At 69.1% G+C, this 56,597-nt stretch carries 56 protein-coding genes and 1 tRNA gene (1 of these 57 running past the window's edge); 20 read left to right on the top strand and 37 right to left on the bottom strand.

What is annotated here, in order from left to right; all coding sequences use genetic code 11:
* Together E1281_RS03345 and E1281_RS03340 are read right to left on the bottom strand one after the other, a co-directional pair.
* Positions 1-1,220: the 5' portion of an alkaline phosphatase D family protein gene (locus E1281_RS03345; RefSeq protein WP_131875622.1), read on the bottom strand. It extends 409 nt beyond the left edge of the window; 1,220 of the gene's 1,629 nt are visible here — the first part of the coding sequence; the start codon lies at positions 1,218-1,220; its stop codon lies beyond the left edge, outside the window.
* 100 nt (positions 1,221-1,320) lie between these two features.
* Entirely contained in the window at positions 1,321-2,307 is a 987-nt protein-coding gene (locus tag E1281_RS03340; RefSeq protein WP_131875621.1) for an NAD-dependent epimerase/dehydratase family protein, read from the bottom strand.
* Positions 2,308-2,413: 106 nt separating this feature from the next.
* Here E1281_RS03340 and E1281_RS03335 point away from each other — a divergent pair, with 106 nt between their 5' ends.
* Positions 2,414-3,121, top strand: coding sequence for an SMI1/KNR4 family protein (locus tag E1281_RS03335; RefSeq protein WP_131875620.1), 708 nt, complete (start codon positions 2,414-2,416; stop codon positions 3,119-3,121).
* Between the two features lie 273 nt (positions 3,122-3,394).
* Here E1281_RS03335 and E1281_RS03330 read toward each other — a convergent pair whose 3' ends face one another.
* The 7 genes from E1281_RS03330 to dnaK all read right to left on the bottom strand — a co-directional run bounded on the left by E1281_RS03330 (position 3,395) and on the right by dnaK (position 11,662).
* Entirely contained in the window at positions 3,395-3,925 is a 531-nt protein-coding gene (locus E1281_RS03330) for a hypothetical protein (RefSeq protein WP_131875619.1), read from the bottom strand.
* 150 nt (positions 3,926-4,075) lie between these two features.
* Entirely contained in the window at positions 4,076-4,678 is a 603-nt protein-coding gene (locus E1281_RS03325) for a dihydrofolate reductase family protein (protein WP_207943075.1), read from the bottom strand.
* Between the two features lie 74 nt (positions 4,679-4,752).
* The gene (gene clpB / locus E1281_RS03320) at positions 4,753-7,350 is read right to left on the bottom strand and encodes an ATP-dependent chaperone ClpB (RefSeq protein WP_131875618.1); all 2,598 of its coding nucleotides are present in this window, start codon (positions 7,348-7,350) and stop codon (positions 4,753-4,755) included.
* Between the two features lie 68 nt (positions 7,351-7,418).
* Entirely contained in the window at positions 7,419-7,865 is a 447-nt protein-coding gene (locus tag E1281_RS03315; protein ID WP_131875617.1) for a helix-turn-helix transcriptional regulator, read from the bottom strand.
* A 3-nt stretch (positions 7,866-7,868) separates the two neighbouring features.
* Positions 7,869-9,047, bottom strand: a complete 1,179-nt coding sequence (gene dnaJ / locus E1281_RS03310) for a molecular chaperone DnaJ (protein WP_131875616.1) — start codon at positions 9,045-9,047, stop codon at positions 7,869-7,871.
* Positions 9,048-9,143: 96 nt separating this feature from the next.
* Positions 9,144-9,800, bottom strand: coding sequence for a nucleotide exchange factor GrpE (gene grpE / locus E1281_RS03305; RefSeq protein ID WP_131875615.1), 657 nt, complete (start codon positions 9,798-9,800; stop codon positions 9,144-9,146).
* A complete protein-coding gene (gene dnaK / locus E1281_RS03300) occupies positions 9,794-11,662 on the bottom strand; it encodes a molecular chaperone DnaK (protein ID WP_131875614.1) in 1,869 nt (622 codons plus the stop codon). The genes grpE and dnaK overlap by 7 nt, the downstream gene beginning before the upstream one ends.
* Positions 11,663-12,094: 432 nt before the next feature.
* Between dnaK and E1281_RS03295 the strand changes: the two genes are divergently transcribed.
* Positions 12,095-12,295 carry a hypothetical protein gene (locus E1281_RS03295; RefSeq protein ID WP_131875613.1) on the top strand — a complete coding sequence of 67 codons (201 nt, stop codon included), beginning with the start codon at positions 12,095-12,097 and terminating at the stop codon, positions 12,293-12,295.
* 97 nt (positions 12,296-12,392) lie between these two features.
* Here E1281_RS03295 and E1281_RS03290 read toward each other — a convergent pair whose 3' ends face one another.
* Positions 12,393-13,949, bottom strand: a complete 1,557-nt coding sequence (locus E1281_RS03290; RefSeq protein ID WP_131875612.1) for a 3-hydroxyacyl-CoA dehydrogenase — start codon at positions 13,947-13,949, stop codon at positions 12,393-12,395.
* 192 nt (positions 13,950-14,141) lie between these two features.
* Complete coding sequence (locus tag E1281_RS03285) at positions 14,142-14,408, bottom strand: DNA primase (RefSeq protein WP_131875611.1); 267 nt, start codon at positions 14,406-14,408, stop codon at positions 14,142-14,144.
* A gap of 135 nt (positions 14,409-14,543) precedes the next feature.
* Here E1281_RS03285 and E1281_RS03280 point away from each other — a divergent pair, with 135 nt between their 5' ends.
* The gene (locus E1281_RS03280) at positions 14,544-15,752 is read left to right on the top strand and encodes an acetyl-CoA C-acetyltransferase (RefSeq protein WP_131875610.1); all 1,209 of its coding nucleotides are present in this window, start codon (positions 14,544-14,546) and stop codon (positions 15,750-15,752) included.
* On the opposite strand, the gene E1281_RS03275 is transcribed toward E1281_RS03280, so the two are convergent.
* The 3 genes from E1281_RS03275 to E1281_RS03265 form a co-directional block, all read right to left on the bottom strand.
* Positions 15,749-16,585 carry a DUF2182 domain-containing protein gene (locus E1281_RS03275; protein WP_165958770.1) on the bottom strand — a complete coding sequence of 279 codons (837 nt, stop codon included), beginning with the start codon at positions 16,583-16,585 and terminating at the stop codon, positions 15,749-15,751. The genes E1281_RS03280 and E1281_RS03275 overlap by 4 nt on opposite strands.
* Positions 16,582-17,232: a DUF1326 domain-containing protein gene (locus E1281_RS03270; protein ID WP_131875608.1), complete on the bottom strand. Its 651-nt coding sequence runs from the start codon at positions 17,230-17,232 to the stop codon at positions 16,582-16,584. The genes E1281_RS03275 and E1281_RS03270 overlap by 4 nt, the downstream gene beginning before the upstream one ends.
* A 119-nt stretch (positions 17,233-17,351) precedes the next feature.
* A complete protein-coding gene (locus E1281_RS03265) occupies positions 17,352-17,951 on the bottom strand; it encodes a TIGR03086 family metal-binding protein (protein ID WP_131875607.1) in 600 nt (199 codons plus the stop codon).
* Positions 17,952-18,222: 271 nt separating this feature from the next.
* On the opposite strand from E1281_RS03265, the gene E1281_RS03260 reads away from it, so the two are divergent.
* Together E1281_RS03260 and E1281_RS03255 are read left to right on the top strand one after the other, a co-directional pair.
* On the top strand, positions 18,223-20,379 hold the full coding sequence (locus E1281_RS03260; RefSeq protein WP_131875606.1) for a (Fe-S)-binding protein: 2,157 nt from the start codon (positions 18,223-18,225) through the stop codon (positions 20,377-20,379).
* 157 nt (positions 20,380-20,536) lie between these two features.
* Positions 20,537-21,280 carry a ZIP family metal transporter gene (locus E1281_RS03255; RefSeq protein WP_131875605.1) on the top strand — a complete coding sequence of 248 codons (744 nt, stop codon included), beginning with the start codon at positions 20,537-20,539 and terminating at the stop codon, positions 21,278-21,280.
* Between the two features lie 126 nt (positions 21,281-21,406).
* Here the strand turns inward: E1281_RS03255 and E1281_RS03250 are convergent, their stop codons facing one another.
* From E1281_RS03250 to dcd, 4 genes are all read right to left on the bottom strand, one after another.
* Positions 21,407-22,294 (bottom strand): glycine betaine ABC transporter substrate-binding protein, encoded by an 888-nt coding sequence (locus tag E1281_RS03250; protein WP_131875604.1) that lies wholly within the window; start codon positions 22,292-22,294, stop codon positions 21,407-21,409.
* A gap of 52 nt (positions 22,295-22,346) precedes the next feature.
* Positions 22,347-23,324 (bottom strand): ABC transporter permease subunit, encoded by a 978-nt coding sequence (locus tag E1281_RS03245; RefSeq protein ID WP_131875626.1) that lies wholly within the window; start codon positions 23,322-23,324, stop codon positions 22,347-22,349.
* A complete protein-coding gene (locus E1281_RS03240; RefSeq protein WP_131875603.1) occupies positions 23,314-24,564 on the bottom strand; it encodes a glycine betaine/L-proline ABC transporter ATP-binding protein in 1,251 nt (416 codons plus the stop codon). Before E1281_RS03240 ends, E1281_RS03245 begins: the two co-directional genes overlap by 11 nt.
* A gap of 202 nt (positions 24,565-24,766) precedes the next feature.
* A complete protein-coding gene (gene dcd, locus E1281_RS03235) occupies positions 24,767-25,342 on the bottom strand; it encodes a dCTP deaminase (RefSeq protein ID WP_165958769.1) in 576 nt (191 codons plus the stop codon).
* Positions 25,343-25,420: 78 nt separating this feature from the next.
* On the opposite strand from dcd, the gene E1281_RS03230 reads away from it, so the two are divergent.
* Positions 25,421-25,491: transfer RNA gene (locus E1281_RS03230), tRNA-Gly, on the top strand.
* A 90-nt stretch (positions 25,492-25,581) separates the two neighbouring features.
* Here the strand turns inward: E1281_RS03230 and E1281_RS03225 are convergent.
* From E1281_RS03225 to E1281_RS42785, 3 genes are read right to left on the bottom strand one after another with little or no spacing between them, the layout of a single operon-like run.
* Positions 25,582-26,925: a site-specific integrase gene (locus tag E1281_RS03225; RefSeq protein WP_131875602.1), complete on the bottom strand. Its 1,344-nt coding sequence runs from the start codon at positions 26,923-26,925 to the stop codon at positions 25,582-25,584.
* On the bottom strand, positions 26,925-27,155 hold the full coding sequence (locus E1281_RS03220; protein WP_243716531.1) for a helix-turn-helix domain-containing protein: 231 nt from the start codon (positions 27,153-27,155) through the stop codon (positions 26,925-26,927). The genes E1281_RS03225 and E1281_RS03220 overlap by 1 nt, the downstream gene beginning before the upstream one ends.
* A complete protein-coding gene (locus E1281_RS42785) occupies positions 27,152-27,661 on the bottom strand; it encodes a replication initiator (protein ID WP_347813264.1) in 510 nt (169 codons plus the stop codon). Before E1281_RS42785 ends, E1281_RS03220 begins: the two co-directional genes overlap by 4 nt.
* On the opposite strand from E1281_RS42785, the gene E1281_RS03215 reads away from it, so the two are divergent.
* Complete coding sequence (locus E1281_RS03215; protein WP_131875601.1) at positions 27,625-29,154, top strand: recombinase family protein; 1,530 nt, start codon at positions 27,625-27,627, stop codon at positions 29,152-29,154. The two genes, E1281_RS42785 and E1281_RS03215, sit on opposite strands and share 37 nt — an antisense overlap.
* Before the next feature lie 675 nt (positions 29,155-29,829).
* On the opposite strand, the gene E1281_RS03210 is transcribed toward E1281_RS03215, so the two are convergent.
* Complete coding sequence (locus tag E1281_RS03210) at positions 29,830-30,024, bottom strand: DUF397 domain-containing protein (RefSeq protein WP_131875600.1); 195 nt, start codon at positions 30,022-30,024, stop codon at positions 29,830-29,832.
* Positions 30,012-30,800: a helix-turn-helix transcriptional regulator gene (locus E1281_RS03205; RefSeq protein WP_165958768.1), complete on the bottom strand. Its 789-nt coding sequence runs from the start codon at positions 30,798-30,800 to the stop codon at positions 30,012-30,014. The genes E1281_RS03210 and E1281_RS03205 overlap by 13 nt, the downstream gene beginning before the upstream one ends.
* A gap of 175 nt (positions 30,801-30,975) precedes the next feature.
* Here E1281_RS03205 and E1281_RS03200 point away from each other — a divergent pair, with 175 nt between their 5' ends.
* On the top strand, positions 30,976-31,317 hold the full coding sequence (locus E1281_RS03200; protein WP_207943074.1) for an ATP-binding protein: 342 nt from the start codon (positions 30,976-30,978) through the stop codon (positions 31,315-31,317).
* 263 nt (positions 31,318-31,580) lie between these two features.
* On the opposite strand, the gene E1281_RS03195 is transcribed toward E1281_RS03200, so the two are convergent.
* The 7 genes from E1281_RS03195 to E1281_RS03170 all read right to left on the bottom strand — a co-directional run bounded on the left by E1281_RS03195 (position 31,581) and on the right by E1281_RS03170 (position 36,444).
* Entirely contained in the window at positions 31,581-32,540 is a 960-nt protein-coding gene (locus E1281_RS03195) for a replication initiator (RefSeq protein ID WP_207943073.1), read from the bottom strand.
* Between the two features lie 100 nt (positions 32,541-32,640).
* Positions 32,641-32,931 (bottom strand): hypothetical protein, encoded by a 291-nt coding sequence (locus E1281_RS03190; RefSeq protein ID WP_131875597.1) that lies wholly within the window; start codon positions 32,929-32,931, stop codon positions 32,641-32,643.
* Positions 32,931-33,377 carry a hypothetical protein gene (locus E1281_RS39950; RefSeq protein ID WP_165958767.1) on the bottom strand — a complete coding sequence of 149 codons (447 nt, stop codon included), beginning with the start codon at positions 33,375-33,377 and terminating at the stop codon, positions 32,931-32,933. The genes E1281_RS03190 and E1281_RS39950 overlap by 1 nt, the downstream gene beginning before the upstream one ends.
* A 15-nt stretch (positions 33,378-33,392) precedes the next feature.
* The gene (locus E1281_RS03185) at positions 33,393-34,256 is read right to left on the bottom strand and encodes a DUF2637 domain-containing protein (RefSeq protein WP_131875596.1); all 864 of its coding nucleotides are present in this window, start codon (positions 34,254-34,256) and stop codon (positions 33,393-33,395) included.
* The gene (locus E1281_RS03180; protein WP_131875595.1) at positions 34,253-34,582 is read right to left on the bottom strand and encodes a hypothetical protein; all 330 of its coding nucleotides are present in this window, start codon (positions 34,580-34,582) and stop codon (positions 34,253-34,255) included. The genes E1281_RS03185 and E1281_RS03180 overlap by 4 nt, the downstream gene beginning before the upstream one ends.
* 105 nt (positions 34,583-34,687) lie before the next feature.
* On the bottom strand, positions 34,688-36,040 hold the full coding sequence (locus E1281_RS03175) for an FtsK/SpoIIIE domain-containing protein (RefSeq protein WP_131875594.1): 1,353 nt from the start codon (positions 36,038-36,040) through the stop codon (positions 34,688-34,690).
* Between the two features lie 14 nt (positions 36,041-36,054).
* Entirely contained in the window at positions 36,055-36,444 is a 390-nt protein-coding gene (locus tag E1281_RS03170) for a hypothetical protein (RefSeq protein ID WP_131875593.1), read from the bottom strand.
* A 128-nt stretch (positions 36,445-36,572) separates the two neighbouring features.
* Here E1281_RS03170 and E1281_RS03165 point away from each other — a divergent pair, with 128 nt between their 5' ends.
* Complete coding sequence (locus tag E1281_RS03165) at positions 36,573-36,953, top strand: GntR family transcriptional regulator (RefSeq protein WP_131875592.1); 381 nt, start codon at positions 36,573-36,575, stop codon at positions 36,951-36,953.
* A gap of 377 nt (positions 36,954-37,330) precedes the next feature.
* On the opposite strand, the gene E1281_RS03160 is transcribed toward E1281_RS03165, so the two are convergent.
* From E1281_RS03160 to E1281_RS03140, 5 genes are all read right to left on the bottom strand, one after another.
* A complete protein-coding gene (locus E1281_RS03160; RefSeq protein ID WP_131875591.1) occupies positions 37,331-37,603 on the bottom strand; it encodes a hypothetical protein in 273 nt (90 codons plus the stop codon).
* 144 nt (positions 37,604-37,747) lie between these two features.
* Complete coding sequence (locus tag E1281_RS03155; protein ID WP_131875590.1) at positions 37,748-37,990, bottom strand: hypothetical protein; 243 nt, start codon at positions 37,988-37,990, stop codon at positions 37,748-37,750.
* Positions 37,991-38,021: 31 nt separating this feature from the next.
* On the bottom strand, positions 38,022-38,249 hold the full coding sequence (locus E1281_RS03150; protein ID WP_131875589.1) for a hypothetical protein: 228 nt from the start codon (positions 38,247-38,249) through the stop codon (positions 38,022-38,024).
* Positions 38,246-38,455, bottom strand: coding sequence for a hypothetical protein (locus E1281_RS03145; RefSeq protein ID WP_131875588.1), 210 nt, complete (start codon positions 38,453-38,455; stop codon positions 38,246-38,248). Before E1281_RS03145 ends, E1281_RS03150 begins: the two co-directional genes overlap by 4 nt.
* Positions 38,452-38,730, bottom strand: a complete 279-nt coding sequence (locus tag E1281_RS03140; RefSeq protein WP_131875587.1) for a hypothetical protein — start codon at positions 38,728-38,730, stop codon at positions 38,452-38,454. The genes E1281_RS03145 and E1281_RS03140 overlap by 4 nt, the downstream gene beginning before the upstream one ends.
* A gap of 142 nt (positions 38,731-38,872) precedes the next feature.
* Here E1281_RS03140 and E1281_RS03135 point away from each other — a divergent pair, with 142 nt between their 5' ends.
* Both E1281_RS03135 and E1281_RS03130 read left to right on the top strand, forming a co-directional pair.
* A complete protein-coding gene (locus E1281_RS03135) occupies positions 38,873-39,955 on the top strand; it encodes a hypothetical protein (protein WP_131875586.1) in 1,083 nt (360 codons plus the stop codon).
* Positions 39,942-41,105, top strand: coding sequence for a hypothetical protein (locus E1281_RS03130; protein ID WP_131875585.1), 1,164 nt, complete (start codon positions 39,942-39,944; stop codon positions 41,103-41,105). Before E1281_RS03135 ends, E1281_RS03130 begins: the two co-directional genes overlap by 14 nt.
* 316 nt (positions 41,106-41,421) lie before the next feature.
* Here E1281_RS03130 and E1281_RS03125 read toward each other — a convergent pair whose 3' ends face one another.
* Together E1281_RS03125 and E1281_RS03120 are read right to left on the bottom strand one after the other, a co-directional pair.
* On the bottom strand, positions 41,422-42,045 hold the full coding sequence (locus E1281_RS03125) for a CPBP family glutamic-type intramembrane protease (protein WP_131875584.1): 624 nt from the start codon (positions 42,043-42,045) through the stop codon (positions 41,422-41,424).
* Between the two features lie 1,094 nt (positions 42,046-43,139).
* The gene (locus E1281_RS03120) at positions 43,140-44,591 is read right to left on the bottom strand and encodes an aldehyde dehydrogenase family protein (protein ID WP_131875583.1); all 1,452 of its coding nucleotides are present in this window, start codon (positions 44,589-44,591) and stop codon (positions 43,140-43,142) included.
* A 304-nt stretch (positions 44,592-44,895) separates the two neighbouring features.
* Here E1281_RS03120 and E1281_RS03115 point away from each other — a divergent pair, with 304 nt between their 5' ends.
* The 9 genes from E1281_RS03115 (at position 44,896) to E1281_RS03070 (ending at position 55,600) form a co-directional block, all read left to right on the top strand.
* Complete coding sequence (locus tag E1281_RS03115) at positions 44,896-45,990, top strand: ABC transporter substrate-binding protein (protein WP_131875582.1); 1,095 nt, start codon at positions 44,896-44,898, stop codon at positions 45,988-45,990.
* 132 nt (positions 45,991-46,122) lie between these two features.
* The gene (locus tag E1281_RS03110) at positions 46,123-46,857 is read left to right on the top strand and encodes an IclR family transcriptional regulator (RefSeq protein WP_165958766.1); all 735 of its coding nucleotides are present in this window, start codon (positions 46,123-46,125) and stop codon (positions 46,855-46,857) included.
* A 158-nt stretch (positions 46,858-47,015) separates the two neighbouring features.
* The gene (locus E1281_RS03105) at positions 47,016-48,194 is read left to right on the top strand and encodes an acyl-CoA dehydrogenase family protein (RefSeq protein ID WP_131875580.1); all 1,179 of its coding nucleotides are present in this window, start codon (positions 47,016-47,018) and stop codon (positions 48,192-48,194) included.
* A gap of 14 nt (positions 48,195-48,208) precedes the next feature.
* Entirely contained in the window at positions 48,209-49,357 is a 1,149-nt protein-coding gene (locus tag E1281_RS39945) for an acyl-CoA dehydrogenase family protein (protein ID WP_165958765.1), read from the top strand.
* 280 nt (positions 49,358-49,637) lie between these two features.
* Positions 49,638-50,387, top strand: a complete 750-nt coding sequence (locus tag E1281_RS03090; protein WP_165958764.1) for an alcohol dehydrogenase catalytic domain-containing protein — start codon at positions 49,638-49,640, stop codon at positions 50,385-50,387.
* A gap of 33 nt (positions 50,388-50,420) precedes the next feature.
* Entirely contained in the window at positions 50,421-51,662 is a 1,242-nt protein-coding gene (locus tag E1281_RS03085; RefSeq protein ID WP_131875578.1) for an acyl-CoA dehydrogenase family protein, read from the top strand.
* Complete coding sequence (locus E1281_RS03080; protein ID WP_131875577.1) at positions 51,662-52,462, top strand: enoyl-CoA hydratase-related protein; 801 nt, start codon at positions 51,662-51,664, stop codon at positions 52,460-52,462. Before E1281_RS03085 ends, E1281_RS03080 begins: the two co-directional genes overlap by 1 nt.
* Positions 52,459-54,558, top strand: coding sequence for an acetate--CoA ligase family protein (locus E1281_RS03075; RefSeq protein WP_131875576.1), 2,100 nt, complete (start codon positions 52,459-52,461; stop codon positions 54,556-54,558). Before E1281_RS03080 ends, E1281_RS03075 begins: the two co-directional genes overlap by 4 nt.
* A complete protein-coding gene (locus tag E1281_RS03070) occupies positions 54,542-55,600 on the top strand; it encodes an LLM class F420-dependent oxidoreductase (RefSeq protein WP_131875575.1) in 1,059 nt (352 codons plus the stop codon). Before E1281_RS03075 ends, E1281_RS03070 begins: the two co-directional genes overlap by 17 nt.
* The last annotated feature ends 997 nt before the right edge of the window (positions 55,601-56,597 follow it).

Raw genomic sequence — 56,597 nt, 5'->3', positions numbered from 1 at the left:
GCCAGCGCCCGGAACGACTGCTCGAACGCCGCCCAGTGCTCCAGGTCGGCGGCCTGCCTGATCTTCTCGCCCAGCCTGGCCGCGGTCTTGCCCCAGACGCCGCCGGCGACGGCCTCGTTCCACGACTCCGCGTGGTGGATCGCCCGGGGCAGCAGGACCGGGAGCGAGCTCGCGATGAGCAGGTGGTCCATGCCGCCCTGGCACCGGCCGTCCAGCCATTCGAACTCCTCGTCGTCGAGCATGCCGCGGCGGTCGGCGGTGAGGAGCCGGGAGCACCTGCTGTCGACGACGATCAGGCGGACTCCGCCCCAGTCGTGCGCGTAGCTCCACCGCGTGCTGGCCGGTTCCTTGTCGGCCTTCTCCGCGAACTCGTCGAGGACGGCGCCCGCGTCACCGGTGCTGTCGGACGCCGTCCGCAGCGCCTTGTAGACGGGATCGGTCGCGCGGTCCTGCGGCGACATGTTCCCGAGGTGCTGGTAGATCCAGTACGAGCCGATCCCGCCGGTGATGCGGTCCTTCCACCAGGGCTGCGACCACATCTGCTGGCGCCACGTGTAGGACGTGTTCCAGTCGTCCCTGATGTCGTGGTCGTCGAAGATGGTGAAGGTCGGGACGGTGGACAGCAGCCACCGCACCGCCGGATCGTCGTGCCAGGCCAGCTTGTAGAGGTAGGTGTACTCCTCGTAGTCGGCGACCTCCTCCACGGGAAGCTCGCCCGGTTCGCGATGGGCCCGGATGAACGCGCGCATCTCGTCGGTCAGCTCGTCGGCGTAGATCTGGTCGCCGACCATGAGCAGGATGTCCGGCCAGGCGACGGAGTCGCCGCCCTTGCGGAGCCGGTCGGCCATCGCGGTGAGCGCGTCGTGGCCGAACTGCTCCACGGTCCCCGGCGACCGGCGGCAGGACCCGAACGAGATCCGCAGCCCGCCGCCCGGGTCGAGCGTCCTGATCTGGGACGGGGGGAACCCGCTGTCTGCTTCGGGCCAGACGGTCTCGCCGTCGGCCACGACCTCGTAGGGGATCCGCGCGCCTGCCTGGAGGCCCTCGACCTCGACGAGCGCGTAGTGGTGGCCGTGCGCGGTGAACGTGCGGGCCCCGGCGTCCAGGCCGTGCTCCTGGTTGACGACCCGGACCTCGCAGGGACGGTCGGTCTCCACCCAGATCGTCGCGGTGTTGTGACTCACGTGCCGGAGGTGGGGCCCGAGTACCAAAACGGTCATGCCAGTCTCTCTAGCCGACCGGGAGCCGCCGCGTCCACCGAACCGGAATCCCGGTCCGGGCGGACGGACGGGCGCGCCGGTGCCGTTCGCGTCGGTCGGATCAGCGGTGCAGGACCTCGGCCTCCTTGCCGGGAGCCAAGCCCACCATGGGACGGTCAGGTCGTTGCGGGGCCTGTCCGCCGATGCTCTGGAGCCACTTCCACGTGTCCGTGACCGTTTCCCGGACCGGCCTGCAACGCAGACCTGTGGAGACGGCCTTGGCGACGCTTGCCCGGTGCATCATGTCGTACGCCTCACCTGGCGGCAGCCAGATCGGAAGGTCCGTCCACGGCTCGATACCCGCTTCGAGGATCCTCTGCGGGGGCGTCCAGACGAGATCGGCGCCGGAACCCGTCGTCCGGATGCACGCTTCGAGCAACTCGCTCATCGTTGTCCGGCCGGGTGGGCTGACCAGGTCGTACGGCCCGCCTAGCCCGTGCTCGACGGCGTCCAAGGTCCAGATGGCGAGGTCCCTGGCGTCGATGTACTGCACGCCCGCGTCGCGCGGGCCGGGAGCCAGCACCTGGCCTCCCCGGCTGATCCGCGTCAGCCACCACGGCAGCCGCCCGATGTTCTCGTAGGGGCCGAGGATGAGCCCCGCCCGCACCAGCAGCGCCCGGTCGCCGAACACCTCGGCCGCGGCCAGTTCTCCACCGCGCTTGGCCGCCGCGTAGTCGACGCCCTCGCCGTCGCCGGGGGAGCCGTCCACCACGGGGGCGTCTTCGCCTGCCCCGGCCGGTGCGGGGAACCGGTACACCGAACGGCTGGAGACGTAGGCGTACCGTTCGCACCGTCCGTTCAGGAGCCGCGCGGCGTCGCGCACGGCGGACGGTGCGCCCGACCAGGTGTCGACGACCGCGTCCCACTCCCCGCCGGCGAGGGCCTTGAGGCCGTCATCAGCGGTGCGGTCGCCGTGGAGGGACACCACTCCCTGCGGCGCCTCATGGCGTCCCCTGTGGAAGACCGTCACGTCCCATCCGCGGTCGAGCGCGTCCTCGGTGACGGCCCGTCCGACGAACTCCGTCCCACCCAGCAGCAGAAGTCTCATGGGGAGAACTCTGCCTTCTGTACGTTCTGTACGGAACACCTGCACGCTCACGGCGGAACGGCCCAACCGCCGACGTGCCGGCGGTGACCGGAGTAGCTTCACAGGCGTGACCGACTCCTTCGACCTTGTCCGTGATCTCCCGTCCGCGCTGCACGACCGGTCGGTCGCTTGGGCGTACATCCGCGGCTTCGCCGCCACCTGGCGTACTCCGCTGACTCCTGAAGACGGGACGCCGGAGGCGGCGCTGGCGGCGGTCGAAGCGGTCCTGGGCATGCGCCTGCCCGCCGCCCTTCGCGAGGCTTACACGCTCTTCGGCCGCCGCGCCGACGTGCACAGCAACCTCCACAGGCTGCTGGGCCCGGACGAGTTCCATGTGGACGACCGCAAGGAAGCCCTCGTCTTCCGTGAGGAGAACCAGGGGGCCGCGTCGTGGGGCGTCCTCCTCACCGACCTCGACCGTGCAGACCCGCCCGTCCGCGTGCGCGCCGACCTCGCGGACAAGGAGGAGGAACGCTGGGAGGGCTGGCTGGACGCCTTCTCCGTCTCCTGCATCGAGATCGTGCTGTCGGAGGCGCTCCAGGCCGACGAGCCCGTCTGCGACCACGGCGACTTCGAGGACTTCGACGAACTGGAGCGCCGCTTCACCCGGCTGCCCTTCCCCGCATACCCCGAAGGCGAGGAGGGCGAGTCCTTCTACGCCGGGCCGGGCGTTCTCCTGTGCGACAGCGGAGGCTGGCTCTCCGTCCGTGCCCGGGACGAGGAGACCCTCGACCGCTTCCGGGACGACTTCCCCGCCGACTGGCTCAACGGCTGACAAGGCCCTCCGACCGGACGCCGTGCCCTCTTACGGACGCCGTGCCCTCCGACCGGACGGCGCGGCCGTCGACGACGACCGGATGCAGTGCGCGGCGGTTTACGGCTACGCCGGAACATCCGCGAATCGCCGCCCACCTCGCGGCCGCGCCCGTCTCGACCACGCGACCCAAGACGCCGCGCAGCACGAGCCCGCGCAGAAGGAAGTGGGCCCGCTCGCGCAGGCCCACCGTGTCGGAGCCGACGCGCCCGGGACGGGCGCTTGATCAGCCGGTTAGGAGGCGGAGCCCTGCGGGTCCGCCAGATCGGCGGTCGTCGTCGGCGCATCACCCTCGTCCGGGTGTTCCTCCTTGCGGGGGGTGGTCCGACGGACGAGAGCCACGACACCGACGCTGACCAGGTAGCCCACCCACATCACGCCCAGCTTGAGCAGGTTCGCGGCGGTGTCGGCGGAGTAGTCGGTGAGGAGGGCGGCGAGCGCGGAGCCGGCGGACAGGACGATGCTGACGTACGCCAGCCCCATGGCCGTCGCTTTCCCCCCGCACAGCGTACGGGTGAGAGCGCCCTGAATCGCGCCCACGAAGCCGATGGGAACGGCCGTGAGCAGTCCGACCCACAGGCGGCCGAACCCGAGGCCGTCTACGACCTCCCAGAACGGGACGTCGTAGACGTCGGCGTAGCCGCCGACGAAGTGGACGTACTCCAGGACGGCGAGGGGAGTTCCGACGAGCAGCACGGCGATGCTGCCGAACAGAGTTCCGATGCCGATCGACGTGGTTTTCGGGCCCCGGCTCCTCCTGCGCATCGAACCGGACCAAGGACGGTAGAGAACGTCGCCATGCTCGGTATAGCGAACCGACAACCCATCCCCAGCGCCTGCCCTCGGGGCAGCGCTCACACAAACGGAGTGTTCACATGCCTGCAACCAACGCCGGGCGTACCGGCGGGTTGCCGACTAGCGCCCCCTGGGGCGGTAGGTCCGGCCGAAGCTGCGCGGGCTGTCCTCGTAGATCTCGACCAGCTCCCAGTCGATCCGGCGCCCGCCGGGCACGTCGAAGATGCGGGTGCCGTCTCCGAGGAACACCGGGGCGACGAAGACCTGAAGCTCGTCGATGAGGTCGTGCTCAAGCGCCTGCCGGGCGATGTCGGCGCTGATGATCTGCACGTCCCGGTCGCCGGCGATCTCCTGGGCGCGCCGGACCGCCTCCACGACGTCGCAGTTCAGCGGGACGATCGACGGGTCGTCGGCGATCTCCTCCGGGCGGTGGGTCAGGATGAACTCGGTCCCGGACCACGCGCCGCCGTAGGCCGCGGAGGTCGTCTCGTCCCGCTCGTCCTGCTGGGCTTTGGCCGCGTCGTAGCCGGCCCGGCCGGAGATGATCACCGCGACGTCCCCGGCCATGCGCTCCGTGGTGCCCTCGGCCAGCGGTTCCCCGGCGGACAGCCAGCTCATGTCGTGACCGGGGCCGGCGATGAAGCCGTCGATCGAGCACGTGAATCCCCAGGCGACCTTGCCCATGTGCATCTCCTCCTGCCGGTCCCACCTACGGAGTGACATCCTCCAAAGTGAGACCGTCGCGGAGGCCGTAACTCATCGGGGTGGCCCCACCTCAGCGTGGGGCCACCCCGGACCTACTTCGTGAGGGTGAGGCCCTGCGCGGGGGCGACGGTCAGCTTGTCGGCGGCCTCGTCCAGGTCGACGACCACCTCGTCGCCGTCGCGGACCTCGCCGGAGAGCAGTTCGCGGGCCAGCTGGTCGCCGATCGCCGTTTGCACGAGGCGGCGCAGAGGGCGTGCCCCGTACAGCGGGTCGTAGCCGGTCAGGGCGAGCCATTCGCGGGCCGCGTCGGACACGTTCAGCGTGAGCTGCCGTTCCGCGAGGCGTCCGGCCAGGGCGTCGACCTGGAGGTCCACGATCTTCGTCAGCTCGGCGGTGGACAGCGCGTCGAACAGGATCACGTCGTCCAGGCGGTTGAGGAACTCCGGCTTGAACGCGTTGCGGACGGCGTTCCACACCGCCTCGCGCTTCGCGCCGTTCTCCAGCGTCGGGTCGACGAGGAACTGCGAACCGATGTTGGACGTGAGGATCAGGATCGTGTTGCGGAAGTCGACCGTGCGGCCCTGGCCGTCGGTCAGGCGGCCGTCGTCGAGGACCTGGAGGAGGATGTCGAACACCTCGGGGTGCGCCTTCTCCACCTCGTCCAGCAGCACCGCCGAGTACGGGCGGCGCCGGACGGCCTCGGTGAGCTGGCCGCCCTCCTCGTAGCCGACGTATCCGGGCGGCGCGCCGACCAGCCGGGCCACGCTGTGCTTCTCGGAGTACTCGCTCATGTCGATGCGGGTGATCGCCCGCTCGTCGTCGAACAGGAACTCCGCGAGCGCCTTGGCCAGCTCGGTCTTGCCGACGCCGGTGGGGCCGAGGAACAGGAACGATCCGGTCGGGCGGTCCGGGTCGGAGATGCCCGCGCGGGCGCGGCGGACCGCGTCCGAGACGGTGCGGACGGCGGTGGCCTGCCCGATGAGGCGCCTGCCCAGCTCGTCCTCCATGCGCAGCAGCTTGGCCGTCTCGCCTTCGAGGAGGCGGCCGGCGGGGATGCCCGTCCAGGACGCGACCACGTCGGCGACGTCGTCCGGGCCGACCTCCTCCTTGACCATCGCGTCGCGGTTCTCGGCGGCCTCGGAGGCTTCTTCCAGCTGCTTCTCCAGCTCCGGGATCTCGCCGTAGGACAGCCGCGCGGACGTCTCCAGGTCGCCGTCGCGCTGGGCGCGCTCCGCCTCGCCGTGGAGCTGGTCGATCCGCTCCTTGATCGCGCCGACGCGGTTCAGGCTCGCCTTCTCCTTGTCCCAGCGCGCGACGAGGCCGGTCAGGTGCTCCTGCTTGTCGGCCAGGTCGGCGCGGAGCCGGTCGAGCCGCTGCCGGGACGCCTCGTCGGTCTCCTTGGAGAGGTTCATCTCCTCCATCTTGAGCCGGTCGACGGTGCGCTGCAGCTCGTCGATCTCGACGGGCCGGGAGTCGATCTCCATGCGGAGGCGGGACGCGGCCTCGTCGACCAGGTCGATCGCCTTGTCCGGCAGGTACCGGGACGTGATGTAGCGGTCCGACAGCGCCGCCGCCGACACCAGCGCCGAGTCGTTGATCTGCACCTTGTGGTGCGCCTCGTAGCGGCCCTTCAGCCCGCGCAGGATCGCGATCGTGTCCTCGACGGTCGGCTCGCCGACGAACACCTGCTGGAACCGGCGTTCCAGGGCGGCGTCCTTCTCGATCCGCTCGCGGTACTCGTCCAGGGTCGTCGCGCCGATCATGCGCAGTTCGCCGCGGGCGAGCATCGGCTTCAGCATGTTGCCGGCGTCCATCGCGCCCTCGGCCGCGCCCGCGCCCACGACGGTGTGCAGCTCGTCGATGAACGTGACGATCTGCCCTTCGCTTTCCTTGATCTCGTGCAGGACGGCCTTCAGCCGCTCCTCGAACTCGCCGCGGTACTTCGCGCCCGCGACCATCGCGCTCAGGTCCAGCGAGACGAGCTTCTTGCCGCGCAGCGACTCGGGGACGTCCCCCGCGATGATGCGCTGCGCCAGGCCCTCCACGACGGCCGTCTTGCCGACGCCGGGCTCACCGATCAGCACCGGGTTGTTCTTCGTCCGCCGCGACAGCACCTGCACGACCCGGCGGATCTCCGAGTCGCGCCCGATCACCGGGTCGAGCCTTCCGTCGCGGGCCGCGGCCGTCAGGTCGACGCCGTACTTCTCCAGCGACTGGTAGGTGCCCTCCGGGTTCTCGCTGGTGACGCGGGCGTGGCCGCGCACCTTCTCGAACGCGTCCAGCAGCGCCTCCGGGGTGGCGCCGAACTCCTTCAGCAGGCCCGCCGCCGGGCCGCCGTCGGCCGCCAGCCCGACCAGCAGGTGCTCGGTCGAGACGTAGTCGTCCTCCAGCCGCTTCGCCCGGTTGGCCGCCGTGTTGATCGAGCGCTGGAGCTGCCCCGACAGCCGCGGCGTCGCGACCGTCGAGCCCTGCGCCTTCGGCTTGGCGGCGAGCTGCTCCTCGGCCTGCCGCCTGATCGCCTGCCAGTCCGCGCCGACGGCCTCCAGCAGCGGCACGGCCGTGCCGTCCGCCAGCCCGATCAGCGCCACCAGCAGGTGCTGCGGCTCGACCTCGGGGTGCCCCTCGGCCGCGGCCCTCCGGACCGCGACCGACACCGCCTCCTGACTCTTCTGCGTGAGCTTGTAGTCCATGTCCCCAGTCCCCACCTGTCGTTCTGGGGGGGGACGGCCCCCCAGACCCCCGGTAACTACCTGGATACTCAGTCCCGGTCGCGCTCGTGCCAGACGACGACGCTCGTATGCCTGATGGGCACCAGGTCGGAACCGGGAGTACCGCCTTGTTCCCCGTGCCGCCGCTGCTGCGCCAGCCGCGCGGCGACGGAACGGGTCGATTCGAGTTCGTTGGCGAGCTCCTCCAGCGCCGCGTGCGCCTTGCCGAGCTCCTCGCGGAGCCGCACGTTGTCGCGCTGCAGCTCCAGGATGTGCTTGATGCCGGAGAGGTTGATGCCCTCCTCCTGCGAGAGCCGCTGGATCTCGCGGAGCATCACGATGTCGCGCATGGAGTAGCGGCGGCCCCGTCCCGGCGTCCGGCCGGGGGACACCAGCCCCATCCGGTCGTAGGTCCGCAGCGTCTGCGGATGGAGCCCGGACAGCTGCGCGGCCACCGAGATCACGTAAACCGGAGTGTCATCGCCGAACGGATCCATCGCCTACTCCTGCTTGGCCTGCTGGAGGAGTTCGGCGCGCAGGTCGTCGCCGGTGCCCGCCTCGCGCAGCCGGACGAGCGCCTCCCGCGCCTGGTCGTCGAGCTTCTGGGGGACCTGGACGTCGACCGTGACGAGCAGGTCGCCCTTGGTCCCGTCGCGGCGGGCGGCGCCGCGGCCCTTCACGCGGAACGTGCGGCCGTTCGGCGTGCCCTCCGGCAGGCGCAGCGTGACGGGCTGCCCCTGGAACGTCGGTACCTTGATCTCCGCACCGAGCGCGGCCTCCGGAAACGTCACCGGGACGGTCAGCGTGAGGTTGTCGCCGCCACGGCCGAACACCTTGTGCGGCTTCACCTTGATGTGGACGTACAGGTCGCCCTGGGGGCCGCCGTTCTCGCCCGGCGCGCCCTTGCCCTTGAGCCTGATCTTCTGGCCGTCGGCGACGCCCGCCGGGATGCGGGCCTGGATCGTGCGGGTGCCGGTGGCGCGCCCGCTGCCGTTGCAGATCGGGCACGGGTCGTCCACGACGAGCCCCCGGCCGCGGCACTCCCGGCACGGCTCCTGGAAGCCGAAGTTGCCGAGGTTGCGGGTCTCGTGCCCGGTGCCCTCGCAGCTCGGGCACACCCGCGGCACGGTGCCGGCCTTCGCGCCGGTGCCCCGGCAGCCGTTGCAGGCGGCCTCGCTGGTCAGCTTGATCGGCACGGTCACGCCGTTCATCGCGCGGCCGAACGACAGCGTCACCTCGGTCTCGACGTCCGCGCCGCGCCGGGCGCGCCGCGTCCCGGTACCCGTCGTGCGGGTACCGCCGCCGCGGTTGAACAGGCCGCCGAACAGGTCGCCGATGCGCTCCCCGGCGCCGCCGGTCTGCGTCCCCGTGCCGCCGCCCTGCTGCCCGAACAGGTCGCCGAAGTCGAACGGGAAGCCGCCGCCCTGCTGGCCGCGGAAACCGCCCGGCATGGAGCGCACCTGGTCGTACTCCTTGCGGCGCTTGTCGTCCGACAGGACGTCGTAGGCCTCGGAGACCTCCTTGAAGCGGTCCTCGGCGTCGGAGTCGCCCTTGTTGGCGTCCGGGTGGTACTTGCGGGCCAGCTTCCGGTAGGACTTCTTGATCTCCTCCTGCGAGGCCGTCTTCGCGACACCGAGGACCTTGTAGTAGTCCTTCTCCAGGTAGTCCTTGGTGCTCACGGTGCCCCGCCTTCTGCTATCGCCACTTGCCACATGTCTTCGCGTGGCCCCGCAGGGCCCGTCCCGGCCGTCCTGGCCGGGACGGGACCCCGGGGATCATTCACCGTCGTCGCCCGCCTCGTCGCCGTCCGGCTTCCCGGCGGCGTCCGGGTCGGGGTCGGCCACCGCGACGCGCGCGACCCGCAGGATCCGCTCGCCGATGCGGTAACCGGGCTGGAGGACGTCCACCACACTCGTCTCGGTCACCTCGGGTGAGAGAGAGTGCATGAGCGCCTCGTGCACGGTCGGGTCGAAGGGCTCGCCCTTCTCGCCGTACTTGACCAGGCCGAGCTTGCCGGTGACCGCCTCCAGGCTCTCCGCGACGGACTTGAAGCCGCCGGTGAGCTCGTCGTGGTCACGGGCACGGCCGATGTCGTCCAGGACCGGGAGCAGCTCGGACAGCACCTGCCCGACGGCCTGCTCCCGGACCGCGACCCGGTCGCGCTCGACCCGCCTCCGGTAGTTGTCGTACTCGGCCTTCAGCCTCTGGAGGTCCGCGAGACGCTCCGACAGCTGGGTCTTCAGCGAAGAGACCTCCTCGGCGTCGGCCTTGGCGCCCCCGTTCGCCGGGGCCTCCGGGGCAGGCGGCGCCGCCGCCTGCTCGCCGGACCCGCCGGCCCCCCGGACCTCCCCCGTCTCGGGATCGATGCGCCGCTTGTCGCGGATCACCGGGCCCTCCTTCTCCTCGCCCTCGTCAGGGGAGGACGTCACGATGCATCACCCTTCGGCTTGTCCTCGTCCACGATCTCGGCGTCGACGACCTCGTCGTCCTGCTGGTCGCCGCCCTGGGCGCCGGCGGTCGGTCCGGCATCCTCGCCGCCCGGCTGCTGCGCGCCCTCGGGGTTCTGCGCGTACATCGCGGCGCCCATCTTCTGACTGACCTGCGCCAGCTTCTCGGCGCTGCCCTTGATGGCGTCGACGTCGGTGCCCTCAAGCGCCTTCTTGACCTCGGCGACCGCGTCGTTGACCTCGGTCTTCAGCTCCTCGGGGACCTTCTCGTCGTTCTCCCGCAGGAACTTCTCGGTCGAGTACGCGAGCGTGTCGGCCTGGTTGCGGACCTCGGCCTCCTCGCGGCGCTTGCGGTCCTCCTCGGCGTAGTCCTCGGCGTCGCGCATCATCTTCTCGATGTCCTCCTTCGGCAGCGCGCTGCCTCCGGTGATGACCATCGATTGCTCGCGGCCGGTGCCCTGGTCCTTCGCGCTGACGTTCACGATGCCGTTGGCGTCGATGTCGAAGGTGACCTCGATCTGCGGGACGCCGCGCGGCGCCGGCGGCAGACCGGTGAGCTGGAAGGTGCCGAGCTTCTTGTTGTACGCGGCGATCTCGCGCTCGCCCTGGTAGACCTGGATCTCCACGGACGGCTGGTTGTCGTCGGCGGTGGTGAACGTCTCCGACCGCTTGGTCGGGATCGTGGTGTTCCGCTCGATGATCTTGGTGAAGATGCCGCCCTTGGTCTCGATGCCGAGGCTCAGCGGGGTCACGTCCAGCAGGAGGACGTCCTTGACCTCGCCCTTGAGCACGCCGGCCTGCAGGCTGGCGCCGATCGCGACGACCTCGTCCGGGTTGACGCCCTTGTTGGGCTCCTTGCCGCCGGTCAGCTCCTTGACCAGCTCGGACACTGCGGGCATCCGGGTCGAGCCGCCGACCATGACGACCTGGTCGATCTTGTCGACGGTGATGTCGGCGTCCTTCAGCACCGAGTGGAACGGCGCCTTGGTCCGGTCGAGCAGGTCGGAGGTCATCCGCTGGAACTCGGCCCGGGTGAGCTTCTCGTCCAGGTGCAGCGGGCCCTCGGCCGACGCGGTGATGTAGGGCAGGTTGATCTGCGTCTCGGACGAACCGGACAGCTCGATCTTCGCCTTCTCCGCGGCCTCGCGAAGCCGCTGGAGGGCCATCTTGTCCTTGCCCAGGTCGACGCCGTTGGCGTTCTTGAACTTCTCGACCAGCCAGTCGACGACCTTGTCGTCCCAGTCGTCGCCGCCGAGGTGGTTGTCGCCGCTGGTGGCCTTGACCTCGACCACGCCGTCGCCGACCTCCAGCAGGGACACGTCGAACGTGCCGCCGCCCAGGTCGAAGACGAGGATCGTCGCCTCGTTCTCCTTCTCCAGGTGGTAGGCCAGCGCCGCCGAGGTCGGCTCGTTGATGATGCGCAGGACGTTCAGCCCCGCGATCTGGCCGGCCTCCTTGGTGGCCTGGCGCTGGTGGTCGGAGAAGTACGCGGGCACGGTGATGACCGCGTCGGTGACGGTCTCGCCCAGGTAGGATTCGGCGTCCCGCTTCAGCTTCTGGAGCACGAACGCGCTCATCTGCTGCGGGTTGAAGTCCTTGTCGTCGATCTTGGTCTTCCAGTCGGTGCCCATCTCGCGCTTGACCGACCGGATCGTCCTGTCGACGTTGGTCACCGCTTGGCGCTTGGCGACCTCGCCGACCAGTACCTCTCCGTTCTTGGCGAACGCGACGACGGACGGTGTGGTCCGCGACCCCTCCGCGTTCGCGATGACGGTGGGCTCGCCGCCCTCCAGAATCGCGACGACCGAGTTGGTCGTCCCGAGGTCGATGCCGACCGCACGTGCCATGTTCTCGTCCTCCGTCGTTTCCGTGTTCCGGTCCAGTCCGGTGTTAGAGCGCCCCGGTCGCCCCCGGGGTGCGGCCGGTGGGGTTGCTCGTTCGCAAGATTGCCCGGCCGCTCCAATGTTGTCAAATGACTTGAGTCACGGAGACTCAACTTTGCTGCCGTCCTCTACAACAGGACGAGTGAGCCCCGTATTCCGGTTCCCGTGAGGGGGGCTCCTGAACGAGAGATGGGCCGAAGGAAGGAGACCCGCCCGACCGCGTCCACCACAAGAAGGACGCCCTCCCCTCCGGGGGAACCGCCCCTCCTGGCGCGCACCATCCGCGCGTCCACGGGTCGGGCTGCGGATCGTTCGGAAGAACGGTCGGCGGATCGCCGAAAGCGGCGGGGCGTGCCGGGCGGGAACCGGAACCTCATCGACCCGCAGAAGCGGCGCGTGGTCGAGAAGCGGATGGAGCCGATCTTCGACAGGGAGACCGGCGGGTTGCTGGCCGAGCAGATCGTGCTGACGAGGCCGGGAGGGCCGTACCGAGACCGTCGACCGGGTTTCGTGGTCAACTATTCGGTCGTTCGTGACTCGGGCTGGACGGACACCGTGCCGAAGCCGGCCGCGAAGCTTCCCAACTGGCCTGCTTAGTTCCGGCGCGTCTGAGCCGGCTCCCGCAAGGTGGAAGGGCGCCACGGCGGCCCCCGTCCGGGCTGGTTCCGGGCGGGGGCCGCCGTCACGGTGCCCGTCAGGGGGTGAGGTCGGACGGGGTGGTGCCGGTCTCGGTGAGGGGGAGGCCGAGCGCTGCTCGTTCGGCCAGCCAGGTGCTCGGGCGGTAGCGCGGGTCGCCGGTGGACTCGTGCAGGCCCCGCAGGATCTCCAGGACGCGGCCGGCCCCGGCGTTCTCGCCCCACTCCAGCGGTCCGCGCGGGTAGTTGAGCCCCAGGCGGACGGCGGTGTCGATGTCCGCGGGGCGGGCGAGGCGCTGCTCGGCGATGCCGCAGCCGACGTTCACGATCGACGCGAGAAGGCGCTGGGCGACGGGTGCCGGGGCGTCCCTGACGACGGTGACGGCTCGCCCGGTAGCGGCAAGCGCCGCCAGGCAGGCGCGGCCGGTGTCCGTGTCGAGCCCGGGGTGGACGGCCACGGTGAGACGAGTGAAGAACCCGCCGAACGGGTCGACGCCCAAGGTGCGTTCTAGCGGAAGGCCCTCGGCTTGGGCCGTGTCCACGGTGCTCCGCCCGAACGGTGCGACGAGCACCACCGCCTGGCTCGACGGCTCGTCACCCGACTCGACCTCCACTCCCGATGTCGAAAGCAGCGCCCCGAGTTCTTCACGGACGTCGCCGTGCACCCATATAGGGCGAGCCTCCACGGACGGGGCCGTGACTTCGGGCGACTCTTGCTTGGCGCCGTCCACGTACTTGTAGAAGCCCTCGCCGGTCTTGCGGCCGTACAGGCCCGCTTCGACGCGTGCCCGCCCGAGCCTGGACGGGCGGAAGCGCGGCTCTGAGTAGAAGCCCGACCAGATGGACTCCATCACCGAGTGCGACACGTCCATCCCGGTGAGGTCGAGCAACTCGCACGGCCCCATCCTCAGGCCGAGGACGTCCCGCGAGATGCGGTCGATGTCCACGGGCTCGGCGGCTCCTTCCGAGAGGATTTGCAACGCCTCCGTCACCAGGCCGCGCCCCGCGTGGTTGACGAGGAAGCCGGGCGCGTCTGGCGCGAGCACGGGTTCGTGACCGAGACGCTTCACCAGGTCGGCCAGAGCGTCCGGGATCCACTCGGCCGTGCGTGCTCCCGGGATCACCTCGACCAACCGCATCAGCGGCACCGGGTTGAAGAAATGCAGACCCGCCACCCTGGACGGGTCGTTCAGCACGGTCGCGATCGCCGTCACCGGCAGCGAGCTGGTGTTGGTGGCGAGAATCGTGTGTTCGGGGCAGACCTTTTCCAGGGCCGAGAACAGCTCCCGCTTGGTCTCCAGATCCTCCCGGACGGCCTCGATGACGAGATCGCACTCCTGGAACGGTGTGAGCGGTTCACCGACCGGGCGCAGCCGCTCCTTCGCCGCCGCGGCGTCGTCCGCGGGCATCCGGCCCTTGGCGACGAGCTTGTCGAACATGCCGGAGATGTGGGTGACCGCGTCCGTCACCGCCTCCAGCCGCACGTCGGCGATCTCGACCGTCACCCCGCCCGCCGCCACGAGCTGGGCGATGCCGCGTCCCATCGCCCCGGCGCCGATCACCCGGACCGTCCGCACGTCCCGCGCCCACTGCTCGACGATGCCGTTTTCCACCATGCCGCCTCCTCGCCTCCTCGCGGGCGTGGGACGGAACGGCGGGGCGCGCGTCAGTGCGCGCGTCCGGCGCGGCCGAACCCGGGACCGGCCCGGCGGCCGGCGTCGCCCGCGGGTGAACTCCCGCGTCCGTCGGCACGATAGCGGGAGAGGCAGGCGGGCCGCGGCGCCGCCGGGCGGGGTGCGCGACTCGGATCAGTCGTCGCCCCCGCCATCGTTGCCATCGTTGCCGTCGTCCTGGTTGTCGTCCCCGCCGCCGCCGTCCTCGTTGTCGCCGCCGTCCTCGTCGCCACCGCCGCCACAGGCGGTCGTCACCACGGCGGTGGTCCCCAGCACCCCGGCCACCGCGACCGCCGCCGGAGCCGACGCCGTCGTCAGCGCCATCACCGCGGCGATCAGTGTCTTGAGCATCTTCATCGGCAGCTTCGCCATCGAGTCCTCCACGATCCGGATGAGCGGCAACGCCCGATGCCTACCCCCGGCGGGGTCCACCTCACCTGTCAGCGGTGTCCTCCACTGGACGGAAACCCGGCCCCTCCGCGGCAGCGGCCGGGACGTAGCCTTCGAAGCGCGTCGCCGCGACCCTGAGGAGCACACATGCGTGAAGCGGTCATCTGCGAGCCGCTGCGTACCCCGATCGGCCGGTTCGGCGGGGTGCTGAAGCTCGTCCCGCCCGCCGAGCTCGCGGCCACGGTGATCCGCGCGCTCGTCGAACGCGCCGGGCTGCCCGGCGACGCGATCGACGAGGTGATCCTCGGCCACTGCTACCCGACGGCCGACGCCCCCGCCATCGGACGCGTCGCCGCGCTCGACGCCGGGCTCCCCATCGAGGTCGGCGGCAGCCAGGTCGACCGGCGCTGCGGGTCCGGGCTGCAGGCCGTCCTGGACGCCGCCATGCAGGTCCAGCTCGGCATCGGCGACGTGATCATCGCGGGCGGCGCGGAGAGCATGAGCGGCGCGCCGTTCTACACGACGCAGGCGCGCTGGGGCGTCCGCGGCCCGTCCCTCGACCTGCACGACGCGCTCGCGCGGGGCCGCGTCACCGCCGGCGGCGCGAACCACCCGGTGCCCGGCGGGATGCTGGAGACCGCGGAGAACCTGCGCCGCGAGTACGGCATCGGGCGCGAGGAGCAGGACGAGCTGTCCGTGCGCTCCCACCGGCGCGCCGTCGCCGCCCAGCGGTCGGGGGCGTTCGACGAGGAGATCGTCCCGGTGACCATCCGGTCGCGCAAGGCCGACACTGTGGTCGACACCGACGAGCACCCGCGTCCGGACACGACGGCCGAGGGGCTGGCGAGGCTGCGTCCCGTCCTCGGGAGGTCCGACGACCAGGCCACCGTCACCGCGGGCAACTCCAGCGGCCAGAACGACGCAGCCGCCGCCTGTGTCGTCACCACCTCCGAGCGCGCCGCCGAGCTGGGCCTGCGGCCCCTCGTCCGGCTCGTGTCGTGGGCCCGCGCCGGCGTGCCGCCCCGCACGATGGGCATCGGACCGGTTCCGGCCACCGCCAAGGCGCTGGAGCGGGCCGGCCTCGCCCTCGCCGACATCGACCTCATCGAGCTGAACGAGGCGTTCGCCGCGCAGGTCCTCGCCGTCGCCCGCGAGTGGGACCTGAAGGACGCCGACTGGGACCGCGTCAACGTCAACGGCTCCGGTATCTCCCTCGGCCACCCGGTCGGCGCGACCGGCGCCCGCATCCTCGCCACCCTCGCCCGCGAGATGCACCGGCGCGAAGCCCGCTACGGCCTCGAAACCATGTGCATCGGCGGCGGCCAGGGCCTCGCCGCGGTCTTCGAGAGGGTCTAGGTCAGGGCGGGCGCCAGGCCGGGGGCGGCGACCAGGACGAGGCCGAGGGCGATCATCGCGCCGCCCAGCGGCCGGCTCACCAGATCCCCGTACCGCCAGACCTTCTCGACGAGGACCACGGCGGCGATGACCCCCATCCAGACAAGGCTCATCATCCCCGCGGCGAGGAGCACGGCCATCAGCGCCCAGCAGCATCCCAGGCAGAAGGCCCCGTGGTGGACGCCGACGAGCAACGCGCCCGAAGGGCTCGCCGTGATCCGCTCTCCATGGCGGGCGACGACGGCGAGCGGCGAACGGCACTGGCGCAGGCATGCCCGCTTCAACGGGGTGAGCTGGTAGGCGCCCGCGAGCAGCAGCACCACGGCGCCCGCGCGCACGGCGGCCGTCGAGTCGCCTGCCGCCACCGTCGACTGGAAGAGCGTGAACAGGCCGTACGCCGCCACCCCCGCCGCCGCCCACACGGCCAGGTAGCCGGCCGTCAGCAGGTACACCGTCGTGCGCGCCCCGCCCCGTCGGCGCAGCAGCCGGTCGATCCGGACGATCACCGGCGTCACCGCGGGGAGCATCATCGCCGCCATCATCACGAACCAGGTACCGAGGAACAGCCCCGCGCTCATGGAGTGGTCCATCCGCATCGCCGGCATCCCGTCACCGGCGTGGCCGGGGCGGGCGCCGCCGGTCAGGATCCCGGCGCGCATGTCCGGTGTGGCCAGGTGGTGCACCGCCAGCCACGCGATCACGGTGATGACGACGAGGAGCCCGACGAACACGACCTCGTGGGGCGCGGGCCGGGCGGCGGGTCTCCGCCGACGCGTCCGCGTCGGCGCCCTCACTCGGGTCCGCTCCAGTCGAACGGTATGTGCTTGCTGGAGCGGCCTCCCCAGTCCCATGCGAACCCGAAGGCGTCGACCTGGTCGGCGAGGGCCCGGCCCCAGGTGGCGACCTGCCCGGGACCGGTCTCGGAACCGGGCGGATTGATCGTCTGCACCCGTGCCCCCTCGGGGGCCGTGGGGCCGGTGAGGGCCTCGGCCCTCGCCGTGACCCGGCCGGGAACCTCCGCGTTCCACGTGGCGAGGTCCTCGTCGACCGAGATCGTGACGGGCGCGTATTCGAGTCCCCTCATCTCGGGACCGAACATCTCCACGAACTGGGCGGGCCAGCCCCCGGCCTCCCCGCCGAAGATCTTCCCGAGGGCTTCGCGCTGGGAATCGTCGGCGCGCTCGTCCATGAAGACGGCCGCGTAGGCGTCGGAGTGCTCACCCCACGCGTTCCCCACGAAAGAGCCGAGCATCAGGACATTGAGACCGTCGAGCGGGACGTCTCCGTACCGCCCTTCGCGGATGTGCCACGCCAGCACTCCGTCGCAGTCCCCGGAGGTGGGAGGCTGCGCGTAAGTGCACGGGCACGGGATGGTGCATTTGCAGACGTCGAACCAGTCGCCGACGACATGCCATTGCGGTGTTGCGGCGGTGTCGGCCATGTCTTCCTCCCCCTGATCCCGCCCCTCTTCAATCGTCACAAAACGTGAGATCAGGGGCTAGGCGACCCGGGTAAAACCTCCCCGCTCCCCGGCGCGCCGGGGAGCGGGGACTCGCCAGGTCACCCCTCCGGGGCGGCCCAGGAGGGGTCACGGCCGGCGAGGGCGATGAGGCGGTCCACGGCAGGGGCGCTGTCCGGGATCTCGACGGCGGGGCCGAAGAGGCCCTCGATGCCCTTGCCGCCGCTCTGCTCGACGGCCGGCGCGACGAAGGCGAGGCAGGCGTCGATCTCCTCCTCGCCGGCGTCGTAGGGCTGGCCGCTGGCGCGGGCGATGTCCCAGCCGTGCACGACCAGTTCGTTCAGCGCGACCCGGCCGGCCTCGTGGCCTGGCATCTGCAGGCCGCCGGCCTCGGTCATGCCCTGCCAGGCGTCGGGGGACCGCCAGGCGGCGGCGAGCGCGTCGAGTTGCTCGGGGATGCGGGTGCGCCAGTCCGGCCCGAGGCGGGACGCGTCGGGGGACGGCGGCTGCGACCCGCCGTCCGGGACGTCCTTCGCGGCGGCCCACGTGAAGGCCTGGGTCAGGCCGCCGACGTGGTCGATGAGCGTGGCGAGCGACATGTCCTCGCACGGAGTCGGCGCGTCGAGCTGGTGGTCGCGGACGCCTGCCAGCAGGTCGGCCATCCGGCGTGCGGCGGGCGTGAGGTCGGGCATCGAGGTCATCCGGGGTCCTCCGTAGGACGAGTCCGTGCGGGATACCGCTGAAAGGTTCCCTCCCGCTGATACGGACTCCGCATGCTCCCGATACTCATCGCACATGTGGAATTCATAAGGTGAGGGGGAAGCGGGCGGTCTCCGGGTGGGCGTACCGTGTGCCGACCTGCGTATGTGACGCGTAAGCTACTACCGAGTAGTATTCGGGACCCGGATGAAGTGCAGTCTGTCGCGAGCCCTACGCTGACTGCCATCGCCCGTACCCCAGGAGGACGGAACAGTGTTCTGGATCACGTTGGTCATTGGGCTCGCCGGAACGGCGGTCGCTCTGGCGCTCGCCGGTCGGCGGGTGCTGTTCCTGTACCAGATCGCCAAGAGCGGCCAGCCCGACCCCGAGCGGACGCTCCAGGTCAAGCGTGAGCCCCGGAAGGCCGTCGAAGGCCAGGCCGTGGAGGTCTTCGGGCAGCGCAAGCTGCTGAAGTGGACCGTGGCCGGCGCCGCGCACTTCGCGGTGATGTGGGCGTTCTTCCTGCTGGCGACCGTCTACCTGGAGGCGGGCGTCCAGCTGCTGTTCGGGCTTGACGCGCACATTCCGGGGCTGCAGACCTGGGGCCCGATCGGCTTCGTGCAGGACACCATCGCGCTGGCCGCGCTGGCCGGACTGATCGTCTTCACCGCGATCCGCTTCAAGGATTCGCCCAAGCGGCTCGGCCGCCGGTCGCGGTTCAAGGGCTCGCACCTGTCCGGCGCGTGGATCACGCTGTTCATGATCTTCAACGTGATCTGGACGATGTTCTTCTTCCGGGGCGTGGAGGTCGCCCGCGACAACTTCGGCTACAGCGGCGCCGCCTACTTCTCGCACCTGACCGGGAACCTGTTCGAGGGGATGAGCGACAGCACCCTGGAGGTCCTGGAGTCGGTCGGGCTGCTGCTGCACATCGGCGTCGCGCTGGTGTTCCTGGTGTTCGTGGTGCACTCCAAGCACCTGCACATCTTCCTGGCCCCGCTGAACGTCATGTTCAAGCGCAGCCCGGACGGCCTCGGCGCCGCGCAGCCGATGATGTCGGACGGCAAGCCGCTCGACTTCGAGGAGGCCGACCCCGACGAGGACGTCTTCGGCCGCGGCAAGATCGAGGACTTCACCTGGAAGGGCTTCCTCGACATGGCGACCTGCACCGAGTGCGGCCGCTGCCAGTCGCAGTGCCCGGCCTGGAACACCGGCAAGCCGCTGTCGCCGAAGATGCTGGTGCTGGAGCTGCGCGACCACGCGCTGGCCAAGGCGCCGTACATGACCGCGTCCGAGGACCAGCGGGAGAAGTTCACCGACGAGCAGAAGGCCGCCATGCAGGTGGACAAGGAGCTCGTCGCCGACGACGGCGTCATCCACCCGGACGTCCTGTGGTCGTGCACCAACTGCGGCGCCTGCGTGGAGCAGTGCCCGGTCGACATCGAGCACATCGACCACATCCTGGACATGCGCCGCTTCCAGGTCATGATCGAGTCGAGCTTCCCGTCCGAGGCCGGCGTGATGCTGAAGAACCTGGAGAACAAGGGCAACCCGTGGGGCATGTCGGAGATGAAGCGCCTCGAATGGATCGAGGAGCTGGACTTCGAGGTCGAGGTCGTCGACGAGAAGCTGCCCGAGGAGACCGAGTACCTGTTCTGGGTCGGCTGCGCGGGCGCGCTGGAGGACCGGGCCAAGAAGACCACCAAGGCGGTCGCCGAGCTGCTGCACATCGCGGGCGTGAAGTTCGCCGTGCTGGGGCCGATGGAGGCGTGCACCGGTGACCCGGCCCGCCGGCTGGGCATGGAGTTCGTCTTCCAGATGCTCGGCCAGCAGAACGTCGAGACGCTCAACGACGCGGGCGCCAAGAAGATCGTGGCGACCTGCCCGCACTGCTTCAACACCCTGGCCAACGAGTACCCGCAGATCGGCGGGAACTACGAGGTCGTCCACCACACCCAGTTGCTCGCGCACCTGGTCGAGGAGGGCAGGCTCACCCCGGTCACCCCGATCGAGGAGAACATCACCTACCACGACCCCTGCTTCCTCGGCCGCCACAACAAGGTCTACAAGCAGCCGCGCGACATCATGGCGACCGTCCCCGGCGTCAAGACCCAGGAGATGCACCGGCACAAGGACCGCGGCTTCTGCTGCGGCGCCGGCGGCGCGCGGATGTGGATGGAAGAGCGCATCGGCAAGCGCATCAACACCGAGCGCGTGGACGAGGCGCTGGAGACCAATCCCGACACCGTCTCCACCGCCTGCCCGTTCTGCCTGGTCATGCTGGGCGACGCCATCAACGAGAAGAAGAACGCCGGCGACGCCAAGGAGTCCCTGGAGGTCGTCGACGTCTCCCAGCTGCTGATCCGCTCCATCAAGGGCGAGGGCACCCCGCCGGGCTCGGAGGAGAAGGAGCCCGTCGCCGCCGAGTAGCGGACACCGCACGCGAGAAGGACCTTCGGCCAAGGCCGGGGGTCCTTTCTCGTCGTTAGGGGCGGCCGAGCCATGCCGCACGTCGGCAACAGGCCCGTCCCGCGTTTCAGGGCGCCGAGACGGGATTGTGGTGGGTCACCCCTGGTAAGACCCAGGGATGGCTGTGCTCGTGTCCCTCGTCGCGTTCCTGATGACCCTCGCCGGGGGCCTCGCCGCGATGAAGGTGCGCGACAACCGGCACCTCGTCCTCGGGCTGGCGGGCGGCCTCATGCTCGGGATCGTCGCCTTCGACCTCGTCCCCGAGTCGCTGGAGATGACGCGGCACTCCCCGCTCGGCGTCCCCGCGCCCATGATCGGGTTCGCGGCCGGATTCCTGCTGCTGCACGTCGTGGAGCAGGCCGTGGCGATCCACCGGGCCCACGAGCACGAGTACGCCCCGCACGCGCACGCCCACGCGCACGGCGGCGGCTCGGCGGGGCTGCTCGCCGCGTCCGCGCTGGTCGCCCACAGCCTGATGGACGGGGTCAGCATCGGCCTCGGCTTCCAGTCCGGGACCGAGGTCGGGGTCTTCGTGGCGCTCGCCGTGATCGCGCACGACTTCGCGGACGGGTTCAACACCGTCACGGCCGCGTCCCTGAACCGGGGCGACCGCCGTCCCGCCGTCGTGCTCCTGCTCGCCGACGCCGTCGCCCCGATCGCCGGGGCCGCGCTCGGGACGCTCATCCAGGTGCCGGACGCGTTCCTCGGCCCGTACCTCGGGCTGTTCGCGGGCGTCCTGCTCTACCTGTCCGCCGCCGAGATCCTGCCCGAGGCGCACAGCGTCCACCCCCGGGTCATGACGCTGGGCGCAACCGGGCTGGGGCTGACGGCGGTCCTGTTCGTCGTCGGCCTCGCCGAGTGACGCCGTCCGGCCGCGCCGAGCCCGGTGGCCCGCTTTCACCGCGGCTCAGCAGGCCCTTCAACGGCAGAGGGCCGTCCGGTTCACCCGGACGGCCCTCTGCCGCTGGAACGAACGTCCCTGGAGACGTCAGCCCGTCATGGACTGGGCGAAGTTGGCGTTGTTCTTCAGCCACTCGTCCACAGCCTGGTCGGGCTTGCCCTTGTACTTGTTCTCCATGAGGTCCTCGAGCGAGCCGAGCTGCTCGTCGTTCATCTTGAACTTCTTCAGCCAGCCGCTGACGTCCGGCTGGTCCTCGGCGAAGCCGCTACGGGCGACCGTGTAGACGCCGTCCGGCTTGCCCATCGCACCCTTCGGGTCCTTCAGGTCGCGGATGGGCATCTTCGTGTACGCCCAGTGCGGCCGCCACAGGGTGACGACGATGTTCTCCTTGGCGTCGATCGCCTTCTGCAGCTCGGTGAGCATCGCCGGCGTCGAGGACGTCGTGATCGTGAACTCGTCCTCCAGGCCGTACGCGGGAAGCATGTCCTCCTGCGACACCCGGTACAGGCCGGAGCTCTTCTCGATCCCGATGATCTTGCCGTCGTACTCGGAGCCCTTGCCCTTGAGGTCCTCGAGCGACTTCAGCGGCGAGTAGTTCGGCACCGCGATGGTCAGCGGCGCCGAGTCGTACCAGGCGCCGACCTTCTCCAGCTTGTCGCCGTACTGATTCCAGTAGTCCTCGTGGGTGCCCGGCAGCCAGGCGTCGAGGAACAGGTCGACGTCGCCCTTCGCCATGCCGGCGTAGAGCGGTCCGGTGTCGAGCGTCTGGACCTCGACGTTGTAGCCCTTGTCCGTCAGCAGCCTCTTCCAGAGCTGCGTCGCGGCCTCACCCTCGGCCCAGCCCGAGACCATGCCGATGGTGATGTTCTTGTCGGACTCTCCCCCTCCTCCGGAGTCGGATTCGGCGCACGCCGTGGCGCTCAAACCCAGCGTCAACGTCAGCGCTATGGCCAGACCCTTGAACTTGAAGCTCATTCCCGTCCTTTCGTTGGCTTTCATGGTGGGGAGATAGGGGGGAGCGGGGGGTTCATCGGCCCACGGGCTCGGGCTCCGGGTCGGTTGCCTTCGCAGGCGCCTTGTCGGCCGGCTTGTCCGGCGTGGGGGCGGTCGTGCGGCGGCGGCCGTTCATGCCGCGGGTGAACAGCACGCGCAGCAGGCTCGGGCCGTTCCCGAAGGCGCCGGTGAGGCGGTCCAGGTAGATGGCCAGGATGACGACCGCGATGCCGCCCTCGAAGCCCGTGGCCACGTCCACCCGGTTGATGCCCTCGAGCACCACACCGCCGAGGCCGCCGGCGCCGACCATGCCCGCGATGACGACCATCGACAGCGACAGCATGATCAGCTGGTTGATGCCGGCCATGATCGACGGCATGGCGAGCGGGATCTGGATGCGGGTCAGGATCCGGTTCGGCGGCGTGCCGAACGCCTCGCCCGCCTCGACCATCTCCGGGTCGACACCGCGGATGCCGAGCTCGGTCAGCCGCACTCCCGGCGGCATCGAGAAGATCACCGTGGCGACCACGCCCGGGACCGCCCCGATGCTGAAGAAGAAGATCGCGGGGATCAGGTAGACGAACGCCGGCATCGTCTGCATGAAGTCGAGGACCGGCCGGACGATGCGGCTCACCACGTCGTTGCGTGCCGCCGCGATGCCGATCGGTACCGACAGGACGATCGACACCACCGCGGCGACGATCACCAGGGCCAGGGAGTCCATCGAGTCCTCCCACAGCTCCATGCTGTCGATCAGCGCGAAGCCGAGGATCGTGAACACGCCCAGCTTCCAGCCGCTGATCAGCAGGGCCACGATCGCGAGGATCACCGCGAGCGCGATCGGCTGCAGCGACGTCAGCACGGTCGTCAGCCCTTCGACCGACGCGTCGATCGCCGAACCGATCCCGTCGAACAGCCACCCGAGGTTGTCGGTGCACCAGGTCACCAGGGTGTCGAACCATTCGCCGACCGGCGCCCGGGGCAGCTCCAGTGCGAAGGCGTTAGTCGTCAACACCGCTGCCCTCCTTCGTCAGTGCGAGCTCCGGCTCTTCGACAACCTCGTCCACATGCGTGTTGATGGCCCCGAGAGCCGTCAGGAGCGTCACCCGCGGGATCACGCCGATCAGCGTCCCGTCCTCGTCCGCGACCGGCACGGGCAGGTCGCTCTCGGCGCACCTGACGAACAGGTCCGCCACCGGGGTGTCGGGGGACACGGGCTCCGGGTCCTCGGGGTCGATCAGGCCGTCGAGCTTCTGGACGTTGTCCTGCACCGCGTCCGCGATCACCGTCGCGCGGACCCGCCCGATCAGCTTGCGGTCCCGGCCGATCACGAACGCCGCCGACGTCTGGGCCTCGCGCATCGTGCGCAGCGCTGTCCGCGGACCCGTCGTCGACAGCACCGTGACCAGCGGCTTCTCCATGACCGAGGCCGCCGTCAGGACCCTGGTACGGTCCACGTCCGCCACGAACTGCGCGACGTAGTCGTTGGCCGGATCCGTGAGGATCTCCTCGGCCGTTCCGATCTGCACGATCCGGCCCTCCCGCATCACCGCGATGCGGTCACCGATGCGCATGGCCTCGTTCAGGTCGTGGGTGATGAAGACGATCGTCTTGCCGAACTGTCCCTGCAGATCCAGCAGGAGGTCCTGCACCTCCCGGCGGATCAGCGGGTCCAGGGCGCTGAACGCCTCGTCCATCAGGATGATGTCGGTGCCCGACGCGAGCGCTCGGGCAAGCCCCACGCGCTGCTTCATTCCGCCGGACAGCTGACCGGGGACCTTGTCCTCCCATCCTTCGAGACCGACCAGACCCAGGAACTCCCGGGCGGTCCTCTCGCGTTCTTCCTTCGGAACGCCGCGGACCTCGAGCCCGTACGCGGCGTTCGCGAGAACCGTCCGGTGGGGGAAGAGCGCGAAGTGCTGGAAGACCATGCTGATCTTGTTCTGCCGAATCGCTCGCAGCGCCTTCGGCGACATCTTCGCGATGTCCTGGCCGTCGATCTCAACGCTCCCGGAGGTGACCCCCAGCAGCCCGTTGAGCGTCCGGATCAGCGTCGACTTCCCGGACCCCGACAAACCCATGACCACGAAGATCTCGCCTTCGTTGACCTCGAACGAGGCGTCCAGCACCGCGGCTGTGACGCCGAGGTCCCGAATCGCCTTCGAATCGGCTCCGGCCTTGAGTTTCCGCTGTGCCTCGGCCGCCCTGCGGCCGAAGATCTTGGTGACGCTTTCCGCGCGGAGTACTGACACGATCTCCTCTCGGGTTCCCACGTCTGGGTGAGGCGCGGAAACGGGTCGCCCTATCCGTCCAGGCGCCCGGACGCGACGACCTCATCCAAAGAGGACGTCAACCAGACGCCAAACCAGTGCGTCGCCCGAAACTACCCGTTCAGAGAACATGTTTCATCTTTCGGTGCTTTTCGTCACGTTGAGGTCACGAATCGAGCACGTCTTACACCTTCGTACGGTGGAAGTTCAGGTACGACCGCGACGGCGTCGGCCCCCGCTGGTCCTGGTACCGCGACCCGTACCGCTCCGCCCCGTAGGGGTACTCGGCCGGCGAACTCGTCCGGAACAGGCACATCTGACCGATCTTCATTCCCGGCCACAGCTTGATCGGCAGCGTCGCCACGTTCGACAACTCCAGCGTCACGTGCCCCACGAACCCCGGATCGATCCACCCCGCCGTAGAGTGCGTGAGCAGCCCCAGCCGCCCGAGCGAGCTCTTCCCCTCCAGCCGCGCCGCCAGATCGTCCGGCAGCCCGAACACCTCGTACGTCGAGGCCAGCACGAACTCCCCGGGATGCAGCACGAACGGCTCCTCGGCCCGCACCTCCAGCAGCCGCGTCAGATCCGGCTGCTCCACAGACGGATCGATGTGGGGATACTTGTGGTTCTCGAACACCCGGAACCACCGGTCCAGCCGAACGTCCACACTGGACGGCTGAACCATCCCCGGCTCATACGGGTCGATCTTCACCCGCCCAGACTCGAGCTCGGCCCTGATGTCACGATCGGAGAGCAGCACGCCAGAAAAACTATCCCACCCGACCCCCACCGACGATCCGGTACAGTATCCACAGCGCGGCGGCCCACCAGGCCCCACGCGGGTGTAGTTCAATGGTAGAACTTCAGCTTCCCAAGCTGACAGCGCGGGTTCGATTCCCGTCACCCGCTCACTACGAAGGCCCAGGCCAGGGACATGATCCCCGAACCTGGGCCTTGATCGTTTCTCGTTGACATCAGCGACGGGCCATTAGCGGGCCATTAGGCCACCGGGACCAGCGTTCCAGCCGCCCCGCCGTCGTCCTCGTCGCCCCGGTCGTGTTCCTCCCGGACGAGGGCATCCAGACCATCGGCGATGATGCGGTCACCCTTGGCCGACCTGTGTTGGTAGCGCAGCGCCGCCCGCTCGTTATCGTGGCCCATGCGCGCCATGAGGTTCTTGGTCGAGACGCCCATGTCGGCCGCGAGCTGGTTACCGGTGTGCCGGAGGTCATGGAAGTGCAGGTTCGGAACGCCGAGCGCCTTCACCACGTGCCGCCAGTTCGTGACCTTGTTGAAACCGCTACGGCGAAGCGGTCCGCCCTTGAGCCCGGTGAAGACCAGAGCGTCCGCCTCATCCTTCGTGTACTTGTTCATGTGCGCCGTCAGGTGCGGGACGATCGCGGCCGGGATGGTGACCGTCCGTGCCCCCGCCTTGGACTTGGGCGGCCCGAGCAGCATCTGACCGTTGGCCCGTTCGACGTAGGCGTGACGGACCCGGACAGTTCGCGTGGTCAGGTCGATGTCGCAGCGACGTAGCGCCGTGATCTCGCCCCAGCGCAGGCTGGCGAAGGTGGCGAGGAGGATGAACGCGCGCAACCGGTCGTCGCGGATCACGTCGGCGTGCCCGTCCTCAGCCATCTTCCACAGCGCCCGCTCCGCTTCCGCGCGACTGGCGAAGGTCTGAGGGAAGCGCCGCATGATCCCGTCTTTGACGCGGTAGCGGAGCCGGTATTCGCCGGAGTCGAGCTTGCGGAAGTTGCCGACCGGCCGCGCGCCGACCCGTTCGGCCAGCTCGAAGACTTGGGCGATGGTCAGCGTGGGCCGCTCGTCCGCATGTTCGGTGCCGGCCCCGCGCACCTGGCACGGGTTGCGGGAGAGAAGCTTGTCTTCCACGACCGCCGTCATGAGGACGGCTCGCAGCAGCCGGTACGCCTTGGCGCGCGACGTGGCCCCGACCCCGGCGCTGGCGAGCGCGGTCAGCCACTCCCGAATCATCGGCGTACTGAGCTTGCTCAGGCTCACACCGCCGAGATACGGAGCGATGTGCTTGCGGAGAAGCCACGCGTAGAGTTCGCGCGTGCGCGGCCGGAGCGTCTGACGCTGCTCGATCCACAGTTCGGCGTACGGACCGAGCTTGACCTTTGCCCGCTCAGGGTCGGTCCAAGTCCCGCTGAGTATCTCCGCTTCAATCAGCGTCAGAGCGCGTTCGGCCTCAGTCTTGGAGGCGAAAGTCTTGGACGCAGTGCGCATCCGTCCGTCTGGGCCGGGGTAGCGGACTTGGTACCGCCCAGACTCCCGCTTGCGGATGTTGCCGAACCGGCGGTGTCCGCCCTTGTTCGCCATTAGGCAGCCCTCCAGACGTCAGAAGCGGTCATCGGCTCGACGAGACCCGCCGCGATGAACTCGTGAATTGCGGATTCGGGGATGCGGACGAAGCGCCCGACCTTGACGAAGCGGATGCGCCGTTCGGCCACGAGCCGACGAGGGAACCGCGGGGAGGTGTTCAGACGCTCGGCCGCCTCAGCGATCGTCAACAGCCGCTCGTTCAGGTCGATGGGAGTTGCCTTGGTCAAGCTGCGCTCCTAGCGGTCGCTTCTGGCTGAGGCGGTATGGGTCTTCCGGTGAGTGCGGCGGTGACGAGTGCTTCTCCGCGTGTGAGGCCCTGGCTGTGGAAGCGCCATTCGCCGATGGCGAGGACCAGGTGAGGGTCTTGGTCGTCGGGGGGTTGCCAGCCGGGGAATTGCTCGCGGACGTAGGCGATACGAGCGGCCCGCAGCGCGCCGAGGGTGGTGGAGTACCGGCGTGACTTGGTCGAGAAGTGGCCCCGGAACCCGAGCATGTGAGCCCATTGGGCGAGCCGGAGGTCTGCGAACTCGTCCAGGGCACCCAAGGTCAGGCATGCGTTCATCAGCCGCCGGGCGTGTGCGGTGATCGGCAACTGGGCCAGGTCGTCAGAGGGGTGAAGCCGCCGGTCGAGGGTGCCGACGCATTCGGCGGCCTTGGTGGCGTACTTCTCTAGTCTCTTACCGCATACTGAACCGCATGAACAGAACCCCCCGGCGCACAGGTGGGCGGACACTCCTCGAAACCGCCCCTGACCAGCTAGTTTGGGCCCTGTACGGGCGCGAGTCCTTCGACGTGACCGGCGACGCGGAGCAGGTCACCGCGCAGCTTTCCGACATGCGAGAGTACGTCACGGGCATCGGTGGCCGCATCGGACGCGAGTTTCCGGAAAACAACGTCTCGGCATTCCGGCGTGTCCAGGTAATGCTGCCCGATGGCACCTACGGTTACCGCGTGGTGCGTCCTGACTGGGACGCCATGATGACCGAACTGAGAAAAGGCACCTACAATTCGCTGTGCCTGCCGAACATCGATCGCGGCATGCGCGATCCCCGCGACCTGGAAGACTTGATCGACCTGGTCGAGTACTACGGCGTTCACGTCGTCGGAATGACGGGCAACATCGATCTCACCACGGACACCGGAATTTCCGCCGCACGCCACGACGTCAACCAGCGCAACCAGGAATCCCGGAACATCGCACGCCGCATGCAGGGCGGAAACCGGCGCGCAGCGATGAAAGGACGCAACCACGGCGGCGCAAACCGCCCGTTCGGATGGCGCAAAGACCGCACCGGCGCCAACAAGCGAGAAGCGAAACACATCCGCCGAGAAATCCCCCGCCTCCTGGCAGGCGTCCGCCCGGCAACAATCGCGATCGAATGGAACGAACGCGGCATCCCTACAGTGACCGGGCGCGGCCAATGGCGAGCGATGACGATTGTGCAGATCTTCACCAACCCGCGCTTGTGCGGCTGGAAGACCTACCAGGACGAAATCCTCACCGACGCCGACGGCAACCCGGTTGAAGGCGTCTGGGAGCCCATCATCACCGAGGACGAGCATCTCGCCTTGGTGGAAGCAATCCGCCCGTCCAAACCAGCCCGTAAGAACCGGGGACGCGGGCATGTGATGAAGTATCTCCTGTCGCCATTCATACGGTGCGGAAAGTGCAACGCGCGCATGTACGGCGGTGTGCAGTACTACCACAAGAAGACCGGTGATCCGGTGGTCGCCTACCGGTGTCCGGCCAAAGGATGGGGAGGATGCGCAGGCGTCACCCGACTCGCAGCGCCGATCGACGCATACGTCACCGAACTCGTTCTCCAGGAACAATCGCGAATCAGGCTACAGCGGCGCAAAGAACTCCCGCCCTGGGACAGGGAGGACGAACTACGCGACGTGACTCAGCAGATCCAGGAATCCACCGACGCCTACAAAGCGAAGCGGATATCGGGAAGCCGATATTTCGCCCTGATCGAGGACCTGGAGACCGACGAACGCCAACTCAAGGCAGAAAAGCGCAGGCATGAAGCCAAACGCCAGACCCGGGCGACAGAAATCCCCGACCTGCGGGCAGAATGGAACCGGCCGAACTTCACGCTTGAACAGAAACATGCGGCAATCGCGAAAAGCATCACCGCCGTCATCATCCACCCCGCGCCACACCAAGGCGCAAAGTTCGCCCCCGACCAGATCACTCCTATCTGGAACGAGGACGACGAATAGACGTCCCCGGACAGGCCCGGACAGCAAAGCGGCGACTCCCGCAAACGCGGGGGTCGCCGCTTTTGTGTGTCTAGTCATCACTGAGGTTCAGTCCGTAGATTCGCGCCACCGACCGCGCCCACTTTTCCGAACGCTGCGGCGCGTGCCTGAGTTGTTCTTCAGCCCACTCTTCCGGCGTGGGTACTCTCACCCTCTCTCTTTTACGGCTCCTGCATTTCTTGCGAGACGTTTGTGCATCACCTCCCCTCTACGGTCGCCGTCACGTGCCGGTGACGGTACGGGGACGCATCACACCTCCCTTCGACGCTCACACTGTGCGCTCGTCTCAGGTATGTCTCATGGATGTCCACGGCGCCCATACGTGCAGACGCGCGTGAGACGTGGACGAGACAACTCCGTGGACAATCACACAGCGTCACTTTCGGTCCGTCCTGCTCGCCATGCGAGCACACCCATGCTCGCGTACGGGTAGACGCACGTGAAGCCCACAACGCTCCATGCGCCTCACAACCACTCTGAGACGCCCGGAAAGCGTCCCCCGCCCTTCTCCAGGGATCGTCACGCCCCCGGCGCTCTCAGGCGCTCTCAGGGGCACGCGTCGCGAAGGAGCGCCCCGTGCGGACTTGTCATCAGCCGTGCGGGTAATCACCCAACCGGATCTGTCTTCTCCGTGACCTAACTCAGGTCGTAATCACCGTTCTTGATTGCCTTAAAAAGTGTTGCCATCTCCACGAAGCTAAACCTGTGCTTCGGGCCATCAGGTGCTTTAGAGTCGCGGCATGCGACGAAACTTGGCAGGCGTGCAAGCTCGACGCAATTTTCACCGTTCGCCGTAGTGCGTGACGCCTTCCGCCACTTTACATCTTCCATTGCTCTCCAGTCCTCCGTATAAGTTCCAGCGACTCGCTTCTCCTGAGCGCGTCGGCCCTAAATTGATCGAACATTCTTCGCAGTTTCGCAATCTCTTCTGGTCGCTCTATGATCTCTCCGGAGATAGCTCCGTCCGTGTAGGCAACATCTCGCCCACTGCTCAGTGTAGCTATCAGAAAAGGCGTAGAAAACTTGGCGCATATCTCGGCCTCAATGGGGACTATATGCAGAAGGACGTTGTCCCTCTCGGCGCACTCGGCGAGGAAATCCAGTTGACGCGACATTGCCTCGGCCCCTCCGACGTTCCGTCGAAGAACACTTTCATCCATCACCGCGACGAGCGTGGGCCCCGCATCTTCCGCTAGGATTCGCCGTTGTCGTTCCAATCGTTCTTTTAACGAGTCGTCGGATGAGAGCACTGACTGTGCGTACTCGGGGCACTGGAGCAAGTCGTTAACCAGTGTAGTTTCGAAGGACCATAGCGACGATGCGTCCTTTTCTGCTGCGAGCCACTTGCCTTCCCACTCCGGCAGCACTTCACCGTTCACCAACTCATTCACGATCCGCACGATGATGTCAGGCTCAAAGGTGAGAACCCCGATGAGTTTTTCGATGTACTCCGGCTTTACTGCCTGACGTCCACTCTCCCACGCGGCAACAAGCGAATCACTCACAAGCACGGTTTCAGCCAATGCGGCACGGCTCAGCCGCTGAGCCTCACGAGCACGGCGAATCTCTTTACCAACGAACGCCTTAGCTGTCACACGAGATGCCATGATCGTTCCGTAATCGCCTGTAATTCTGAACGGCTGGTCTGTACTTGTGAGCCTGACCGTGCTATGCGACCACCAGCCTAACCCTTCGCCTTCACCCTTGGAACAGCAAAGACCCAGCAAATCGGCAGGCAGGCCGGGTGAAGCGGACATGACGGACACGATCGTTCTCAAGCCAGTGCCAGAGAGCATCAAGACGGCACGCGACGCGGTATCGCTGGTCGCCTCTGTATGGGGGATCAACGACTACATCCCGCGCGTGGTCGTCAGCGAACTGGTCACCAACGCCGTCCGCCACTCCGCGCCCGACGATCACATCGTGGTCCGCGCCTACCAGATGAACGGGAAACGGTTCATCGAGGTGTGGGACCAGGCCGACGGAATGCCCCGGACACAGACACCAGCCGAGACCGACGAATGCGGACGCGGACTGATCCTGCTCTCATTCCTGGTCGAGCGCTGGGGCGTCCGACCGCTGAACGAACGCGGCAAGGTCGTGTACGCCGAACTGCGCCCCTGACCACACCCGCATGCCACGCTGCGTGACTCGTGCTTGTGCACGTGCAACGCGAAGTGCGGCCCTACGCGTGCAGACGCGCGCGAGGCCCTGCACATGCACAACCGCCGAACGATCACCGACAGTGACCGCTGTGGCCCCACCTCGCCGCTGGGACCGAGCTTGATCATCAGAAGTCCCTAGCACTCTGCGGCCACTCCGCTGCGATCTTGCGACATACTCCCAGGTCAGCGCTCGTGGCCATACTGCGGTAAGAGACTATTCGTTTATTTCGCGATGTAGCCCGCAACGGCCTGCTGGGTGAGCGTGCCTGCGGAGGTGATGGTCCGGACGTCGACTTGCGTGCCCCAGGAGAGCGACCGGGACGGAACGCCCGGCGCCGCTGGAGTGGTGACGGACACGGCGCCAGCGGCGTGCCGGACGGCGTCCTCCAGGAGGCGGACGTTCGCCCAGTCGGGCGGGGTGCTGGTCGGGCCGTCGGGGCCGTCGAAGCGGATGACCGCGTGGAAGTGGACGACGCCCCGCCGTTGGTATTCGGCGACCTTGGCGAAGGAGACCGCCAAGGTCTCGCGGAACTCTTTCTGTGTGAGCCCGGCCGACTTGGCCAGGTAGCGGCGCAGCGCCAGCGTGAAGCGCCGCCACAACTCCGGCGCGAGGGCGTTGAACAGCACCGACCCGGCGTAGTCGTAGCAGTCGGGACACAGTGGTTCGCCGAGCCGGGGATCATCGGAGGAGTGCCGGACGCCGCAGGAGGCCACCACGCCATGCGGGCATGGCTTGGCGTTCCGTCGAGGGTGGCAGCGCTCGACCCGTCCGCCGTTGCGTTCCCGCCGCGCGTGGACGGGACCGAACGAGGGCGCGGTGAGAGTGACGAAGGCGGCCGGGTGGCCGGAGACGCTCTCGGGGATGCCCTTTCCACCGGCCAGGCCCGCACGGATGAGCTGGTAGGTGTCAGCGCGGTAGATCTCGGCGCAGGCAGGGCAGCGGGAGGCCCGCCGCGTCTTGCAGGCCACCGGGAGAGCGCCGTCCGGCTCACGGTCGGTGGAGTAGTGGTGAAGCAGTTCGCCGGTACCGGTGTGGACGTGGCTCACGGTGCCAGTCAGGAAGACCGGTTGCGAGCATCCGCCGGTAGAGCGAGCGCGAGCGGCCCAGCGCTCGAAGTCCGGCCGGTCGATGATCTTCGCCATCTGCCGGGCGTCGGTCGGTGTGATGGCCGGGTGGGGCACGATGAAGGGGTCTCCTTACCGATTCATGCGGGTGAAGGGGATGGCCCCCGACGTGACGGCGTGACTTGGCGGTTGAGCGGTCACGCCGGGGGCGCTGCGATCACTGGCAGTTGCCGAAGCCCGAGCAGTGCGGGCAGGTGTCGCCGTAGGAGTCCAGGCCGGTCCCGCCGCAGTTGCAGCACTGCCACCACTGGCCGACCGGGGCGAGCGGACGCGGGAAGGCGATGGCCGATCCGGTCACCGAGTCTTGGGCGGTCACCTCGGTTGAGCCGCAGGCCGAGCACGAGGGGCCGCCCCGCCGCGCGAGCAGGTTCACCCAGTGGAGCCCGCCGCCGGTGACGTTGCAGGCCCGGCAGCGAAGCCGCCATGCCGTTGGGTTCTGGTTGCTCATCAGGCCGCCCGCCCGGAGCCCTGGTCGCCGTCCTGGTTGGTGTCCTGGTTGGTGTCGAGGCGGATGTTGTGTTGGTAGCTGTCGCGGGCGAGGTGCTCGCGGCGGCGGTAGTCGGGGATGTGGACGATGCGGTAGGAGATGCGGCCGAAGGTGCGGGTTGCGGTGTAGTGCCCGCCGCGGTCGAGGTCGTCGGCGACGTCAACGCCCAGGAGCGCGGCGGTCTGGTCGACCAGCGCCGCGGCCGAGGCGTCGGCGGCGGCTCGGGCGCTGATGAGCAGGTCGTGGCCGTACTCGTTGACGGGCACGCCGGGGTTGGCCTCTAGGAAGTCGGCCAGGGCGCGCAGGCCGGTGATGGTCTGGTGGCGGGCGAACAGGTCACCGGGCACCACCGGGGCCGCCGGGGTGGTCTCGTCGTGCGTCGGGTTGGTGGGGTCGGTGCGGGTCATGGCGGGTATCTCCTGTCAGGCGACGGGCGCGGTTTCGGGCTCGTGTTCGGTGCGGAGTTGGCGGAGCAGGTCGGAGGCGAGTTGGTTGGAGATGCCGAGGCGGGCGCGGAGGGCGTCCCGGGTGATCGGCCGCCCGTGCTGGTCGTGGTGTTCGGCGGCGACGCGGCGCGCGAAGTCGACCAGCGGCCCCGCCGGAGCCGACGTGGCGGACGCGGACGACGCGGACGACGACGCGGGCGACGTCGAGGCGGAGTGATCGGCGGGGACCGGGATGGAGGTCTGTCCGTCCTGCTCGTCCGCGTCGTCGTCCTGGTCGTCGTGTGTGTCTGGGACGAGCGCGCCAGCAGCGGCGGGCGTAGGTTGCTCCCACACCACCCACGGGGACGACGGGGAGTCCGAGCCGGACCGAGACGAGGACGGGGACGGGTCGCCGAAGGAGTCCGGGACGGTCAGCACGTCGACGACCGGTGCGGACGAGGGGCGAACCGCCGCGCGGGGGCCGGCCTTTCGGCGTTCCAGCATCGAGACGGCGACCAGGAACGCCCCTGCCGGGGTGCCTGCGGTGATCCAGCCCCAGACGGACGGGTCGGCTTGGGCGAGGTTGGCGGCGAGGGATAGAAGGATGCCGCCGACCAGGACGAGGGTGGGCCAGGACAGGCGGCCGGTTTCGCGTCCGGTGTGCTTGTCGCGTTGGCGTTCTGCGGCGGCCATGACGCAGGTGAGGTCGATGCAGATGGCGATGGCCCAGGCCATCCAGCCGTGTTGGCCGTGTTCGGTGGCGGTGTCGCGGATGTGGGTGAAGGACCCGGCCGCCGCGATCCCGGCGAGGATCACGACCGGTCCGGAGTCGGTGACCGCGCCCCAGAATCGGCGGCTCATGCGGCCCGCCGGTTGGTGACGAGGGCGAGCAGCGCGGCAAGTTCGGGGTCACAGTGGTGGGTGTCGGCCCAGTCGTCCACCAGCCCGGGGCGGGACGAGGTGAAGGAGTCGGCGCAGCGCTGGCAGCGGGCGATGTGCAGGGAGCGGTATTGGTCCCACTCGACGCCGACCGGCCACACGTCCCAGGACGACACCGGCGACGGCCGGGACGAGCCCGAGGACGACGCCGAGGACGGGCCCGAGGACGGGGACGAGGGGGACGGGACGGCGATGAAGCGGGGACGGGGACGCGGACGGGAGCGCGGGGAGCGGACGCGGTCGCGCATGAGACAGCCTCCAGGGCCGGTTTCGGGCATGGCATGGGTAGGGACATGGCGCGATTCAGGGCTCACGCCGAGCCGAAGGAGGGAGAGGAAAGGGAGAGGGCCGGGTTATGCGGCTTCAGGCCAGTCGGGCCCGACGGTGGGGACGGAGCTGATCAGCGCGTCCCAGTCCGGGGTGAGGTGGGCATGATCGCGGGCGGCTTGTTCGGCGGAGTGCTCGGGGACGTAGACCGAGCGGGCGCGGTGCCAGGAGCCGTCTTGTCCGGCGACCACGCACACCCCCGGAGTCTCGGCGGGGATCGCGCGGGCAGCGTCCAGGGCGGCCGGGTCCAGATCCCCGAGGGTCATGTTGGCCGTCTCCGGATCGTTGACGCGGTGGCACACCCGCCCAGAGAGCTGGGCACGGAGAGCGGTGACGCCGGGTCCCAGGTCCGAGCCGATGCGCTGGCCGCACACGATCAGGTGCACGGCGAACGCGCGGCCGAGTTGCGCGACCCGCAGCAGCGCGGTAGCCGTCCGGGTCACCTCGTCTTTCTCGGATTTGTCGGCCATCAGGAACAGTTCGGCGACCTCGTCGACCAGGACCACGACGGGGACCGGCTGCAGGTGCTCAGGGAGCGTCCAGACGTTGCGGGCACCGTGTGCGCGGCACACCGCCATGCGGGCCTCTACCTCGCCGACGAGGTCGGAGAGCAGGTCGACGGACTCTTTGCGGGTGGTGGCCAGCGCCGACAACCGAGGCGCGTAGGGGGTGAACTCCACGCCGCCCTTGAGGTCGAACCCGACGAGAGCGACCGGTTGCGGCGCCAGGGCCTTGATGATGGCGTTGGCCAGGTTCGACTTGCCCGACTGCGTCGCCCCGGCGTTGAGCCAGTGCGGCACCGTCCGGAAGTCGATCACCCAGTCGCGCCCGTTCTCCAGCTTCCCGGGACGCACCGTGAGCAGGTCACCGGTTTCCGGGGTGGTGACCACGTCGATCAGCGGGTCGCGCATGGTCGCCCACAGGGTGACGTAGCCGGGCCGGACGTCGACGACCCGCACCGCGTGCACGCGCCAGGCGTGTGCGATGCCCTCAGCGGCCTTCTCGTAGTCGGCGGGGACTTGCCCGTCGTGCAGGCGCAGCCGCATCCGCCAGCCCAGCCGGGTCGGCCGCAGCAGCCCCAGCCGGGGTGAACGCTCGACGTCGATGCGCCGCACCCGCCGCTTGTGCTCGACCACGGTCGCGGCCGAGCGGGACGCCGGGCCCATGACCGGGATGGCGTCCAGGGTGAGGCGGAACCGCCGCCGGTTGCGGGTGAGCTTGCAGCCCGAGGCGACGTGATGCCACGTCAGATACACCAGCACCGCACGCGCCGGAAATGCGACGCCGTACCAGAACGACACCGGGTGATACCGGCGCCAGGCCCAGAGCCCGGCCGCCGCAGCGGCCAAGGCCCCGAGCACCAGGACGAGATCAGTCATCACCAGACCGCCGTTCAGGCCACGTCCGCCGCAGCCGACCCCGACGAGGCAGCCGACGAGGAGGACGGGGCCGCCGGACCGGCCGCCGAGACGGGGGCGATGCGCTCAGCACGGAACGCCACACCCCACCGCTTCTCACCCCCGAGCACCGCTTCCCACGGGAACGCGACCAGCCCAACCGGGGTCACGATCTCCCCGATGGTCACCGACTGGTCGCCGGTCACCGCGACGTTGAGCAGGTCGACCCGCCCCGTAACGTCGGCCGCCGAGAGCCCGACCGTGAACACCGTCTGACCGTTGCGGTCGGTCTTGACCTCCCCCGTGTCCTGGTTGACCAGCTTGGGACGCGGCGGCGAGACGCACACGAACGTCATCGCCGACACGTCCACCGGGATGTTGCGCATGAACCCCTCCAGGGCTCGAAGTTACGTTGCTAGGTATAAAGGTACCTAGGTAAGTAGCTATGTCAAGCGGTAGACCCAGATTCTTTGCAGGTACCTAGAGACCTAGGCGGAGGCGTACACTGCCTGACATGGCAAAAGGCCCGGTAGACCGCCGCAAGCCGTACGTGCGCATCGCTGACGATCTGCGCCGTGACATCGCGTCCGGCGTGTACCCGGTGGGGGAGACCCTGCCCCCGGGCGCCCGACTGGCCGACCAGTACGGCGTTTCAGGCATGACGGTCAGCAACGCGATCGCCGTCCTGCGCGAAGAAGGCTTGGTTACCACCCGGCAGGGAGCCAGGGGCGCAACTGTCATTGCCACCCCGGAGACACAAGAAGCCGGAGAGGCCCCACCGGAGCGCAGCGAGGAATTCAGTCTCTTGTTCGCCCAGCTCCAGGACATGCGCAGCCATCTCCGACGCCTCAGCGCCAGACTCGACGACCTGGACGAGCGAACCAAGGACCTCTAGATCTCAGGTGCGCGCTTGCCGGCTACCGGACTCACAGCGCCGACCAACCCGGATGCATGATGCGGCACGTTCAGACCATCACAGCGGACGTCAACCCGCCCCAGTCCGGAACCACGTCCCGACGGTCAAAGCATGGATGCCGCGCGGCAGGGTCCCACGGCCGCCCAACCGCTTCCCCCTGCCGCACGGCGATCAAGGCCACGGCCACCCGTCAGGATGGGTGATAGCCATGGCCAGCTCTCGAATCGACACCGCTTCCACCAGGCGCCACCCGTCGCTACAGCGCACGAGCGCCCAGAAGGTTCGGGTGTACGGCCCCCGCCAGCACGAGACGCCGAAGTGTTCCACCAGTTCGGCCAGGGCCGCCCCGGCGTCCATCAGGCCCCGTCCGTCCCCCAGGACGCCGCCGACACCCACCGCTCCAGCGAACTCGTGATCAGAGACACCGCCATGTCCACCTGCGAGCACGGCGCGAGCAGCTCCCCGGTACTGGACCGGTACCACCAGCCGCCGGCCCCAGCGGCAACCATGATGCTCTCGCCCAGAGACGGCAGACCGGGGAAGTGCACCCGCAGCATGGGCACCGCGTCGCCGTAGCGGCGCTCGACCCTCCACCCCAGCCGCCGCAGCCGCCGGGCCAGCCGGTTCAAGCGCCAGGGCGGTCATCGGCCGAGGCAGCGCAGCCAGTGCATCCGGGGGGACAAGCACCAGCCGCGCCGCCTCAACCTCCCCCGGAGCCGCCCCATCAAGCGGGACGGCCCCGTTCGGTGATGGCGGGGGAGACCAGGCCACCATCACCAGGCCCTTTTGATCACCGGACGGCCCGCGCGCTGGCGCTCTACGGCCAGTGCCTCACGCAGCGCGGCAGAGTCGGCACGGATCACTGTCGGGTCCACACCGGCCGCCGGGTCCCGCAACGTCGCGACCCAGTCGCCGGGCCGCCCGTCCCAGCGCCGAGACCGCCAGATCCGATGACCAGTGAACTCCTCCCGGAGCCGACGCAGCGCCGGGTCATCGGTGTGCGCGCGTGCCTGCATCGCCGGGTTCCTCGCAGCGGAGTCGTTCATCTCAGGCCGCCCCGCTCTCACGAGCCGAACCGGCCGGTTCAGCCCCCTGAACCCGAGCCGCGATCTGACGCGCCCGTGCGTGAAGCTCGTCGAGTTCCGCAGCGAACTCGGCGAGTTCCGCGAGAAGGATCTGACGCTCTTCCTCAGTCAGCCCGACCACCTTCGTCCTGGTCATCGAGTGCCGTGCAGGGGTGAACCGGACGATGGCCGCCCGCCGGTTGTTGGTCATCGCGCGCTTCCTCCCTTGGTGACCCGGTCGAGCCGGTTGCGGAGTTCTGCCGCGCTCTGCCCGTACAAGGCGCCCCACTCAGACCGGGTGGCGACCCAACGACCGGAGCGCTCACGGGCGATCAGCCAGCCCGGGAAGTCGGCTTGCAACCCGTCCTGTAGGCGCTTGATCAGCACCGACGTAGTGAGACCGGTGGGCCCGTTCATGACGTCACCACCCCCGAGCCGTTCGGCCGGACCTGTTCGGCGATCCGGCGAGCGGCCCCGGGCATGTCGTTGACCGGGTGCTGACGGCCGTCCTGGTCCCAGGAGAAGTACCGCCCGGAGTAGCTGACGAAGACCCAGACGAAGACGCCGCGAACGTCGGTGAAGACGGCCAGCCCGGCGACGTTCTCGCGGACCTCGGAGCGCACCTCGTATTCGGTCAACTCAGCCCGCAGACCAGCCAGCAACTCGATCTCAGGAGTGGTTTCGGTGTTCACACTCCCAAGGTGGCCGCGAGACACGTCACATCGCATTACCGCCTGTATCGCATCCAGGACGTATCGTTCTCGCCTTGTCTCGTCTGATGCTCGTCTGTGTTACGTTCCAGCCGTCGGAAGGTTGGAGATGACGAATCCCCCCGTGCGGCTCAAGGTGTTGCTGCGTGAGAAGCACTGGCAGACGTACCAGACGTTTTGTTCCGAATACGACAGAGCAGCCAAAGGCATTGACCTGGGACTTGTTGGCAGTTGGCCGAGTAGAGCGCAGTTTCACCGCTGGTTGAGCGGTGACCTCAAAGGACTTCCGTACCCGCATCACTGCCGCGTCCTGGAGACGATGCTTCCGGGCTGGACGGCGGAACAGCTCTTCGAACTGTGCCCGCCGGAGGAGTCCAACCAGCCGGCGAGCAACCCTGACGAGCCGATGGCCCCCGATGTGGCCGAACTGCTCACGACCATCGAGCACCGCATCGATACCCCGCAGACCGGCGAGATCAGTTGGGGCACCACGTCCAGGACGATCCCGGCCGCCAAGGCCCGACTCTCCGGCGGACGAGGCACCGCCAGCGATCACGCCCAAGAGCTAGGCCGTCGGCTCCTCGAACTCCAGCGTGAACGCCGCTTGAACGATGCCGAGGTCACCGAGCTGGCGGGTCTGTCCGGTCACGTCGTCGAACTGGCCAAGACGATCAACCTGGATATCTCCGAAGACGGCGCCGCGCGGCTCGAATACCGCTTCGACATGCTCAATCTCAGCGACACACCGCAGGCCCGCATGACCCGCGAAGTGTGGTTCGAGCACACCACCGGCCCACTGGTCATCAAGCCAGTCCCTGACATCGACCGTCGTGTCGCGATCCAGCGCATGCACGACACGACGAACCTGTCAAAGTTCGCCTTTCAGATCTCGCCCCCGCTACGGCCGGGGGAGTGGGCGCGTGTCGGCTACGTCTGCGAGGGCGGGAAGTTCGACCTCAACCACTACTGGCGCGAATCGATGCCCCGCTACTGCCGCCACTACGAGATCAACGTCCGCCAACATCACATCGACCTCGGCGGATGCACCGCCACCGAGGAACACCCGGACGGCTCGGAGAACTCCGCCACCGATAGCCTCGTTTGGGACATCGAGGGCAAAGACGCCGTCATGTCGTTGACCCGCGACCACCTGCGCCCCAACCAGGCCGTGACGCTGCGCTGGGAGCCGATCCGTGAGCCTGCGTGACGAGATCGAGGCGACGCTACGAGCCTGGGACGCCTACGAGACCGGCCGCGGATCGGTCGCCGTCATCGACTTCGACTGCGCCCCGACCACCACCGACACCGAACCGGCCGCCAACCGCCTAGCCGTGCACCGACGCCTCACCGAGCTACGCGCCCGCGCCACCGAGGCCGGAGCCGACCGTCTCACCACCCGTCTCACCGCCGACCTGGCATACCTCGGCGCCCTCCTCGGTCAACACCCACACCTCAACGACTACGTCCAGGCAACGCAGGGATGCCCGGCCGCCGGATGGCAGGACGGGTACATCACCCACCGAGGCGACCAGGCCCGCCAGGCACTCACAGCCCTGGGCATCCAGTGGGGACCCGACACCGTCCGCGACCTCAACGCCGTCGAAGGCCCCATCGAGACCGACGACGCCCCCGACGCGATCCGCCAGGCCGCCGCCGACTACGAGACCGCCGTCCGACAGGTCACCGGCAGTACTGCGCCGTTCGAGCTGAACGTCGAGATGACCGAGGTAGACGCCTACTGGGCCTACTGGCTCGACGGCGCCGGCGACCGCATCAGGCTCCGGCTCAACCTGCGCCGCGCGAGCTTCACCAAGGTCGCCGCCCGCCAGTTCGCCCTACACGAGGTACTCGGCCACGGCTTACAAGGCGCGAGCTGGTCGGCCCGAGCCGCCGCTGAAGACGTCCCCTGGGTCCGCTTGATGTCGGTCCACGCCCCGCAACAAGTCCTCCTTGAAGGACTGGCCCAGGCGCTCCCGCTGTTCGTCGCTCCCGATGACGAGCTACTGGTCACCCGCACCAGGTTCGACCACTACAACCAACTCGTCCGCGCCGAACTGCACACAGCCCTCAACCAGGGCGCCAGCATCGCAGAGTTGGCCGACCACGCCCGCTTCCGCATGCCCTGGATCACCGAAGCAGCCATAGCCGACCTGCTCACCGACCGAGGAGCCAACCCTCAACTCCGCTCCTACCAATGGGCCTACCCCGCCGGACTCGACTGGTTCGCCAACCTCGCCCAAGCCGACCAGCCCACAAGGACGACCGTCCTACAGGCTGCCTACCAAGACCCCCTCACGCCGAACGACCTGACGGCTCTCTGGCCCGAGGGCCCTGCTATCGGCGGTCAGGGCCACTAAAGCCGCAGGTCAGCAAGGACGTCCGTCCGCCGGATGAGGACTTTCTATACGTCTTTAAAGGCGCCCGCTACGCGGCCGCCGGCGTCCGCGCCCGGCGCTGCGAGCCGGGCATGCGGCCTGTCCCGTCCGGTCCCGTCTCGCAGCGCCGGTCACGGCCGCCCAATCCGGTGTTAGTGCCCAAAAGGACGATCAACCGTCACCATCGGCCCAAGCTCCTTATGCGACGGGGACGCACCAGGACCCTGATGATCTTGCTCAGAAAGAAGAAGGTGTTCCGGCAGGGAGGACCCCGCCGGAACACCCGGATTGCGGCTGCTCAGAGCAGCAGGAGCACGACCGCAGCCGCTCCCACGGCCACGACGTTGTGGACGGTGTGCACGAGAGTGGCATCAGCCAGCCCCTGACCAGCCTTGACGGCCGGGTTGGAAGACTTGGAGCGCTTGACGCCACGCAGGTACACCCAGGTGAATACGCCTCCAGCGATGGAGAGCGCGAGTGCAGCGGCCACCGGAACACCGACGATCATGTGAACGAAGCCGAAGGCGACCGCCCTGCGGATCCGCTTGCCGGTCGTCTGGTTCTCCGCACCGGCCCGGTACTGAAGTTCCTCCACCATCGCGAGGGCGGGGAGGGCCACCAGCACCGCAGTGAGCACGGCGATACCGATCACGACACCGGCCGTGCCGGTGCCCTGGGTCTGTCCGAGCGACATGTTGCCGACTCCGCCGACCGCGCTCCACCATCCCCAGTTCAGGATGGTCCAGCCGGGCGCCATGAAGGCGACGATGGCGGTGAAGGTTACGACGACCGAGGCGATTCCGGTCAAGATGTGACGCGGCCGGAGCAGCGGCAACAACTTGTAGGCCACCTTGTTCTTGCGTGCGGTCTGCCCCGCCAGGATCCCCATCAGGGCAGCGATGACCAAGGTAATAACGATCATTTCAGGTCTCTCCTTTGGTGATGCCTCTAGGGCATGCTTCAGAGAAGACCGTCATGGCATCCCCGCCAACGGCAAGGGGTCACGCCGGCTCACACCACGAACCTGAAGAGAGCTCGCCAAAGCCAGCCACACAAGCCCTGGAGCCGGACCCGCAGCCGGCTGAACGAGCCCGAACCAGAGGGCTTCGCAGCCCTCTGGACTCCCGCGAGCCGGGGCACTCGTTCGCGCGAGACTCTCTGTCACGGGGCTGAGCGCCGTTCGCGCGAACGAGCACCCCGGAACGGTCGGCGCGGAGTGCTCAGGCTTGCTAACGCGGGTGCTAACGGCGGCTCTGGACGGGCCTGGACGAAGGTGGAACCGAAGGGCGAATGGGGAGCCTGTCTAGCAGGTCAGCGGACGAGGCTGGACGAGTGTGGATCTTGTTCGGCAGACTCGTAGTGAATCGTCCCTTGGCTCAGCCCCACGATCGCCGCAGCGTGGCTGAGGTGGGTTGAGTGGCTGGGGGCGATCGCTGCCGCGGGGCTTCCGGTGCTCGGGCCGTGGCCGGCCCTGCGCTCCGGGTCCCCTTGCCCTCGGATTCTCGGGTGCCCTTGTCGTACCGACCAGGACGCAGGGTTGCAGGTCAGCGGCTAGGAGGACGGGCCATTAGCGGGCCATTAACCGGGGTGATCAAGGGGCAGTCACGGTCACTTGCGGTACGGCGCTAGGCCAGGTCAGGGGTACCAGCAGGCAAGATCGAGACTATTCCCAAGCTGACAGCGCGGGTTCGATTCCCGTCACCCGCTCACGCAGAAGGCCCAGGCCAGAGGCATGACCCTCCAACCTGGGCCTTGATCGTTTCATCACTCGACCAGCGCCAGTGCAGTTGGCGTGCAACTAGGCCACGGGCACCAGTGATCCGGCCGCCCCGTCGTCGCCGTCCCGCTTCTGGTCGGTCTGGACGAGCGCGTTGAGCCCGTCCGCGATGGCGCGGTCAGCAGTGCTCGAGGGCACCCCCGCTGAAACAACTCCCACACCCCCTCGGGCACCACCCGCTCGACCGTCTCCACGACCGCACGTTACCGCCAACCCCCGATTGAGCTGGCGTCTTGGCGTCAGTGGCTCTCTGCTGTCACCACTGCGCGGAGATCGGTGTAGGAGTCCAGCGCATAGGTTCCGCCGCTGCGGCCGAGGCCGCTGGCCTTGTTGCCGCCGAAGGGAAGGTCGGGGTGGCGCCGCACGGTGTTGATCGCCACTTGCGCTGTGTCGAGCCTGCCGGCCACCGCCTCGGCCTCATGGACGTTCCGGGAGAAGACATAGTCCGTCAGGCCGTATCGAGTCGAGTTCGCCGCGTCGACGGCCTCGTCGTCATCCGAGGTCGGCATCACGCAGAGGACGGGACCGAAGACATCCTCCTGCATCACGGTCTGCTCCGGCCGGCAGTCGGACACCAGCGTCGCGGGGTGGAACCATCCGTGAGACGGCACCCCGGAGGCGGTTTCCACGGTCGCTCCCTCGCGGCGTGCCGTGTCGGTGAGCGCGGTGACGCGGGCTTGCTGGTCGGCGCTGACGAGGGGGCCCACCGTGGTGGTGGCGTCGCGAGGGTCGCCGTGGACCAGCTCGGCCAGGGCCGCCCGCAGCCGGGCGAGGAGATCGTCGTGGATCCGCCGATCGGCCAGGATGCGGGCGGGTGTCAGGCAGACCTGCCCGGCTTGGATCGTCCAGGTGCGGGTCACGGCGGCGATGACGGAGTCCAGATCGGCGTCGTGCCGGACGATCAAGGCGCCTTTGCCGCCCAGTTCCAGAAGTAGCCGCTTCATCGACTCCGCGCCGGAGCGATAGATCGCCGTTCCGACGGCGGTGCTGCCGGTGAAACTGATCGCTCTGGCGTCGGGGTGAGCGGCGAGGGCGGCACCCGTCTCGGGGCCTGTGCCCAGGACGAGGTTGACGGCGCCGGCCGGTGCGTTCTCCGCCGCGAGTGCCGAGTTGAGCGCTGCGGCCAGAGCGCTCACGAGGAGAGGGTCTTGGGGCGCGGGCTTCATCACCACGGTATTGCCGGCGAACAGTGCCGGAGCCACTTTGCCGGAGATGGAGTGCATCGGGAAGTTCGACGGACTGATGCAGCCGACGACGCCGACGGGAGTTCGCGTGACGCGTCCGCCGAGCCCGTCCCTGTCCGCGGCCGCCCAGCCGAGCACATCGTCGGGTTGACGAGCCCACGCGCGCAGGCGCGTGATCGGCGCCCCCACCTGCAGTTCGGCGGCCACCGGGCGGCGGGCCCCGGTGTCTGCGATCGCCAGGTCGACCAGTTCGTCTCGGCGCTCGTCGAGGATGTCCGCCGCCAGGTCCAGAACCCTGCGCCTGGTCGAGAGCGGAGTACGGGCCCACTCTTCCTGGGCGGCGACTGCGGTGGCCACGGCGGCGTCGACCGTGCTGCGGTCGCCTTCGGCCGCTTCGCCGATCACAGGCTCGGTGTAGGGATCCAGCACTGGGACGGCCGACTTCGTGGTCAGCCGTTCGCCCGCTACCAGGCAAGCGTAGTTCCGTACGGTTCCGGACCCTGTCATGTGGCATTCCTTCGCAGATGGGGGGTGATGTCAGCGCTCGCGGCTGCCCAAGGGCCGGCCCTCCGGGCTCCTCGTCGTTGGGCGCCGGCCTTCCCCGGGGCTTCCAGCAGGGTGCCATGAATTTCACTCAACGAAAACACCAGTTGCTCAGTGAAATTCAACCCCATCGAGGGCTTGACAGTGCTGTGGCCGAGGCCACAGAATTGCACTCACTCGAATCGGATTCGACTGAGTGCTCGTCGAGGTGCGGGATGACGCATCTTGTCCGAGGACGTCGGTTCGTCGTCAATTGCCGAGGAGCGCAATGGTGAAGCGGAAGGTGCGCCTACTGGCGTACGTGCTGACGGCTGCGTTGACGTCCGCGGCCGGCCTGACCGGCTGCAACAGCCAGGCGGGTCGGGGCGGCGACGGTGCGGCGGGGAAGTCGGCAAGGGAGATCTGCCCGAAGGCCGGTACCAGCGGCACGATCAAGATCGCGATGAGCTCGCCGATCCAGGTGTTCGCGCCCCTGACCGTGGGCGTCGCCAGCGGGGCGTTCAAGGCGGCGGGGCTCGACGTGCAACTCAAGCGGGTACCGCTCGCCGACGCTGTTCCGCTCCTGGCCCACGGGCAGCTGGACGGGCAGGTGACGACATGGTCGGCGGCTCACTTCAACGTGGCCGCCACCAACGTCGACATGAAGTTCGTCGCACCGCTGGAGCGCGCCGTGGCCGTCGAACCGGGTACGCCGATGCAGGGGTACTGGTCGCGGGCGGACATCGTCGGCTCGGCCGCGAACCCGGACGTGAGCAGGCTCAAGGGGAAGACCGTCGCCTCGCCGAGCGGCGGGACCGGCGTCGGCGGCAAGATCCTGAGCGACATGCTGGGCAAGGTCGGCCTCGGGCTCGACGACGTCGAACTGAAGACGGTCGCCGGGGCGGACGCTCTCGTCGCCCTCGAGAACGGCGCGGTCGACGCGGCATGGATCGGATCACCCACCGATGTGCAGGCGAGCAAGCGGCCGAACCTGAGACAGATCGCCACCTACGCCCCGGGAGTGACGGGCGCTTCGGTCATCGCCGGGCGCAGCCTGCTCGATAGGCCTGAAACGCTCGTGCGCTTCTTCCAGGTGCTGCGGAGCGTCACGCAGAAGTACCTGACCGGTGACTATCGAAAGAAGCCCGAATCGGTGGCCATCCTCGCGAAGGCGTCGGAGACGCCGGAGGCCGTCATTCGCGAGTCCGCGCTGATCCGTTTCGACCCGAACTTCGCCATGGCCGGTGTCGATGACTTCCTTCGGATGCTCCAGGATTTCACCCTGAAACAGGGAGAGCTCGACTACGAGGAGCCCCTGTCGGCGGGGGAGTTGATGGACGCGCGGTTCAGTGAAGCACTGGCGGTCTGCCAGTCGACCTCGTGAGGCGCGCGGTGCGCCGCACGGGATCAGCGGCGCTGATCAGTGCGGGCCGGGACGGGCACGACGTGAGCCGTGCGGGGTCGAAACGAGTACCCTGAAGAGCTGTTCCGACAATGAATGAGTGGAGTGTTCGCAGTGGCCGACGGCAGTATCAAGCGCACTATGCTCATTCTCCGCGCGCTGGCGATGGACGGTCCGCAAACGCTCAAGCAACTCTCCGAAACGGTGAACTATTCGCCGTCCACTGTCCTGCGCTTCCTGCGCATTCTGCAGGAAGAAGGGTACGTCGAGCAGGATTCGAACCGTATTTGGCGGGCGTCCCTGGAGACCTGGCGTATGGGAGCCGCCGTGCTCGCGCATGGTGGCTGGAGCCGGCGTCTCAATGAAGCCGTCCAGGAAATCTCGCGCCAGACGGGCGAGACCAGCATCTATTCGATGTACGCGGACGGCGACATCGTCTACATCGCCCTCGGCGCGTCGAGCCACACCGTGCGGACGCACATCGAGCTGGGAACCCGCTTCCACGCCTCCGAGATGACCACTGGCCGTGCCATCCTCGGCCATCTGCCGGATCACGAGGTGGACGCCCTGATGCTGGCGCATTGGGGGACGGAGCGCTGGAAGGGCTCCGAGGGGGACGCGTTCCGCCGCAGACTGCTGGAGGTCCGGACGCGCGGCTACAGCAGCGCGACCAGTGAGCGCTGGCCGGGCGTCTGGGGGATCGCCGCTCCGGTGTTCGATCTGGACGGTCGCACGATCGGTGCGCTCGGACTGTCGATCCCCCCGACGCGCGAGCCGGAGAACGAGAGTGAACTCGCGCGGCTACTGACGCAGCATGCCATGCGACTCTCCGGGGCGGCTCCCCGCTGAGCCCGCGGACCGCCGGAGTCATCGCGCACCACTCGGGCGACTTTGCCCAATAACGACACAGATCCTCATACCAGAACTGTCGTGCGGGTCCGAGCGGGCGCGGCGAGGCTTCGGAACGGCCTGCCCTCCCTGGCCTGCACCTGCCCACGGGAGGCCGGATGGACGAGATCGACTTCTACCGCGCCCGAGCGCGTGAGTGGCTGGCCGAGCATGCGCCCCGGACGGACATCGAGACGGACCTGGAGGCCAGTCGGGATTTCCAGGCGCGTCTGCACGCCGCCGGGTTCGCTGGGATCACCTGGCCGGCCGACTACGGCGGCCAGGGACTTGCCGCACAGCACGAGCGGGCGTTCCGCGACGAGGCGATGCGCTACCCGCTCCCCGCGGTGCCGTTCGCGATCGGCATCGGCATGGCCGGGCCGGTTCTGATGGATCTGGGCACCGAGGAGCAGCGGCGCCGGTACCTGCCTCCGATTCTGCGTGGCGAGGAGATCTGGTGCCAGTTGTTCTCCGAGCCCGACGCCGGCTCGGATGTGGCGAGCCTGCAGACGCGTGCCGTCCGTGAAGCCGACGGCTGGGTGGTCACCGGTCAGAAGGTGTGGGCGTCGCGAGCGCACTTCGCGGAGCGGGGGATCCTCGTGGCCCGGACTGATCCAGGACGTCCCAAGCACTCCGGGCTCACGATGTTCGTCGTCGACATGCGGGCAGCCGGCATCGACGTGCGGCCGCTGCGGGACATGACCGGGAACGTCCACTTCAACGAGGTCTACTTCGACGGCGTGCGCCTGCCGCCGGACGCCGTGGTCGGGCGGGTCGACGAGGGGTGGTCCGCCGCGCTGACGATGCTCAAGCACGAGCGCGTCGCGATCGGAACGCGGAACCGGTCCGAGGCGACGCCGCTCTCGGCCCGCGCCCTGGCCCTGCGGCAGGCTTCGCCGATGTCGCCCGAGGTACACGCCGCCCTCGGGCGGCTGGCGGTGGAGGAGCGGGCGGTGGCCCTGCTCGCGGCGAGGATGGCCGAGGAGCGTGCCGCGGGCGCGGAGTTGGGGGCCCGCGGGTCGGTGGCCAAGCTGGCGTCCTCGCAGCTGGCGCGGAACGCCGCGGATCTGGCGGTGTCGCTGGCGGCCGACCGGGGGATCGGTTTCGAGGCGGACGACCGGCAGACCGCGGAGCTGATCACGGCGATCGACTGGACGCCCGCGTCGGGTATCGCCGGCGGCACCACCGAGGTCCAGCGGAACATCATCGCGGAAAGAGTGCTCGGCCTGCCGAAGGAACCACAGTCCGACCGGGACGTCCCGTTCAATCGACTGACCGTTGGCTCGATCAAGCGCTGATTGGAGAACCTCAGTTGTCCCTGACACTCACGGCGGAACAGGGTGACCTGCGCGATGTGGTGCGCAGGCTGCTGGACGAGCACGCGCCGCGGGAGCGCCTGCGCGCGTTCGTCGACGGTGCGGACGGTGCGGACGAGGTGGGCGGCCGGGACGAGCTGTGGTCGCTGCTGTGCCGTGCGGAGCTGACCGGCATCGGGTTGCCCGTGTCGTCCGGTGGAACCGGTTCGGGCCGGGCCGAGCTCGGCCTGGTGCTGGAGGAGTTCGGGCGCGGTCTGGTTCCGTCGCCGTACCTGGCGTCGGTCGCACTCGCCGGCGGGGCGCTGGCCCTGCTCGGGGACCGGACCGCAGCCGCGGAGGTGCTGCCCGCCATCGCCGCCGGGGAGACGCTCGCCGCCTTCGCGGCGGCCCTGCCTGGAGCCGCCGGGGCTCCGGCACACGGTCCGGACGGGCTCACCGGCTCGGTTCCGGCCGTCGTCGACGGAATGCTCGCCGACATCATGCTGGTCGAGGCCGTGAACCGGGAAGGGGCGGCCGAGTATCACCTGGTCGAGGCCGATGCGCCCGGACTCGGCCGTACGCCGCTGGTCGCCGTGGACCCGACTCGTCCCGTCGCCCGGCTCACGTTCGACTCCGTCCCGTCGCGGCGGATCGACCCGCCGGATCCCGGCCGCGCCCAGGGCCGGATCGCGGCCCACGCCGCGTTCGTCCTCGCCGCCGAGCAGCTCGGCGGGTTGTTGCACTGCGTCGAGTCGACACTGGAGTACGCGGCGATCCGCGTGCAGTTCGGCCGTGTGATCGGCTCCTTCCAGGCGGTGAAGCACCGCCTGGCCGACATGTTCACCGCGGGCGAGCTCGCGACGTCGCTGGTCCGCGAGGCGGCGCGGGCCGCGGACGAGGATCCGGAGGCGTTCGCCGACGCCGCCCATGCCGCCCACGCCTTCTGCAGTAGGCGCTTCGTCGAGGCGGCGCGTGACGCGATCCAGCTCCATGGGGGAATCGGCTTCACCTGGGAGCACGACGCACACCTCTATTACAAACGCGCTCACGTTACACGCAATCTGCTTGGCGGCCCCACCGTGCATGAGCGGCTGGTGGGCGAGCGGCTGCTGGGAGCTCCGAGCGCGACCCGGTGGCAGTCGACTTCCGATGGCCCGACAATATGACTCAGTCACATTGAGTTTGACAGAGCGCAATCACCGTGTTCGCCTTGGTGCGATGCAGTGAGCGCGTGTGGTCCTGCGGGACGACGGCCGGTCGCCCGTGCGGGGACGACCGGTGGCGCTTCCTGGCTCGGCGCCACCGGAGACGGCGGCTTCAGCACGTCCGGCCGGCGAGACGGCACACGATGGCCGAGGAGGGTGAGCGATGCGCGGACTGATCTGGGACGGCGACGACTTGGTGGAGGTCGACGACCTTGATGTCGTCCCTCCGGGACCCGGGCAGGTGACCGTCGAGGTCCGCTCGGCGGGGTTGTGTCATAGCGACATCAAGCCGATCGACGGAGAAATGGCTCAGCCGGTGCCGGCGGTGCTGGGGCACGAGGCCGTCGGCGTCGTCCGGGCGCGGGGCGCCGGTGTCGAGATGCCTCTCGGCCAGCGTGTGGTGCTGTCGGTCCTGCAGACCTGCGGTACCTGCGACGCCTGCGCGGGTGGGCGCCCCACCCTGTGCGCCGGGCCGAAGGACGGCACCGGGGCCGCCGCCGACGATCCCTCGCCGTTTCGGAGGGAAGGGCGGGTCGTGGAGCGGTTCCGCCGGTTGGGCGCGTTCGCGGAGCGGACCGTCGTCCGGGAGCGGCAGGCCATCCCCATCCCCGACGGGATGCCGGACGCCGCGGCGGCTCTGCTCGGCTGCGCGGTCGTCACCGCCTTCGGGGCGGTGGAGGAGCGCGCGCGACTCGGCAAGGGGGAGTCGGTGCTGGTCGTCGGCGCCGGCGGCCTCGGACTCAACGTCATCCAGGCGGCTCGCCTGGCAGGGGCGGGGCAGATCACCGTGATCGACCGCAACCCGCGAAAAGCCGAGATCGCCGAGTTGATGGGCGCGACCGACTTCGCCGTCGCCGCATCGGACGAAGATGTCGTCGAGCGCTCGCGTGCGCTGCGCATCGGACGCATGCCCGGCTCTCGACCGTTGCGGGTGTCCGCCGAGACCGGGCCATTGACCCTGCGATCGCCCGGTCGTTACGATTCAGTCTAATTGAGTTTCACTCAGAGAAATTTTGGAGGTGTGGTGAGTAGCAGCCCGATCGACGGTCTGGTGCCCGAGGATCTCGAGGAACTCGTTGACGGCATGGAAGGCTTCGTGACCCGGGAGGTACTCGGCCGCCACGAACAGCACCGTGCGCTCCTGGAGGACCCACGTCGCCAGTACGACGAGTCGGGGCGCTTCGCTCCCGAGGTGGTCGAGGTCATCCGCGATCTCCGCCGGGCCTCGTCGAGGGCCGGCTACTTCAACCTCGCGGTGCCGGAGCATCTCGGCGGAGCGGGCCTGGGCCACCTGGCCTACTATCTGGCCTGGGAGAGGATCTACTCCCTGTGCCCACCCGGGAACTGGCTCGCGCAGTTCGCGATCTCACATTGGGCGTACGGCCCGAGCGTCGCCCTGGAGGGGCTGACCGACGAGGCCCGCGAGCGCGTGTGGCCCGGACTGCTCGGCGGCGACGAGATCCTCTGCTTCGGTATGTCCGAGCCGGACGCCGGGTCTGACGCGATGGCGATGACGACGCGTGCGGAGCGCTCCGGTGACGGCTGGGTGCTGAACGGCCGCAAGATCTGGACCACGCACGCCCCGATCGCCGACTGGATGGTCGTCTTCGCGGTCACCGACCCTGCGCGGCAGGCGGCCCGGCGCGGCGGGATCAGCGCATTCCTGCTCCCGATGGACGCCCCCGGCCTGGATCTGCATTCGATCATCCGCATGTGGGGTGACATCGGCGGCAACGAGGCCGAGACGGTCTTGGAGGACGTGCGCGTCGAGCCCTGGCAGCTCGTCGGGGAGGAGCACCGCGGTTTCGGCGTCGCGATGAAGGGGGTCTCTCTCGGCCGCCTCTACAACTCCGCCCGTGCGGTGGCCACCGGGCGGTGGGCACTGCGCAAGGCACTCGACTACGGCGCGCACCGGGTGACGTTCGGCGAGCCGCTCCTCGACCGCCAGGCGATCGGGCACCCGCTGGCGGAGGCCGCGGCGCGACTGCACGCGGCCCACCTGGTCGCGCTCAACACCGCGCGCCTGCTCGACGCCGGACGCAAAGCCCGCAAAGAGCTGCCGATGATGAAGTACCTCGCCATCGAGGCGGCGCACCACGCCGTCGACCGGGCCATCCAGACCCACGGTGCGATCGGTTTCTCGAACGAACTGCACTTCACCGAGGCGCTGCGCAGTCTGCGCAGCCTGCGGATCGCCGACGGCGCCGACGAGATCCTGCTGCGTACCGTCCTCGCGGAGCTTCGCGCCGGCGACACGGAGCTGTGATGGCCGAGGAGACGACGCCTGCCCGCCCGGGCGAGGACTGGGTGCTGGTCGATGTCGAGGACCGCGTCGCCACCGTCACGCTGAACCGGCCGGACCGGCTCAACGCGCTGCCGCCGGAGATGCGCGCGGACCTGTGGCGCTCGTTCACCGAACTGGACGCTGATCCCGATGTGCGCGCGATCGTGCTCACCGGGGCCGGGCGCGGGTTCTGCGTCGGATCGGACCGTGGACGGCTGAGCGGGTACACCGCGGACGAGGTGGACCGCCGCCTGCGCGACCAGGAGCACGGCAGCGAGACCATCCTCTTCCTGGGCACCCCGGTCGTCGCCGCGGTGAACGGTGCGGTCGCGGGCCTGGGGTTCGCCATCGCCGTCATGGCCGACGTCCGCTTCTCGGTGCCGGCCGCCAAGTGGACGACGTCGTTCGCCCGCCTGGGGCTCTGCGCGGAGGCCGGGCTGTCGCAGCTGCTCCCGCGGCTCGTCGGTCACGGCTGGGCCAGCGACCTGCTGCTCAGCGCGCGCGTCCTGGACGGTGCGGAGGCAAGCCGGATCGGACTCGTGCAGTACCTGGTGGAACCCGACGAGCTGCTCCCCGCCGCGCAGGCCTACGCCGGCGGTATCGCCGCGAACTCACCGTGGTCGCTGCGGACGATCCGGCAGCAGCTCCGCGATGACGCCGACGGCGATCTCGATGAGGTGCTGGCGCGCACGAAACGCAAGGTGGTCGAGAGCATCGCCGGAGACGACTTCGCGGAAGCGCAGCGGGCGATGGCCGAGCGCAGAGAGCCGAGGTTCACGTGAAACCGTCGCTGGAAGAGCTGTTCGCGCCGAAGTCGGTCGCGCTGGTCGGCGCGTCCACCAAACCGCAGAGCCTGTCGCAGCGCATGCTGCGGATGATGCACGCGCAGTTGGAGGGCATCGGCCTGACCGCGGTGCATCCGACGGCGAGGGAGATCGCCGGGGTGCCGGCGGTCTCCCACCTCGCGCAGGTCCCGGTCCCGCCGGATCTCGTCGTGGTGGCGACTCCGGCGCATGCGGTGGTGGCGGCCATCGACGGCGCTGTCGCCGTCGGCGCCAAGGCGGCGATCGTCTGCTCGTCGGGTTTCGACGAGACGGGGCAGGAACAGGGTCGCGAACTGCGCGACGAGTTGGCCTCGCGCTCGGACCGCATCCGTATCCTCGGGCCCAACTGCCAGGGCCTCTACCACCGCCCGACGGGCCTGGTGGCGACCTTCACCCCGTCGATCCGCGATGTGGAGCTCCCCGCGCAGGCGCCCGTCGGGTACGTCGGTCAGAGCGGCGCCGTCGGCGGTGCGCTCGGCGACCTGCTCCGCGAGCGCGGTGTCGCGCTGCGGACCTGGGCCAGCACCGGCAACCAGATCGACGTCGACGTCGTCGACCTCGCCGACCACCTGGTGGAAGCGGGCGAGCTGACCCTGCTGCTGCTCTACCTGGAGGATCTGCCGGACGGAGGGCGGTGGCAGGCGCTGTGCGCCCGGGCGGCCGAGGCCGGTGTCCGGCTGGCCGTCCTGCGCGGTGGCCGGTCCGGCACCGGCGCGCTCGCGGTGGCGTCGCACACCGGCTCGCTGGTTCGCGACGCGGCGGGCTTCGAGCTGGTGTGCGGGCAGTACGGCGTATCGATCGCGGACGACATCGACGACCTGTGCGATCTCGCCGTCGTCGAGGCGGCCGTCCAGCGGTCCCGGAAGGGCGCCCTGGCGGCCCGTGCCGGCGGCGTCGCCGTCTTGTCGTCGTCGGGTGGCGCCGGTGCGCTCGCCGCCGACCTGGCCACGTCCGCCGGGCTGCCGCTTGCCACCCTCAGCGCGGAGACGCGCGCACGGATGGCCCGGCACATGCCGTCCTTCGCCTCCACGCAGAACCCGGTCGACGTGACCGCCCAGCTGTTCACAGGTGCCCCGGAGGCATTCGGCGAGGTCTGCTCCGCACTGAGCGAGGACCCTGACGTTTCGGCCATCGTCGTGATCCTCTCTCTCATCCTCGACCCGGCGGCCGAGCAGCTCGCCCGCCGGTTCGTGGCGGTGACGGAGGATCTCGGCGTGCCGCTCGCCGTGGTCTACCTGGCGGCGCGGGACCGCACGACCGGAGCCCGCTCTGTGCTCGGTGCCGGTGGGCTCCCGGTCTTCGACTCCGTGCGGCGGGCCGTCGGCGCGCTCGCGTCCGGAGGGTTTCACGGCCGGGCCCCGTCCGAGGCGCCCCCGTCCGCGGACGATGAAGCGCTCCCGCGGACATCGTCGGATCTCGCGGTGCTGGACGACATCGGTATCGCGCGGCCGGCCGTCGAGCACGTCCGCACCGCCGCGGAGACCCGCCAGGCGATCGAACGCCTCGGCGGCCGGGCCGTCGTCAAGCTCGGCGGCTCGATCAGTCACAAGACCGAACTCGGCGCGGTCCGCGTGGGCGTTCCCGCCGGTGCCGCCGCCGAGGTCTTCGCCGAGTTCGACGGCCTGGCGGCCGGGCTGGGGCCGGACGCGGGCGTGGAGGTGCACGAGATGGCCCCAGCCGGTGTCGAGCTACTGGTCAGCGTGCTCGGCGCACGCGACGGGTATCCGCCGCTGCTCACCGTGGGCTGGGGCGGAACGCTGGTGGAACTGCACCGTGACACGGTGACCTTCCCCGCTACCCTCGCGCCGCCGCGGATGGCCGAGCGGTGCCGCGAGCTGCGTTGCTGGCGGCTCATCGAAGGATGGCGCGGTGCGCCGGCCCATGACGCCCAGGCCGCACTGGAAGCTGTTGCCCGCCTGGCGGCCTGGGCCGCCGAGCAGGGGTCGGCACTGCGCGAAGTCGAGATCAACCCCCTGATCGTGCACGAGACCGGGGTGACCGCCGTGGACGTCGTGCTGGGCAGAGAGGAGGACGGCCATGCAGATCGTCGTTAACGCCAACTCCGCCGCCGGCCCCGAGATCGCCAGGATCGCCGTCGCCGCCGAGGACGCGGGGGCGGACGCGGTCTGGGTACCCGAAGCCTACGGGTGGGAGGCGATCGCCCGCCTCGGCTACCTGGCCGCGGTGACCGAACGAGTACGCCTGGCGACGGCGATAGTCAACGTCTACAGCCGGTCGCCGACCCTGATAGCTCAGGCCGCGGCGACCCTCGACGCGCTGAGCGGGGGAAGGTTCGAGCTCGGGCTCGGCACCTCGGGACCGCAGGTCGTCGAGGGCTGGTACGGCGTGCCGTTCGAGCAGCCGCTCGCGCGCCTCGCCGACACCGTCGAGGTGTGCCGGAAGGTCTGGCGCCGCGAGGTCGTCCGGCACACGGGGACGGCGGTGACGCTCCCGCTGCCGGACGGCCGGGGGACCGGTCTGGGCAAGCCCCTCAAGCTCCTCCCGGAGCCGGTACGGGACGCCGTCCCCGTCTGGGTCGCCGCTCTGGGGCCGCGGAGCGTTCGGTTCACCGCGGCGACGGCGGACGGCTGGTTTCCCATCTTCTATCCCATGAGCGGCCCGTTGCCCGATGTGTGGACGTCGGCGCTCGCGGACGGGCGGGGTGAAAGAGCCGCGGAGCTCGGTCCGCTGCGGATATGTGCGGGCGGGCCGGTCGTGGTCAGTGACGATGCGACCCTGATCGAGGCGGCCCGGGAGAGGTGGCGGGAACGCATCGCGCACTACGTCGGCTTGATGGGCGCCCCGTCGCGTAACTTCTACCGGTCCCTCGTCGAGCGTCTCGGATACCCGGCCGAGGCCGCGGAGATCCACCGGCGGATGCGGGCCGACGGCCCGGTCGCGGCGGCCGGCGCCGTCCCGGACGGGCTGGTCGACGCCGTCTCCCTGTGCGTCGAGCCGACAGCGCTGGTCGGACGGCTGCGGGCCGCGCACGGCAACGGGGTGACCCACCTGCGAGTCGACACCTCGGGCGCCGACTGGCAGAGCACGGTGGCGGCACTGCGCGCCGCCGTGGACGCGGAGCGCGCTCGGGAGTAGCCGCCACCCGGTTCGGCGAACTGGAAAACGGGGTGACCAGGCCCGATCCAAGCCCGCGAGCAAACATCGAGCAGACAAGGGAACGAAGCGGGACGAACCGGGCGGGGGGCAAACCGGGGCAATCTCGTGTTTGCCCTGGTCGGGACGGGCGGGTCGCGTGGGACTCGAACCCACAGCCTACGGATAAAAATGGCGCGGTCAGCAGTGCTCGACCGGTGCTGATACCGCGGCGCTGCCCGCTCGTTGTCGTGCCCCATGCGTGCCATCAGGTTGCGCAGGTCATGGAGGTGCAGGTTCGGGACGCCGAGCGCCTCACGACCGCTTTCCACCGGGTCAGCTTGTTGAACTCGCACACGATCCAGCGCCCTGGACTTGGCCGCCCGCGGCATTCGGGTGGACGCCGTGGCCCCCGGTCCAGACCGGGCCGGATGGACGAAGATCTGCTTGCCCAAGTCAGACGGACCGTCCCGAGGGTACGGGTCGGCGACCCCGACGAATCGCAGACGCCGTGGTGTACCTGGCCTCTCGTCAGGCCGCTGGATCCGACGCGGCGATCTTCCGGCCCACGACGACGCGCGCGGCCGTGGTCAGGGCAAGTACCGCGCCCTGCGCGGCCTGGGAGCCCGCTGGGTTCGCGTGCTCTGACGCTGCTGGACCGACCACGTCCCCTACGACCCCGACGAACACCAGGCCGTCAAGCAGGACGTTAACGCGCGACAAAATTTTCGGGGTCGTTCGGTTGGGAAGGTGCGGTGTGGGTCGTGTCGGGTAGGCGCACCCGGGCGTCATGCCGATCCGCTCTCACAGGAAGGGTGAGCCTGGTGGCGTTCAACCCGCTCGAACACCGCGGTATCCCGCTGGACGACCAGCTGCGCAATTGGGGCCAGCTGGACGTCGCGCCCGTCGATCCCGACACCTCCGATCCCTACACCAAGTGCCGCATCATCGCGATGAACGGCATCGAGGTGGAGGCGATCATGTTCAGTCACCACTTCAA

Source organism: Actinomadura sp. KC345, assembly GCF_004348515.1.
Lineage (GTDB): Bacteria > Actinomycetota > Actinomycetes > Streptosporangiales > Streptosporangiaceae > Spirillospora.
Note: the sequence above shows the minus strand (reverse complement) of the source record. Positions and strands in the feature narration are given on the sequence as shown.

Excerpts from the sequence above, each read along its gene's own strand:
- E1281_RS03340 (WP_131875621.1), bottom strand. The coding sequence starts at position 2,307 with ATGAGACTTCTGCTGCTGGGTGGGACGGAGTTCGTCGGACGGGCCGTC.
- E1281_RS03330 (WP_131875619.1), bottom strand. The coding sequence starts at position 3,925 with ATGCGCAGGAGGAGCCGGGGCCCGAAAACCACGTCGATCGGCATCGGA.
- E1281_RS03325 (WP_207943075.1), bottom strand. The coding sequence starts at position 4,678 with ATGTCACTCCGTAGGTGGGACCGGCAGGAGGAGATGCACATGGGCAAG.
- clpB (WP_131875618.1), bottom strand. The coding sequence starts at position 7,350 with ATGGACTACAAGCTCACGCAGAAGAGTCAGGAGGCGGTGTCGGTCGCG.
- E1281_RS03315 (WP_131875617.1), bottom strand. The coding sequence starts at position 7,865 with ATGGATCCGTTCGGCGATGACACTCCGGTTTACGTGATCTCGGTGGCC.
- dnaK (WP_131875614.1), bottom strand. The coding sequence starts at position 11,662 with ATGGCACGTGCGGTCGGCATCGACCTCGGGACGACCAACTCGGTCGTC.
- E1281_RS03290 (WP_131875612.1), bottom strand. The coding sequence starts at position 13,949 with ATGGTGGAAAACGGCATCGTCGAGCAGTGGGCGCGGGACGTGCGGACG.
- E1281_RS03280 (WP_131875610.1), top strand. The coding sequence starts at position 14,544 with ATGCGTGAAGCGGTCATCTGCGAGCCGCTGCGTACCCCGATCGGCCGG.
- E1281_RS03270 (WP_131875608.1), bottom strand. The coding sequence starts at position 17,232 with ATGGCCGACACCGCCGCAACACCGCAATGGCATGTCGTCGGCGACTGG.
- E1281_RS03265 (WP_131875607.1), bottom strand. The coding sequence starts at position 17,951 with ATGACCTCGATGCCCGACCTCACGCCCGCCGCACGCCGGATGGCCGAC.
- E1281_RS03255 (WP_131875605.1), top strand. The coding sequence starts at position 20,537 with ATGGCTGTGCTCGTGTCCCTCGTCGCGTTCCTGATGACCCTCGCCGGG.
- E1281_RS03250 (WP_131875604.1), bottom strand. The coding sequence starts at position 22,294 with ATGAGCTTCAAGTTCAAGGGTCTGGCCATAGCGCTGACGTTGACGCTG.
- E1281_RS03225 (WP_131875602.1), bottom strand. The coding sequence starts at position 26,925 with ATGGCGAACAAGGGCGGACACCGCCGGTTCGGCAACATCCGCAAGCGG.
- E1281_RS03215 (WP_131875601.1), top strand. The coding sequence starts at position 27,625 with ATGAACAGAACCCCCCGGCGCACAGGTGGGCGGACACTCCTCGAAACC.
- E1281_RS03210 (WP_131875600.1), bottom strand. The coding sequence starts at position 30,024 with ATGGAAGATGTAAAGTGGCGGAAGGCGTCACGCACTACGGCGAACGGT.
- E1281_RS03205 (WP_165958768.1), bottom strand. The coding sequence starts at position 30,800 with ATGGCATCTCGTGTGACAGCTAAGGCGTTCGTTGGTAAAGAGATTCGC.
- E1281_RS03190 (WP_131875597.1), bottom strand. The coding sequence starts at position 32,931 with ATGAGCAACCAGAACCCAACGGCATGGCGGCTTCGCTGCCGGGCCTGC.
- E1281_RS39950 (WP_165958767.1), bottom strand. The coding sequence starts at position 33,377 with ATGACCCGCACCGACCCCACCAACCCGACGCACGACGAGACCACCCCG.
- E1281_RS03185 (WP_131875596.1), bottom strand. The coding sequence starts at position 34,256 with ATGAGCCGCCGATTCTGGGGCGCGGTCACCGACTCCGGACCGGTCGTG.
- E1281_RS03180 (WP_131875595.1), bottom strand. The coding sequence starts at position 34,582 with ATGCGCGACCGCGTCCGCTCCCCGCGCTCCCGTCCGCGTCCCCGTCCC.
- E1281_RS03175 (WP_131875594.1), bottom strand. The coding sequence starts at position 36,040 with ATGACTGATCTCGTCCTGGTGCTCGGGGCCTTGGCCGCTGCGGCGGCC.
- E1281_RS03170 (WP_131875593.1), bottom strand. The coding sequence starts at position 36,444 with ATGCGCAACATCCCGGTGGACGTGTCGGCGATGACGTTCGTGTGCGTC.
- E1281_RS03165 (WP_131875592.1), top strand. The coding sequence starts at position 36,573 with ATGGCAAAAGGCCCGGTAGACCGCCGCAAGCCGTACGTGCGCATCGCT.
- E1281_RS03155 (WP_131875590.1), bottom strand. The coding sequence starts at position 37,990 with ATGCAGGCACGCGCGCACACCGATGACCCGGCGCTGCGTCGGCTCCGG.
- E1281_RS03150 (WP_131875589.1), bottom strand. The coding sequence starts at position 38,249 with ATGACCAACAACCGGCGGGCGGCCATCGTCCGGTTCACCCCTGCACGG.
- E1281_RS03145 (WP_131875588.1), bottom strand. The coding sequence starts at position 38,455 with ATGAACGGGCCCACCGGTCTCACTACGTCGGTGCTGATCAAGCGCCTA.
- E1281_RS03125 (WP_131875584.1), bottom strand. The coding sequence starts at position 42,045 with ATGATCGTTATTACCTTGGTCATCGCTGCCCTGATGGGGATCCTGGCG.
- E1281_RS03120 (WP_131875583.1), bottom strand. The coding sequence starts at position 44,591 with ATGACAGGGTCCGGAACCGTACGGAACTACGCTTGCCTGGTAGCGGGC.
- E1281_RS03115 (WP_131875582.1), top strand. The coding sequence starts at position 44,896 with ATGGTGAAGCGGAAGGTGCGCCTACTGGCGTACGTGCTGACGGCTGCG.
- E1281_RS03105 (WP_131875580.1), top strand. The coding sequence starts at position 47,016 with ATGGACGAGATCGACTTCTACCGCGCCCGAGCGCGTGAGTGGCTGGCC.
- E1281_RS03080 (WP_131875577.1), top strand. The coding sequence starts at position 51,662 with ATGGCCGAGGAGACGACGCCTGCCCGCCCGGGCGAGGACTGGGTGCTG.
- E1281_RS03070 (WP_131875575.1), top strand. The coding sequence starts at position 54,542 with ATGCAGATCGTCGTTAACGCCAACTCCGCCGCCGGCCCCGAGATCGCC.